Origin of the sequence: Blastococcus sp. VKM Ac-2987 (assembly GCF_026967805.1) — a bacterium.
Taxonomy (GTDB): Bacteria; Actinomycetota; Actinomycetes; order Mycobacteriales; family Geodermatophilaceae; genus Blastococcus.
This window is the reverse complement of sequence record NZ_JAPVBG010000001.1, coordinates 1,749,203-1,804,190: the sequence shown is the minus strand read 5'-3', so window position 1 is coordinate 1,804,190 and position 54,988 is coordinate 1,749,203. Positions and strand designations below refer to the sequence as shown.

Genomic DNA, 54,988 nt, shown 5'->3' with positions numbered 1-54,988 from the left:
GAACCCGGAAGCTAAGCCTTTCAGCGCCGATGGTACTGCCCTGGAGACGGGGTGGGAGAGTAGGACGCCGCCGGACAACCATTCCCGAAGGGGCCCCAGCATCCGTGCTGGGGCCCCTTCGTCATGCCCACACCACCCCCCACCCTCCGGCAGCACCACGACAGCCGGCGAGACCGCCGAGTGCTGGGGCCGCGGCGTCATGTGCACACTCCGGCGGGCGGACCGGTGGGCGGATGCCCTGCTGCTCCGACAGGAACGCCTCGCCGGCTACCGGGACGGCGAAGGCCCCTGTTCCGTCACGTGGCGGAACAGGGGCCCTCGTGACCCCGCTGACGCCCGTCAGGGGACGACGCGACGGATACCGCCGAAGGCTAGGGCGCCGAGGATCGCGGCGACGGCGATCGGGAGCCCGACGGCCAGCGTGGCGATGCTCTGGGCGCCGAGCCAGGACCCGACGTCGTCCCAGCCGCGCTGCCAGCTGATCAGCACGATGAGGCCGCCCAGCACGGCGGTCAGGCCGATGATGAGCCCCCAGATGCCGTTGAGCCCCCACCGTTTCTGCACGATGCCCACGCCCACGCCGACCGCCATGAAGGCGAGCATCGGCGTCCCCGACACCAGGACCTGCAGCCAGAAGCGGTCCACGGACAGTGCGCCGGGCGCCCAGTAGGAGAGCGCGACGCCCCACCCGTCGGTGGCCCGCTCGATCCGGGTCAGGGTGGCGACGGCGAGGCCGTAGCCGACCGCCTGGACGACCGCCACGAGCGCCGTCCCCAGGAAGAAGACGCGGCGGCTGAGGCTGACGCCCATCGCGAAGGGCAGCAGCTGGGTGACCGCCTGCCCGAAGATGAAGGCCACGGCCGCGTACAGGGCCGTCACTCCCCAGGTGGTGGCGCCGGGGTCGTCCACACCGATCCCGACGCTGCCCCACAGGGCAAGGTTGACGGCGAAGCTGATCCCCACGACCACCCACGGGACGCCGAGGATGACCAGCGGGTGCACGACGTGCAGGCGCGCGGCGCTGAGGACGCGGTTCATCGGGAGACCTCCTGGAGGCCGGCGGGGGCGGTCGCGGGAGCGAGCTGGGATCGCAGGCTGAGCGCGACGACCAGCGTCTGGAGCGGGGTGGGCTCCCAGGCGAGCCCGGCGGCCGCGGCGTCGTCGCCGTCGGCGTCGCCGCGGAGCCGGACGACGGCCCGGCTGGAGCCGGCGAGCGACTCCTCCTGCAGCAGCTCGTGGCGGGCCGCGAAAGCGGCCACCCGGTCGCGCGGACCCGACACGGTGACGGCGCTGGCCCGCAGCGTCTCGGCGTCGGCGTCGACGAGCAGCCGGCCGCGGTCGATGAGCACCACGTGCTCGAGCAGGTCGGCGATCTCCTCGATCAGGTGCGTGGAGAGGACGACGGTCCGCGGGTGCTCGGCGTAGTCGGCGAGCAGCCGGTCGTAGAACAGGTGCCGGGCGACGGCGTCCAGGCCCAGGTAGGGCTCGTCGAAGAGGGTGAGCGGCGCCCGGGACGCCAGGCCGATGATGATGCCGACGGCGGAGTTCATGCCGCGCGAGAGCTTCTTGATCGGGCGCTTGACCGGCAGCTCGAAGTCGTCGACGAGCGAACGGGCCAGGGCGTCGTCCCAGTCGGGGAACACCATGGCCGCCGCGTCGAGGGCGTCCCGGACCCGGAAGTGGTCGGGGTAGCGCTGCCCCTCCTTGATGAAGCAGATGCGGCCGAGCACCGCGTCGTTCTCGTACGGTCGCCCGCCGAAGACCTCGACGTGGCCGCGGGTGGGGACCCGCTGCCCGGTGAGGACCTGCATGAGCGTGGTCTTGCCGGCGCCGTTGCGGCCGAGGAGGCCGGTGATGCCGTGCTCCTCGAACGAGGTGCTGACCTCGTCGAGGGCGAGGTGGTCGCGGTAGCGCATCGTGACGTCGTGGACGGTGGCGACGGCGCTCATCGGGGGTCCTCCCAGCGGTCGATCATCGTGGTGAGCTCCCGCACGGAGATGCCGAGCTTCTGCGCTTCGGCCAGGAGCGGACGGACGTAGAGGTCGGCGAACTCGCTGCGCCGCCGCTTGAGCAGTTGTTCGCGGGCGCCCGTGGCGACGAACATCCCGACTCCTCGTCTCTTGTAGAGGACCCCGTCGGTCACCAGCTGGTTGAGCCCCTTGGCGGCGGTGGCGGGGTTGATCCGGTGGAAGGCGGCCAGCTCGTTGGACGAGGGCGCCTGGCTCTCCTCGTCGAGGGAGCCGTCGACGATCGCGTTCTCGATCAGGGCGGCAACCTGCCGGAAGATCGGTCCGCCGTCCTCGTTCACGGGCCGGTCCCCGCGGTTCCAGGGCCGACGAGCTCCCTGGGTTCATTACTCATGTAATGAACCGTAGAGGCGAACCGATGCCGGGCGCAAGGGCTTTCCCCGGCGCAGGTCAGAGCGCCGCAGCGAGCGCGGCCAGGTCCTCCACCGTCGCGTCCAGGTGCGGGGAGACCCGCAGCACCGGCCCGGTCATCTCGCCCGGCGCCCGCTCCGGGCCGATCGCGCTGAGCACGATCCCGTGCTCGGTCAGCAGCCGGGTGCGGGTCCCGACGACGTCGACGCCGTCCGGCGGGCGCAGGGTCGTCGTCGCCGTCGGCTCCCCGGCCGGCTCGACGGCCCGCCAGCCGGCCACGCCGTCCAGCAGTTCCCGGGTGACCCGGCCGAGCGCGGCCAGCCGTGCGCGGGCACGGTCGGGGCCGGCGGCGAGGTGCTCCCCCACCGCCACGACCAGCCCGACCCGGCCGGCGACGTGCGCCTCCCCCGACTCGAAGGCCCGCATCGGCGGGACGTCCGCCGGCTCGGGCAGCACCGGGGTCAGCTGCGCGGCGATCGCCGGGCGGACGATGAGCATGCCGACCCCACGGGGCCCGGCCAGCCACTTGCGCGAGGTGCCGTAGACGACGTCGGCGCCCAGGTCGACGTCCACGTGCCCCAGGGACTGGGCGGCGTCCAGCACCAGCGGGACGCCGGCCTCGCGGCAGAGGGCCGCGATCTCGCGAGCGGGCTGCAGGATGCCGCGGTGGCTCCCGATGTGCGTCAGGTGGACGAACCGCGGGGGATCGGCGGCCAGCAGCCGGGCCACGCCGTCGACGTCGGCCCGGCCCAGGCCGTCGACCGGCAGCGGTTCCGGCTGGAGGCCGGCCGCCCGCAACTGCGCCACGTTCGGGGCGTACTCGCCGGGCAGGCAGGCCACCCGCGAGCCGGCGGGCAACCGCCAGCCGTCGAGCAGGGCCACCAGGGCCGCCTGCGCGGACTCCACGAAGGCGACGTCGGCGGCGGCCATGCCGACCAGCCCGCCCAGCACCGAGCGGCCCTGCTGCAGCAGGCCGTCGGCGGTCGCCTCGGCGACGTAGCCACCGAGCTCCGCCTCGTGCCGGGCGTGGTGCGCCGCGGCCTCCAGCGCGCGGTGGCTCTGCCGGCTGGACGCGGCGCTGTCCAGGTGCCGGCCCGGCGGACGCGGGCGGACCGCCCGCCAGGAGGCGCCGAGGTCGTCGGACGGGAGAGCTGCGGGCGTCACGTCGAGCACGCTAGGCGCCGGTCAGCTCTCCAGCACGCCCCGGGCCACCGAGACGCCCGAGTGCGTCGGATCCCCGTCGAGCGGCTCCACGGAGACGTCGACGATCGGGTACTGGCCGAGGTCGAGGCCGGTCGGCAGCTCGAAGGACTGCGCCCCGGGGCGGACGACGCCCAGCGGCACCATCTCCACCACGTTCGGCTCGATCAGCCAGATCTCGTAGTACTCGCCGTCCAGCGCGGGTGCGTCCAGCTCCACCTCGAGCGCTCGTGACCCGTCGCCGCGGACGACGACCTCGGCGCGTCCCGACGCCGGCGCCTCGGCGAGCTGGTCGAGCGCCACCGAGGTGAGCGGCTGGGCGTCGTCGCTCCCGTTCAGCACCGCCACCGCACCGGCGCCCACGACGGCACCGACGAGAGCGGCCGCGGCCGTCATGAGCACCCGGGGACGGCGCGAGCGGAACGGCAGCACCTGGCCGCCGGCGGGCGGGTCCTGGGGCGGATCGTCGGGGACCGGCGCCGCCGGGGCGACCGCGACCGGAGGGGGCGGTGCCGTGACGACGGACGCCTCCGACCGCGGTGCGGGGGACACCCCGGTGGCCGCGGCGATGCCCGCCCACACCGAGGCCGGCGGTGCCACGGGGGCGACGGACGCGGCGAACTCGGGAACGTCGACGGCGTCGACGGCCCGCTGCAGGGAGCGGACCTCGGACCGGCAGTCGCCGCACGAGACCAGGTGGGCGGCGGCGTCGGCCGGTAGGGGCTCGCCCAGAGCGGCCAGGGCGAGCTGTTCAGGCTGGCAGTGCGGCACCGTCCACCTCCAATCGTGTCCTCAAGCGTTCGAGAGTGCGGCGGATATGGGATTTGACCGTGCCCAGGGGGATTCCGGTGCGCTCGGAGATCTGGGCGTGGGTGAGGTCGGCGAAGAAGGCCAGTTCGATGATGCCGCGCTGCGGTTGCCCGAGGCGGTCGAGCTCCTCGAGCACCAGCAGCCGGTCGGCGATCGCGGTGTCGACGGCCGGTGTGGTGCCGCCGGCCGGTGCCGCCTGGGCCTGCGTCGCCGCGGCCTCGGCCTCGCGGCGCATCCGGTCGCGCTTGGCCCAGGTGTCGGCGATCTTGTGCCGGCAGACGCCGCTCAGCCAGGCCGGGAGGGGCCCCTGGTCCGGCCGGTAGCGGGCGCGCCCGGTCCAGGCCGAGATGAAGGTCTGCTGGGTGACGTCCTCGGCGTCCGGCCCGGGCCCGAAGGCGCGCACCGCCATGCCGTGCACCTGGCCGGCCCACCGCTCGTAGGCCAGCGCCAGCGCCTGCTCCTCGCCGGCGGCGAAGCGGCGGCCGATCTCGGCGTCGTCCGGGTCCTCGGCGCCCTGCGGCGTCGGTTCCCGATCGGAGGTCACGCCTGCGACGCTACCGAGGTCGCCCGCAGGCCGGGCGAGCAGCCCGGTCACGGCGCGCCGTCCACCACCGGTTCGGCGACCACGACGACGTTGTCGCGGTAACTGCTGAACTCGGGCAGGAACGGGCCGCCGCAGGTGATGACGACCAGCCGGGGCGGCCCCCCGCGGGCGAAGATCTCGTCCAGGGGCAGCACCTGCTTCTGCACGAGCTCGCGGGACACCACCCGCCAGCGGGTGGTAGCCCCGGCCGCGTCGGTGACGGTGACCTCGTCGCCCGGCTCGGCATCGCGTACGGGGAAGAGGGCGCCGGGCCCCTGCTCCCGGTCGTCTACGTGGCCGGCGAGCACGGCGTTGCCGTCCGCCCCGGGCTGCGGCCCGTGGCGGTACCAGCCCACCCGGTCCACGTCCTCCGGCAGCTCCATCTGGCCGTCCCCGGCGATGCCGACCGGATCGACCGGCGCGGTGACGCCCAGGCCGGGCAGGTCCAGGCGGACCGGCGGCGGTGCGACCGGGGCGTCGCTGGGTGCGGCGTCGCGGACGGTCACCGGCGGGAGCGTGGCGGCTCCGGGGGGCGGCGCCTGCGACGTCGGGGCCATCGGCGGCGCCTGGGGCGCGACGTCGGTCCGCTCCAGCACGCGCTGGACCGGCGGACCCGCCGCCACCTCCGGCCGGGTGACCGCCCAGGCCGTCGGCGCACCGACGGCGAGGGCCAGGCCGAGCACGGCGGTGGCGGCGGCGGGTCGCACGGTCAACTCCTCGGGACGCCGGGGATCAGCGCGAGGAGCGGGCGAGCCGGACGGCGCCGGCACCCGCCAGCGCGAGACCGGCGACGACCGCAGCACCGACCGGCAGCGGCATGCCCGACTCGTCGGCCAGACCGGCGCTGCCACCCGGGACGCCGGACGGCGCCGAGTGCTGCCCGGTGATCTCCTGGACGGCGAGCTCGTACCCGGCGTCACCCGAGCCCCACGCGTAAACGACCGTGGTGGCGCCCTCGGTCAGCGTCAGGTCCGCCGGGCCGATGGCCACGGTGTCCGTGCCGGCCAGGACGACGTCGGCGTTCACCGTGCCGGCCGGGACGGTGAGCGACTCTTCGTTCGGGTTGGTCAGCCCGTCGACGACGACCTGGCCGCCTGCGCGGACGTCCACGGCGGGCGCCGCGGCGACGTGCCGGACGGTCACCCGCGCCTGGCCGGCGGGGATGTCGCCGGTCTCGTTGACGAACGGGGTGAGCGCCGGCTGACCGGCCTCGGTCAGGTGGGCCACCACGGTGGCGTTGGCGCCGGCCGGGACGGCCACGTCCATCGCCGACAGCAGCGGCTCGCCGGAGGCGTCGGCGGCGTCGGCCGGGTAGAGCGCGAGGTCGTAATCCCCGGCAGGCAGCGACAGCGGGTCGGTGAGCGTGCCCGGCTGGAAGTCGTCGATCAGCCGCTCGCCGTTGGCGTAGACGTCGACCGGGAGGTCGGGGACGGCGTGCAGGACCGACACCGTGGCGGTGTGGCTGTCGGCCAGGGCCGGGGTGGCGACCAGGGCCATGGCGCCGGCGGCGGTGAGGACACCAGCGGTGCGGCCGATCGTGCGGGTGGTGCTGTTCATGGTCTTTCCTCTCGTAGCAGGAGGTGTGACACCCCCTCTTCCACCCGCACCCCTCACCTGGATGCACGTTCGGTCGAGGCCGATCGGATCGCTCCCCGCACGCTGGAGCGGCGCCGGCTGGGCGGGGGCAGGATGGCGGCGTGGACGACCGCGAACGGGACGCCGAGGGCCGGGCCCGCAACGCGCGGCCGAGGGACGCCCTCGGGCGCCCCCTGCCGCGCGGCGCCGAGGGCGAGGAGCGCGCCCCCGAGGGCGTCGTCCGGCCGCCGGAGGTGGCGCTCGCCGAGGCCCAGGCCCTGCTGGACGCCGGCCGACCGTTCCACGCGCACGAGGTGCTCGAGGACGCCTGGAAGTCCGCGCCCGAGGTGGAGCGGCAACTGTGGCGGGGCCTGGCGCAGCTCGCCGTCGGCCTGACCCATGCCGCGCGCGGCAACGGGCGCGGCGCGGCCACGCTGCTCGACCGGGGCGCGGGGAACGTCGCCGGGTACGCGGCCGCTTCACCCCACGGGGTCGACGTCGATGGGCTCGTGGCGTGGGCGCGGGCCCTGGCCGCGGTCCCGGGCACCGCCACCGACCCGGCCGCCGCGGCCCCCCGGCTGCGCGGCTGACCGGTTCGCCGCTGCGCCCTCCGGGCACACTCGGGGGATGGCAGCGAGCGGAGCGGGGCAGGACGGGATCCGGGTGGCGGCGGTGCTCGCCGCCGCCGTCGCGCAGGTGGCCGGCAGCCCCCTGGGCAGCGCGCTCGCCGGCCGCAGCGTCGGCGCGGTCAGCGACGAGACCGGCTCGCTGATCACCCCGGCCGGCTACGCCTTCACCATCTGGGGCGTCATCTTCGGCGGGGCGCTGGCGTGGGCGGTCTACCAGGCGCTGCCGGCCCAGCGCGATCGGGAGCTGCACCGGCGCACCGGCTGGCCGCTGGCCGCCGCCTTCGCCGGGAACGCCGCGTGGGAGATCGCGTTCCCGCTGATCGGGGTCTCGGTGCCGCTGGTCCCGCTGGTGCTGCTGTTCTGCATCGTGGCGGCCACCGCGGTCGCCTGGGCCCGGCTGCAGGACCTCCCGGTCGAGGGCCTGGGCCGGGTGCTGCCGGCCGCCGTCACCGGGCTGCTGCTCGGCTGGGTCACCGTCGCCGCGGTGGTGAACGCCGGCCAGGCCGGGGTCGCGCTCGGGGCCCCGGCGTCGGGCACGGCCGCGCAGCTGTGGGCGGTCGTGGCGCTGATCGCGGTGGCCCTGGTCGCGTGCGCGCTGGTGCTCGCCGCCCGCGCCGCCGCCGGGCCGTTCGCGCTCGCCGTGGTGTGGGGGGTGCTGGCCGTCGCGGTCGACGGCGGGCCGGCCCCGGTCGTGGTGGCCGCCGTCGCCACCGCCTCCGCCGTGGTGGTCGCCCTCGTCGTCCGCACCGCCGTGCGGCGGGACCCGGTCACGCTGCTCGTCGGCTGAGCCCGCGGATCGCTCAGCGGCCGCGCACGCGGGCGTAGCGGTCCAGCGCCACCTGGCGCTCGTGCGCGTGGTCGACCACCGGCTCCGGGTAGCCGGCCGGGATGCCGCCGGGCGCCGTCCAGGGCTCGTGCACGTAGCGGGGGTCGAGGTCGCGCAGTTCGGGCACCCACCGCTTCACGTAGGCGCCGTCCGGGTCGAACTTCTTGCCCTGGGTGACGGGGTTGAAGACGCGGTAGTAGGGCGAGGCGTCCGTCCCCGTGCCCGCGACCCACTGCCAGCCGTGGTTGTTGCTCGCCAGGTCGCCGTCGACCAGGTGCTGCATGAAGTACCGCGCGCCCAGGGTCCACTCCTGGTGCAGGTCCTTGACCAGGAACGAGGCGACGATCATCCGCACCCGGTTGTGCACGTACGCCTCGCCGAGCAGCTGGCGCATGCCGGCGTCGACGATCGGGAAGCCGGTGTGGCCGGTCTGCCAGGCGGCCACCAGCGCCTCGGCGTCCGGGCCGGAGTCGTAGCCCATCCCCTGCAGCTCGGGGTTGAGGTACTCCCGGGCCGACTCCGGCCGGTGCCAGAGGACGTCGGCGTAGAAGTCCCGCCAGGCCAGCTCGTCGGCGTAGCGGCGCACCGACTCGGTCTGCTCGGCCGCGGCGAGGTCGGCCAGCAGCGTGCGGGGGTGGATGCAGCCGTACTTGAGGTAGGCCGACAGGCGGCTGGTCCCGTCGCCGCCGGGCACGTCGCGCCCGTCGGCGTACCCCAGCAGCCGTTCGTCGCGGAAGCCCTCCCAGGCGGCCCGCGCGGCGGCCTCACCCGCGGGCGGCAGGGTGATGCCGTCGAGGGCCGGGGCCGGCGGGGCGGCCTCCGAGCGGACGCCGGTGCGCCAGCGGGTGCCGCCGGGCGACGACGCCGGCGCGCGCCAGCCGTGCTTGCGCCAGGCCCGCGCGAAGGGGGAGTAGACCCGGAACGGCGTCCCGTCGGACTTGGTGACCCGGCCGGGCGTCACCGCGTACGGCGAGCCGGTGCGCACGAACGGGACGTCGCCCAGCGCCTGCTCCACGGCGTCGTCCCGGCGCCGGCCGTACGGGCCGGCGTCGGCGCTGACGTGCACCGACGTCGCGCCGACCTCGCGGACGAGCGCCGGCAGGACCTGCGCCGGGTCGCCGGAGCGGAGCACCAGGGCGCCGCCGAGGTCGCCGTCCAGCGCGGCGAGGCAGTCGAGGAGGAAACGCCGCCGGGGATCGCCGGACGGACCCCAGAGCCGGTCGTCGAAGACGAACACCGGCAGGACGTCGCCGTCCGGGCCGGCGGCGTCGCGGGCGGCGAGCAGCGCGGGGTGGTCGCCCAGCCGCAGATCCCGGCGGAACCAGAGCAGCGCGGTGGGCACCTGGCCGAGCCTAGGAGGGGCGCGCCCGGTCTGCGCCCCGAGCCCGGGCGGCTCAGGCGGTGCGGCCCAGGTCCTCCAGCCCCAGCACCCGCCACAGGCCCGTCCGGCGGAGCAGGTCCAGGGTCCGCCGGTTGGCCCCGCGGACGACGACGCTGCCGCCCCGGGCCCGGCACGCCCGGTGCGCGGAGAGCAGGCTGGCCGCCGCGGGGCTGGACAGGTGGTCGACCTCCCGGACGTCGACGACCACCCGCCGCGCTCCCGAGAGCAGCGCGTCGTGCAGGAGCCACCGGATGTCGGCGACGCCGTCGGCCTGCATCTCCTCGGTCAGCCGCAGGACGACCTCACCGGAGCGCGTGTCGGCAGCGCCGGCGGTAGCGGGGTGGTGGTGAGCAGGGGGCACGGGGGTCTCCTCGGCGGTCGGTGTCCGCGCGGTCTGCCCAGGAGCCTCGCTGCGGGAGTTTGCGATATCCCGTGTCGCCGCATTGCGATCGGATGACGACGGCCGGCGCGCGCTGACCGGCGGTCGCGCAGTGGCAGCATGTCCGCGTGTCGCTGCGGATCATGATCGTGGAGGACGACGACTCCATCCGGACCGCGCTGCGGTGGGCCCTGGAGGACGAGGGCTACGACGTCGCCGAGGCCGCCTCCGGCGAGGACGCCGTCCGCATGGTGGGGATCGCCCCGCCGGACATGATGATCGTCGATCTGATGCTCGGCTCGATGGACGGCTACACCGTGATCCGCGAGGTGCGCCAGGCGCACGACCTGCCCGTCGTCGTGGTGAGCGCCCGCGCGGACACGCAGGACATCGTCGAGGCGCTGGAGGCCGGCGCCGACGACTACGTGACCAAGCCCTTCCAGATCAAGGAGATCACCGCGCGGCTGCGGGCCCTGCGCCGCCGGACCGCACCGGTGCCGGCCGGCGCCCAGGCCGCGGCGGCCCGGGCGGGCGTCGTCCTCGACCACGACCCGGAGGCCCCGCTGGTGCTGCGGGAGGCCAGCGGCACCGTCTACCGCGGGGACCAGCTGGTGCCCCTGACGCTGACCGAGTTCCGCGTGCTGTGCGAGCTGGCCGCGGCGCCGGGCCGGGTCCTCAGCCGGCAGGCGCTGCTCGAGCGGGTCTGGGAGCACGGGTTCTTCGGCGACGAGCGGATCGTCGACGTCCACGTGCGGCGGCTGCGGACCAAGGTGGAGCGGGACCCCGGCAGCCCCCGGCTCGTGGTCACCGTCCGGGGGCTGGGCTACCGGCTGGACCTGCAGTGAGCCGGGCGTGAGCAGGGTCCCGGGGCGACGGGTCCCGGGACGGCGGGGGCTGCGGCGCCGCATCGTGCTGGGCTTCGCGGCCAGCACCCTGCTGGTCTCCGCCGTGCTGGTGACGACGACGTGGCTGCTGGCCCGCAGCTTCGTCGTGGAGCAGCGCGAGCAGGCGCTCACCCAGCAGGCGTTCGCCGACGCCGAGGTGCTGCGCAACCGGCTCTCCGCCGCCGGCGCCGACGTGGGGGCGGTGCTGGGCGAGCTGGTGCCGTTCGGTGACTCGGAGGTCGTGGTCCGCAGCGGGGACGACTGGTTCTCCTCCAGCCTGGAGATCGGGCGGCGCGACGTGCCCGCGGCGCTGCAGGAGGTGGTGGCCGGGGGCGCGGCCGGCGCGCTGCGGGTCGAGTCGGCCGACGGTCCCCGGCTCGTCGTCGCCGTCCCCGTGGTGAGCGCGGGGGTCGAGTTCTACGAGGTCGCGCCGCTGGACGACCTCGAGACGCTGCTGCGCACCCTGGCGGTGGTGCTCGGGGCCGGCGCGGTCGTCGCGACCCTCGCCGGCGCCGGGTTCGGCGCCTGGGCCAGCCGGCGCGCCGTCCTCCCGCTGGAGCAGGTCGCCGGTGCTGCGACCAGCATCGCGGGGGGCGAGCTCTCCACCCGCCTCCCCCCGACCGACGACCCCGACCTCGTCGGGATCGTGGCGGCCTTCAACAGCATGGTCGACGCCCTGGCCGCACGGATCGCGCGGGACGCCCGGTTCGTCGGCGACGTCAGCCACGAGCTGCGCAGCCCCCTGACCAGCCTCACCACGAGCGTCGAGGTGCTGGCCACCCGGCGCCAGGAGCTCCCCCCGCGGGCCCAGCAGGCCCTGGCGCTGGTGGAGGGCGAGGTCTCCCGCCTGCGCGTCACCCTGGACGACCTGCTGGAGCTGGCCTGGTTCGACGGCGCCGGGCACGGGCCCGACGCCGTCCCGGTGTCCATGACGGCGCTCGTGCGCGAGGTGCTGGAGCGCACCGGGCGGCCGGTGGACCTGCTGGCGGGCGGCCCCGACCCGGAGACGACCGTGCTCGGGGACAAGTCGCGGCTGGAGCGGGCCGTGCGCAACCTGCTGGACAACGCCGACCGCTACGCCGGGGGCCCCGAGCGGGTGGGGGTGGAGCGCTGCGACGGCTCGGTGGTGGTGACGGTGGACGACACCGGTCCGGGCGTGGCCCCGCTGGACCGGGAGCGGATCTTCGAGCGCTTCGCGCGGGCTCCCGGCTCGGCGCGCCGCTCGGTGCCCGGCGCCGGGCTCGGGTTGGCCATCGTGGCCGAGACCACCGCGCAGCACGGCGGCGCGGCGTGGTGCGTCGCGAGCCCGGCCGGGGGCGCCCGCTTCGTCCTCTCGCTCCCGGCGGCGCGGTCGTGAACCGGCTGCGGCGGCTGGGCGCCGCGGGGGCCCTCCTCGCGGTGACGACGGCGTGCGGGGTGCCGACCGGCGCCGACCCGTCGACGATCGCGGCGTCCGACGTCCCGTACGGGCTCGCCGCGCCGTCGTCCCCGCCCTCGCCCGACCCGGTGCCCGTCCCCGACGCCGAGGCCGGCTGGGCGTACCTCGTGGGCGCCGACGAGGCCCTGGTGCCCCGTGCGCGGGACAGCGGGACCGGGCCGACCGACGAGCGGCTGGGCGAGCTGCTGTCCGCCCTGGTCGCCGGACCCACCGAGGAGGAGCGGGCCCACGGGCTGTCCACGGCCCTCCCCGCGGGGCTGGAGGCGTCGGTGTTCGGCATCGACGACGGCACGGCGACGATCGACCTCTCCGGTGCCGCGCCGCTGCCCTCGAGCCGCCGGGCCGTGGCGCAGCTGGTGCTCACCGCGACCAGCCTGCCGGGCGTCGAGGCGGTGCTGCTCACCAGCGGCGGCGAGCCGGTGGAGGCGCCGCTCCCTTCGGGCGCGCTCACGGACGCGCCGCTGCTGCCGGCCGACTACGCCGTCTTCCTCACCCCGCCGTCGCGGCCCTCCTCGACCGCCTCGCCGACCGCCGTCCCGCGGCCCACGGCGAGCACGCCGGGCCCCTCCCCCACGGTCGCTCCCCCGTTCGTCGCCGACGCCCGACCCGACACCGCCGCGGCCTCGCCCGGGGCCGCCGTCACCGTGACCGACGTCCGCGCCGGCCGGCAGGACGGGTACGACCGGGTGGTCTTCGAGGTGGCCGGTGCCGGGCTGCCCGGGTGGGACGCCCGCTACGTGCCCGAGGCCCGGTCGTCGGGGAGCGGGTTCCTCGTGGACGTCGCAGGGGATGCCGTCCTCCAGCTCGTGCTCACCGGGGTCGGCCTGCCGGGGGACACCGGGATCGCCCCGTACTCGGGGCCCGACCCGGTGCCCGCGGGCGGGGCTGTGGTGCAGGAGGTCGTGATCGACACGATCTTCGAAGGGCAGATGGTGTCCTTCCTCGGGGCCGCGGCCGAACGCCCGTTCCGCGTCTACCGGCTGGAGAACCCGAACCGGGTGGTGGTGGAGGTGCTCCACCAGGGATGAGACGAGGGGACCTGCGCGCCGGGGAGCTCCCGGAGCGCAGGCCCCCTCGGGGCCGGACGGGTCACCAGCGGTGGGCGACGTCGATCACCAGGCGCACGGCGTCGTCCCCGGGGTTCCCGAGCAGGGTGAACGTGCGGAACGGCAGCCGGGCGCGGGTGCCGACCCCCAGGGTGGTGCGGCCCTCGAAGGACCCGGCCCACGCGACCTGCTGGACGGTGCGGAAGCCGTCGACGTCGACGACCTCGCTGCGGCTGGGCGGCAGGTAGGTGGCCCGCCCGTACGCGTCGTAGGCCGGGGCGTGGACGACGACCTGGAGCGCCGCGCCGCCCGCCAGCGGGACGACGGTGCCCGAGCCCTCCTGGTGCACCGCGTCGACGTAGCGCACCGAGTAGCCGGTCGCCGCCGCGGGCCCGCGGAGATCGACGACCACGCGGTCGAAGCAGGCGTGCCGGCCGGCGCGCACGTCGGTCACGGTCAGGCCGGCGGGCGCCGCTGCGCTGCTCTCCGGCAGCGAGCCCCACACCAGGCCGCAGTACGGCGTGGTGGTCGTCCCCGCGGCCGAAGCCGGGGTGAGCACGCCGACCAGCAGCGCGAGCACGCCGGCGAGGACCGCCAGGGAACCGAGTCGGAACCTGTTCACGATGGGCCTCCATCCGTCGGGCCCGCGCCCGGTGGCACGGGCCTACGGACGCAGGTGTACTCGCCCGGAGGGGCCTCGGAAGCCGCTGCAACAGGCTCTCCACCAGGTCGTCGTCGCCGTCACGCGGTCGTCGCACCACCGCAAGGAAACCGGCCGCCGCGACGTCCGTCCGCGGGCCGGCGCGTCCCCCGGGAGGGCGGAAACCGCCCGGACCGGGGACGGCGGGACGCCGTGATCCGCGCGATCATGGGCGGGTGCCCGAGTTGCCCGAGGTGGAGGCGCTGGCCGCGTTCCTGCGCGAGAACGCCGTCGGCCACGTGCTGGCCCGCGCCGACCTGGCCGCGGTCCAGGCGATCAAGACCTTCGACCCGCCGTTGTCGTCGCTCGCCGGGCTGGAGATCACCGGCGCGGCCCGGCACGGCAAGTTCCTCGACCTCGACGTCAGCGGGCTGCACCTCGTCGTCCACCTGGCCCGGGCCGGGTGGCTGCACTGGCGCACCGGCCTGCCTCCCGCGCCGCCGAAGCCGGGCAAGGGCCCGCTGGCGCTCCGGGTGCACCTCGACGACGGGGACGGCTTCGACCTCACCGAGCAGGGCACCCGCAAGGGGCTGGCGATCTACGTCGTCCGGTCGCCGGCGGAGGTGCCCGGCATCGCCCGGCTCGGCCCGGACGCGCTCGAGGCCGACCGCGAGACGTTCGCCCGGCTGATGGCCGGCCGCTCCGGCCAGCTCAAGGGCGCGCTGACCGACCAGACGCTGGTCGCCGGCATCGGCAACGCCTACTCCGACGAGATCCTGCACGCCGCGCGGCTCTCGCCGTTCAAGATGGCCGACAAGCTCACCGACGACGAACTGGTCCGTCTCCACGACGCCGTGCGCGCCACGCTCACCGGAGCGCTGGACCGCCAGCTGGGCCAGCGGGCCGCCACCATGAAGGGCGAGAAGCGCTCGGGGCTGCAGGTGCACGCGCGCACCGGGCTGCCCTGCCCGGTCTGCGGGGACACCGTGCGGGAGGTCAGCTTCGCCGACACCTCGCTGCAGTACTGCCCCACCTGCCAGACCGGCGGCAAGCCGCTGGCCGACCGGCGGATGTCCAAGCTGCTGCGCTGACCGCAGGCGGTCAACCCGCGCTCGGTGCGACTACCGGTCGAGTGGGCAGTTGTGGCCGCCGAGGACGGAGTGCTCGCGCGTGTCGCCGACCACGACCGCTCACTCGGCCCCGGATCAGTCCGGACGCGAGGACAGCAGCCGGGTCAGCGTCCGCGCGAGCACCGAGGAGCCGACCCCGGCGTCCTCCTGCGGCCCGGGCGCCGCGGAGCCGACCGCCGTCCACCAGTCGAGCAGCTGCGGCGGGTCCAGGACGTCGATGCGCGCGCCCGGCTGCGGCACGACGATCGTGGCACCGCGCCCCTCGGCGGCGGCCAGCAGGCGCTGCACCGGCTCGGCCCAGCGGTGGAAGGCCAGGTTGAACGTGGCCCAGTGGATCGGCAGCAGCACCTGCCCGCCGAGGTCGCCGTGCGCGCGCATCGCCTCCTCGGGGTCCATGTGGATCGCGTGCCAGGCGTCGTTGTACGCACCGATCGGCAGCAGCGTCAGGTCGAAGGGGCCGAACCGCGCGCCGATCCCGGCGAATGCGGGGGTGTACCCCGTGTCGCCGCCGAAGAAGACCCGGTGCCGCGGCCCGGTGATCGCCCACGACGCCCACAGCGTCGTGTCGCGGTGGAAGTAGCGGCCGGAGAAGTGCCGCGCCTCGGTGCAGGTGAGCGCCAGCCCGCCGACCACGTGCGTCGCGTCCCAGTCCAGCTCGACGATGCGGTCGTCCGGCACGTGCCACTTGCGCAGGTGCTCACCGATCCCCAGGGGGACGACGAAGGGCGCCGTCTGCGTGGCGAGCAGCGCCCGGACGGTCGGCAGGTCGAGGTGGTCGTAGTGGTCGTGGGAGATGAGGACGGCGTCGACCGGGGGCAGGTCCTCGATGGCCATCGGCGGCGCGTGCAGGCGTGTCGGCCCGAACACCGGCGACGGCGACACCCGGTGGCCCCACACCGGGTCGACCAGGACGCGCTGACCGTCGACCTCGAGCAGCGCGCTGGCGTGCCCGAACCAGGTGACCGCGAGCTCGGCCGGGGTGGCCGGCAGCTCGGCGGACGCCAGCGGGATCGGGCCGCCCGGCAGGCCCACGTGCCGCTCCTCGTGCCACTGCCGCAGCAGCCCGTCGCGGGTGTTGGCCGGGGAGAGCGCCGGCGTCGGCATCCGGTTGTGGAACTTGCCCTCGGAGAACTGCGCCGAGCCGGTGACGACCGGGCGCAGCCGGCGGCGGTGCGCACCGAGGGCCGTCGGCAGGCCCCAGGCGGCGCGGGTGAGCCAGCCGGCGGGGAGGGCGAGGGCGGCGGCGGTCAGGGCGGTGCGACGAGCGAGGCGGGACGGCACGGTCCCAGCATCCCAGCCGGAGGTCCGTGCCGGCTGTGGAGCGGGTGATGGCTCCCTGAACGATCAGGTCACCTGGTCATCCGGGGTCCTGGCTCACCATCGACGGTGAGCCAGGACCCGGAACGATCAGGTGACCTGATCAATCCGCAGGTCAGCCGGCGATGGCGGCCACCGGCGAGGTGCGTGCGGCACGCCGGGCCGGGAGCACGGAGGCCAGCAGCCCGGCTCCCGTGGCGACCAGCACGATCGCACCGATCTGCAGCCACGGGATGCTGATCACCACCTCGCCGAGATCGCCGAGCGCCGAGGCGGCCCCGACCAGGCCGTAGGCGCCGCCCACCAGCACGCCGAGCACCGCGGCGACCCCGGCGACCAGCACCGCCTCCCAGGCCGGCAGTGCACGCAGCTGGCCCCGGGTCAGGCCCAGCGCCCGCAGCAGGCCGCTCTCCTGGCGCCGTTCGACCACCGACAGGGCCAGCGTGTTGCCGACCCCGATCAGCGCGATCAGCACCGCCACGCCCAGCAGCCCGGTGACCACGAGCAGCAGGACGTCGACCACCTCGTCGATGGCGGCCCGCTCGCTGGCCACCCCGGTGACGAACGAGGTGGGCAGCGCGGTGCCGGCCAGGTCGGTGACCTCGTCGATCACCGCGGTCTGGTCGACGTCGTCGGCCAGCCGCAGCCACACCGTCTCCACGGGCGCCCCGGGCACCAGGGCCTGCAGGTCGACGGCGGCGAGCAGGGGGTTGTCGGTGTCGCCGGCCATCACGGTCAGCGTGCGCGAACGGTCCCCGGCGGTCAGCGTCACCGTGTTCCCCGGCCGCACACCCCAGATGTCGGCCGCCCAGCCGGGGAGCACGACCTCGCCGACCTCGGGCAGCGTCACCTCCGACGTCGACCGCAGCACCGGGAGTGCCTGCGCCGCGTCCACGCCGGTGACCCAGCTCTCCTCCCCGTCCGGCCCGGTGACCGTCCCGGCGGTGAGCCCGGCGACCTCGACCACTCCGTCGACCGACTCCAGCTGGCCCTGCAGGGTGGCCGGCACCGGCTCGTCGAAGCTCTGGACGATCACATCGGTCGGGTAGTTGGCCGCCAGACCCGCCTGGGCGGTGGCCCGGGTGGAGCTGGCGCCGACCACCATGGCGGTGGTCAGCGTGACGCCGATGAGCAGCGCGGTGGCCGTGGCCGCCGTCCGGCGCGGGTTGCGGGTGGCGTTGCCGGTGGCCAGCCGCGCCGGGAGCCCGCCGACGCGGCCGAGCAGCCGGCCCGCCGCGGCGACGACCGGCGGCACCGCCCGCTGGGCGAGCAGCAGCAGCCCCAGCGAGCTGAGCACCCCGCCGGCCAGGGCGACCAGGATGCCCGCCGTCATGACACCCAGAACCATCAGCCCGATGCCGGGGACGGCGAGCAGCAGGCCGGCCACCAGCCGGGCGACGCCGCCGCGGGACCGGAGCGGAGCCGGGTCCGTCGGCCGCAGCGCGGCCAGCGGGGCGACCCGGGTGGCGGCGCGGGCCGGGGCCAGCGCGGCGATCAGCGTGGTGACGGTGCCGACGGCGAGGCCGACGAGCACGGCGTAGAGCGGCACCGACACCCCGGACAGCGGGATGGGCGAGTCGATGCCGGACACCAGCGCCGAGACGGCGGCGGACAGCCCGATCCCGGCGAGCACGCCGATCACGGACGCGGCCAGGCCGGTGAGCACGGCTTCGCCGAGCACGCTGCGGCGCACCTGCCGGGCGGTCGCGCCGACGCAGCGCAGCAGCGCCAGATCGCGGGTCCGCTGGGCGAGCAGCACCGCGAAGGTGTTGGCGATGACGAGGCCGGCCACGAGCACCGCGATGGTGGCGAACACCAGCAGGCTGGTGGTCAGCCACGTGGCGTCGCCGGTCAGCGCCGCGACGGACCTCTCGGCCTGCTCCGCACCGGTGCGGACGGTGACGTCCGTGCCGGACAGCGCGGCGCGCACCTCGTCGGCCAGGAGCCCGGGGTCGGTGCGGGCGGGGCCGGCGATGCGCAGCTCGGTGGGCTCCACGGCGCCCCAGGCCTGCGCCTGGTCGGCGGTGGCGTAGGCCTTGCCGTAGATCCCGGCGGTCGGGTCGCCGCCCAGGTCGACCACGCCGGTCACCGTGGCGTCGGTGGTGGTCGCGGTGCCCTCGGCGTCGTAGGAGCTGACCGGGAGGACGTCGCCGACGGCGGCGCCGACGCGCTCGCTGACCGCGACCTCGCCCGGCCGTTCCGGCAGGGCGCCGGCGGTCAGCTGCTGCCAGCGCAGCTGTGGGTCGCCGGCGACCGACTCGACCAGCAGGTACTGGGCGCCGGTCCGCCCGGGGGCGACGGCCTGGACGGAGGTCTGCCAGGTCGGGTCGACGGCCTGCACGGCGGTCAGCGCGCCCAGGGTGCCGACGTGCTCGGCCAGGCCGGTGCCGCTGCCGGAGGTGACCACCACGTCGGTGTCGACGTACTGGGCGCCGGCGGCCTTCAGGACGGTGGCCCTCGTGGTCTCGTTGAGCACCAGGGTGGCGACGACGAAGCCTACGGCGATGACGATCGCCAGGGTGGAGGCGATCAGCCGGGGCAGGTGGGCCCGGATGCTCGCCAGCGTGACTGCGCGCATGACGTCAGGCCCCCAGCCCGCGGAGCGCGTCCAGCACGGACTCGGCCGTCGGGGCGTCGATGTCGCCGGCGAGCCGGCCATCGGCCAACAGCACGACGCGGTCGGCGTAGGCGGCGGCGACGGGGTCGTGGGTGACCATGACGACGGTCTGGCCGGTCTCCTTCACGCTCGACCGCAGCAGCCCCAGCACCTCGGCGCCTGAGCGCGAGTCCAGGTTCCCGGTGGGCTCGTCGGCGAAGACGACGTCCGGGCGGGGGAGCAGCGCGCGGGCGATGGCCACCCGCTGCTGCTGGCCGCCGGACAGCTCGTGCGGACGGTGGCCGAGCCGCTCGCGCAGCCCCAGCCGGGCGATGACCGAATCCAGCCAGACCTTGTCGGGGCGCTGCCCGGCCAGCTGCATGGGCAGCGCGATGTTGTCGCGGGCGTCGAGCACGGGGAGCAGGTTGAACGACTGGAAGACGAAGCCGATCCGCTGGCGGCGCAGCTTCGTCAGCTCGTCGTCCTTCAGCCGGGTCAGCTCGGTGCCGCCGAGCCAGACCTCGCCGGCGGTGGCGGAGTCCAGGCCCGCGAGGCAGTGCATGAGGGTGGACTTGCCCGAGCCGGACGGGCCCATGATCGCGGTGAACTCGCCCGCGGCGAAGGCGACGTCGACGCCGGCGAGCGCGTGGACGGCGGTCTCGCCCGTGCCGTAGGTCTTCCGCAGCCCGGAGGCGCGCACGGCGGCGGTGGACAGCGAGGCCGGCGGCTCGCCGGGGACGGTCATGACGGGGACGGACATGCGGACCTCCGGAGGCAGTGATCTTCGACGGTGATCACGCTGCCGGTCGGCCCCCTCCGCCCGCGTCGGAGCGGGGAGCGATCCTCCGGCCGCCGCGGGTGGGCCCCCGGGGGGACCGCGCCGTCATCCCGCAGGAGGAGGGCCCGCGGGACGAGCGATGTGCGCCGCCGGCGCGTGCCGGGTCGGGGAACCCGCCCCGGCGCACATCGCCGGCGAGCCTCAGGCGTTGCGGAGCAGGTCCGCCGGGGCGACCAGGCCGGTGCGGTAGGCCAGGACGACGGCCTGCACCCGGTCGCGCGACCCGGTCTTGGCCAGCACCCGGCCGACGTGGGTCTTCACCGTCGCCTCGCTGACGAAGAAGTGCGCGGCGATCTCGCTGTTGGTGGCGCCGTAGGCCATCTGCTCGAGCACCTCGCGCTCGCGCGGGGTGAGCTCGGCCAGGCCCGGATCGGCGTCGCCGGCCGGCGGGACCGGTGCCCCGCCGCGCAGCAGGGGAGCGACGTGCTGCAGCAGCCGGCGGGTGGAGCTGGCCGCGATCACCGAGTCGCCCGCGTGCACCGTCCGGATGGCGGCGAGCATGTCCTCGGGGGCGGCGTCCTTGAGCAGGAAGCCGCTGGCCCCGGCGCCGATCGCGGCCATGACGTACTCGTCGAGGTCGAACGTCGTCAGGACGACGACCCGCGGCGGCTCGGGCTGCGCGGTGACCTGCCGGGTCGCCTCGATCCCGTCGGTGCCGGGCATGCGGATGTCCATCAGGACGACGTCGGCGGGGGTGCGCACCAGCAGCTCGACCGCCGCCGCGCCGTCGCCGGCCTCCCCCACCACGGTGAGGTCGGGCTGGGAGTCGATCACCATGCGGAACCCCGCCCGGACCATCTGCTGGTCGTCCACGAGGACCACCCGGATCGCGCTCATCGGGCCGAACGGTAGGGCAGCGCCGCATGCACGCCGAACCCTCCGCCGTGTCGCGGGCCGGCATCGAGCCGCCCGCCGTGCAGCTGCGCCCGCTCCCGCATCCCGCGCAAGCCCTGCCCCTTGCCGTCGGAGACGCCGGCGGCCGAGGCGCCGCGGCCGTCGTCGAGCACGGACAGCTCCAGCGCATCGGGTCGCCACTGCAGGCGCACCCAGGCCCGGCCGGCCGGCCCGGCGTGCTTGAGCACGTTCGTGAGCGACTCCTGGACGATCCGGTAGGCGGCCAGCTGCGGCCCGGCCGGGAGCGGCTGGGGGGTGCCCTCCACGATCAGGTCCACGTCCAGGCCGCTGGCCCGCACGTCCTCGACCAGGGCGGGGATCGCCTCGACGTCCGGCTGGGGGGCGTACTCCTCCCCGCCGCCGTCGCGCAGCACGCCGAGCAGCGCGCGCATGTCGGCCAGGGCCTGGCGGCCGGTCGCGGCGATCGCCTCCAGCGCGTCGGTCGCGGCCTGCGGCTCGGTCCGCCCGGCGTACCGGCCGCCGTCGGCCTGGGCGATGACGACCGAGAGGGAGTGGGCCACGACGTCGTGCATCTCGCGGGCGATCCGGGCCCGCTCGGCGGTGGCCGCCAGCCGCATCTCCTGGTCGCGCTCCTGCTCCAGCAGCCGGGCGCGCTCCTCCAGCCCGGCCAGCCGCAGCATCCGCGCGCGGCGGAGGTCGCCCAGCGCCCACGCGGCCACGACGGCCACGCCGATGGAACCCGCGGGGAAGGCGGCGTCGAACACGTTGGTGGAGTAGTACTGGAAGCTGGCGAGCAGGGCGCCGACGAGCCCGACGGCGAGGCCCGCCCGGCCGGCCCAGCGCGGGGCGTAGGCGGCCAGCGAGTACACCATCACCAGCGCCGCGTAGTTCGCCGCGAGGAACTGGGAGGAGACCACCAGCTCCAGCAGGCAGACCACGACCACGACCACCGCCGCGGCGACCGGTGCCCGGCGGCGCCACGCCAGCGGCGCCACCAGCAGCACGCCGAGGACGAAGGCCGCGACGTCGTCCGGCCAGTACGACCCGCTGGGCAGCACCACCGTGACCAGGCCGATGGCCGCCGCCAGCGCGACGTCGACGAGGAACGGCTGCTCCCGGAGCCGCGCCGTCAGGCGCTCGACGGGCGCGGACCGGTCCATGGGCCGAAAGCCTAGGGATCGTTCCGCCGGATCTCGTCGCCCCTCGGGAGGACTCGCGGGTCCTCCCGCAGGACGATCAGTCCTCCGTCGTCGGGTCCTGCGGGGCGGTGAAGTCGCCCTGGCCGGGGGGCGAGGAGGCGACCGGCGCCTCGAGGGTCACCTCGCCGGCCTCCTCGAACACGAACGTGACCGGGATCGACTGGGACGAGCGCAGGGTCGTGTCCAGGCCGGTCAGCACCACCGAGGGCGGGCCCTCGGGCTCCAGGTAGACGTTGTCGTCCTCGTTGACCTCGATCGCCCCGTCGGCCCCGTCGACCGCCACGAGCTCCGCGTCGGCGAAGTCCTCGCCGACGACGTCGATCAGCCGGTCGCCGGTGACCCCGGTGTTGGCGATGGCGGCGTACAGCGGAACCTCCGCGCCCTCCTCCCACAGGCCGTCGTCGGGGTAGGCGAGCTGCAGAGCGGTGATCTTGATGTCCCGCGTGACGGCCTCGTCGGGCCCGGGGTTCCCGCCGATCACCTCGTCGCCGGGGACGTCGAGCGGGTTGTCCAGGTCGTCGACCCCCGCGTCGTCCAGCGCCACGTCGTCCACCCCCGCGTCCTCGCCTGCGTCGCCCCCGCCGCAGGCAGCCAACGGCAGGGCCGCGGCGAAGAGCAGGGCGGCGAGCGGATGCGTGCGCGTGCGGCGGCGGGTCATGCTGGACCTCCTGGAGTGGTGTACGACCGTCCAGGGCTACCCCGCCCGGTCGCCGGGACCCTCCGGTCGGCGGACCGCAACAGAGTTGTCGCATTGAGGAGGCCGCGTGGACGACGAGGGGTCGCGGCGGCGGCCCGAGGACGACGGCGGCGACCCTGCCTGCTGGTTGCGCCGGGTGTGCCCGGCGTGCGGCGGGCTGGCCGACGAGGACCCACCGACGGTCTGCCCGCGGTGCGGGGAGCGGCTCCCGGCCGGGTGAGGGGTCAGGCGGCCAGCCGCGGCCGTCCTGCCATCCGGAAGTCGCAGAGGGCGTCGCGCACAGCGAGGCCCAGCCGGTCGGCGGGCAGGTGCAGCTCGTCCCGGCGGTCCAGCGGCAGACCGGCGAGGCCGGTGCCGGCCAGCTGCGCCAGGTCGGCGTCCAGCGCCTGCTGCTCGGCGGCGACGGCGCCGGCGAGCTGCCCGCGGGAGGGCAGCGGGTGCCCCGGCCCCGCCGACAGCAGGACCCGGGTCAGCACGCGCGTGGAGTCGGCGTCCTCGGGCTGCAGCAGCGTGAGGACCGTCGTCGTCGACCCGGAGTCGAGCTGGTCGCGGCGCATCCGCAGCCGGAACGGCGCCCGGTAGGCGTAGGTGACCCGCCGGCGCTGCCGCAGCGGCCGCCCGCCCAGGGCCACCTCGGGGTCCAGCGGGTCGTCGCACCACTGCTCCTGCACGCTGGTGAAGCCCCCGGGATCCCGGACGACCTCGTACGGCGGCACCTCCGGGTGGTCCGCCGCCCCGGTCGTCGCCGCGTGCACGAAGGGGAGCCGGGCGACGTCCAGGAGCAGGTCGGCGACGACGGCCGCGGGTGCGGCGGTGCGCCGGGGCGCCAGCCAGCGGGAGAGGAACCGCCGGTCGGTCGCCTCCGGCACGTCGAGGGGGACGTCGGCCGGCTCCTCCGGGGCCAGCTCGATCACGCCCTGCCGCTCGCGGGCGGCGAACGCCGGCGGCTCCACCCGCAGCCCGGCGTCGTCCCGCCGCAGCGTCCAGGTGCGGCCCAGCAGGCGGACCTGCAGCCACCCTCCCGGCCGCAGCTCGGCCGACAGTGCCACCGGGTGCCAGGCGGCGGGCAGCGACGGGTCGAGGTTGCCGAACACCGGCCCGCGCGGGCCCTGGGGCGGGGGCACCGCCTCGGGCCGCGGGAGCCCGGCGGACCGCGCCGGGACCGCCGCCGTCGTCCGGTCGGGTGCGAGCCACACCCAGCCGTGCCGCTCCTCCACGGCCCAGGGCACGGGCAGGTCCGCCCGCGGCGGCGGGACGCCGGCCGGGCCCAGGGACGGAGCGGCGACGCAGCGGCCGTCGGCGTCGAACCGCCACCCGTGACGGGGGCACTCCAGCCGCCCGCCGGTGACCGTGGCCGCGGCCAGCGGGACCGCCCGGTGCGGGCAGCGGGCGGGGAACGCGCTCACCTCGCCCCCGGGTGACAGGCGGACGACGACGTAGCCGCGCCCGCCGGCCCCGACCGGCACCGGCGTGGTGCCGACCTCGGCGGTGCGGGCCACCGCGAACCATCCCGACGACGCAGCACTGATCGCGACCATGAGCCATTGCACCCGGGCCCTGTTCGGACGGCGTTACGGCGGTGCAGCGATCCGGCTACGTCCCGGCCCGACCGACATCGCCGTACCGGCGAGACCCTGCAGCGACGCCGGGTCGCTCACGTGCGCGGGCCGTCAGGATCTACGGTTCGCTGGCCCACCGTCCGACGGCCGGCGGGGCCGGCTGGAGGGAGACACCGTGACGCATGGAGCACTGCGCTGGCTGCGCCCCGGCCACCTGGGCACGGAGGCGGAGCAGGCGACGTTCCGGACCCTCCACTCGGCCTCCCTCACGGCGCCGGAGCTGCGCGAGGGCCTGACCAGCGGCTCCGCCGGACGCGCGATCCGGCACCTGCGGGACCTGCTCGGGGCTCCGGCCGTCGCGCTGACCGACACCGTGACGACGCTGGCCTGGGACGGACGCTTCGGCCACCACGAGCCGGACGCGGCCGCCCTCGCCGCCATCGTCCTCGAGTCGGGCGGCACTGTGGTGCGGGACCGCAGGGACTTCGCCTGCTCGGACGCGGCGTGCGCGCTGCGGCAGGTCGTGATCAGCCCGCTGGTGGTGGAGGACCGGGTGGTCGGCACCCTCCAGGCGTTCACCCCGTCCGCCTCCGCCGGGCTCGTCCGGGCCGCGACCGAGGTCGCGCGCTGGGTGTCGGGGAACCTGGAACTGGCCGAGCTCGACGCCTCGCGGACGCGGCTGATGGAGGCCGAGGTCCGGGCGCTGCGGGCGCAGATCAGCCCCCACTTCATCTACAACTCGCTGACCGCGATCGCCTCGTTCGTCCGGACCGACCCCGAGCGGGCGCGCGAGCTCCTGCTGGAGTTCGCCGACTTCACCCGGTACTCCTTCAGCCACCACGGCGAGTACACGACCCTGGCCGAGGAGCTGCGGTCGATCGAGCGGTACCTGGTGCTGGAGAAGGCGCGGTTCGGTGACCGGCTCCAGGTCACGCTCCGGGTGGCGCAGGAGGTCCTACCGGTCGCCGTCCCGTTCCTCTGCCTGCAGCCGCTGGTGGAGAACGCGGTGCGGCACGGTCTGGAACGCAAGCCGGGCACCGGGACGGTGACGATCATCGCCGCCGACCAGGGCGGGGAGTGCCTGATCTCGGTCGAGGACGACGGGATCGGCGAGGACCCGGAGAAGGTGCGGCGGGCGCTCGCCGGTGACGTGTCGGTCGACTCGGTGGGGCTGGGCAACGTCGACGCCCGGCTGCGCACCGCATTCGGGGACGATTACGGTCTGGTCGTCGAGACCGGCCCTGGCGCGGGGACGAAGGTCATCGTGCGGGTTCCCAAGTTCGCGCCCGGAGTGCGCCCGTGACCGAGCTTGCGAGGTCACGCATGGGCGCAGCACCGTCGGTCACGACGCCGACGAGCGCCAGCGAGGAGTGCTCGTGACCGAGCTCGCGAGGTCACGCATGGACACGGCACCGTCGGTCACGACGCCGACGAGCGCCAGCGAGGAGTGCTCGTGACCGAGCTCGCGAGGTCACGCATGGACACGGCACCGTCGGTCACGACGCCGACGAGCGCCAGCGAGGAGTGCTCGTGACCGCAGACAGGCTGACCGTCCTGGTGGTGGACGACGAGCGGCCGGCCCTCGAGGAGCTGCGCTGGCTGCTCGAGCGGGACGGGCGGATCGGCACGGTGCTGACCAGCGACTCGGCCACGGAGGCGCTGCGGCTGCTCCAGGAGCGGACGGTCGACGCCGTCTTCCTCGACATCCGCATGCCCGGGCTCAGCGGGGTCGACCTGGCGCGCGTGCTCTCCCGGTTCAAGGCGCCGCCGCCGGTCGTCTTCGTCACCGCGCACGACGACCACGCGGTGGACGCGTTCGAGCTCGGCGCCGTCGACTACGTCCTCAAGCCGGTCCGCGACGACCGCCTGGCCGAGGCGGTCCGCCGCGTGGTCGGTGCGCGGGCCGGTGGACCCGTGCCGGTGGACGACGACATCGCCGTGGAGCTGGGGGGTGTGACGAGGTTCGTCCCGCGCTCCGGCGTCCGGTACGTCGAGGCGCAGGGTGACTACGCCCGGCTGCACACCGCGTCGGGCAGCCACCTGGTCCGCGTCCCGCTGACCACCCTGGAGGAGAGCTGGAAGGACGCCGGCTTCGTGCGCATCCACCGGTCGCTGCTGGTCGCGCTCCAGCACGTCGAGGAGGTCCGGATGGACGCCGGGCGGTGCACGGTGGTCGTCGGCGGCACGGAGCTGGTCGTGAGCCGGCGGCACACCCGGGAGCTGCGCGACCTCCTGGTGCGGCGCGCCCGGCCGGGCACGCCGGGCCGGGGCTGACCGGTGCCGGACCCCTCACCCCGCCGGGTGCGCGTCACCAGCCCGCGCACCGGCGCCGCACGCGTGCAGCGGGTCCCGGTCGCCCGCGAGATCGAGGCGCAGACCGCGCTGGGTGAGGTGTACATGTCCTCGCTGCTGCGCTCCCAGCTCCGGCTGGCGCTGCTCGCCCTCGCCACCCTCGCCGTGGTGGTCGGCGGCATCCCCCTGCTGTTCTGGCTCGCGCCCGAGCTGTCCAGCGTCGAGGTGCTCGCCGTGCCGCTCCCGTGGCTGCTCCTGGCGTTCGCGGTCTACCCGTTCCTGCTCGCGATCGGCTGGCTCTACGTCCGGGCCGCCGAGCGCAACGAGCGCGCCTTCACCGACGTCCTGGACCGGTCGTGATCCCCGGGCCGGCGGGCAGCCGCTCGTGAGCACCGCGGGCTACAGCGTCGTCGCGGTCACGGCCGTCGTCGTGGCCACGCTGGCGGTCGGCGCCTACGGCTGGCGGTTCTCCCGCACCACCAGCGACTTCTTCGTGGCCTCGCGGACCGTGCGGCCCGCGTTGAACGCCTCGGCCATCGGCGGGGAGTACCTCTCCGCGGCATCCTTCCTCGGCGTCGCCGGCCTGGTGCTGGCGTTCGGCACGGAGATGCTGTGGTACCCGGTCGGCTGGACGGCGGGCTACCTCGTCCTGCTGGTCCTGGTGGCCGCGCCGCTGCGCCGGTCCGGCGCCTACACCCTGCCCGACTTCGCCGAGAGCCGGCTGGAGTCCCGGGGGGTGCGCCGGCTGTCCGCGCTGCTCGTCGTCGCCATCGGCTGGCTGTACCTCATGCCGCAGTTCCAGGGCGCCGGGATCGCGCTGGCCGCCACCACGGGTACCGGCCCGTGGTTGGGCGGCGTGCTCGTCGCGACGGTGGTGCTGGTCAACGTGCTGTTCGGCGGCATGCGCAGCATCACGTTCGTCCAGGCGTTCCAGTACTGGCTGAAGCTCACCGCGCTGCTGTTCCCGCTGCTGTTCATGGTCACCATCTGGCTCGGCGACGGCGGGGTGTCCCCTGCCTCGACCGGGACGACGCCCGGGGACTCCTGGGAGTCGCCGCTGGCCGGGACCGGCGACCACCAGCTCTACACCACGTACTCGATCATCATCGCCACGTTCTTCGGCACGATGGGCCTCCCGCACGTCGTGGTGCGCTTCTACACCAACCCCGACGGGGCGGCGGCGCGCCGCACGACGCTGTTCGTGCTGGCGCTGCTGGGGCTCTTCTACCTCCTGCCGCCGGTGTACGGCGGGCTGGGCCGGCTCTACGCGCCGGACCTGATCGCCAGCGGCAACACCGAGTCGGTGGTGCTCGAGCTGCCGTCCCGGATGCTGGCCGGCACGCTGGGTGAGCTCCTGTCCGCGCTGACCACCGCCGGGGCGTTCGCGGCGTTCCTGTCCACGTCGTCGGGGCTGACCGTCGCGGTGGCCGGCGTCATCAGCCAGGACGGGCTGGGCCGCCGGCTCGGCGGGGTGCGCGCCTTCCAGGCCGGTGCCGTCGTCGCCGTCCTCGTCCCGCTGGGCCTGGCCCTGCTGGCCGAGGGGGTGGGCGTGGCACGGGCGGTCGGGCTGGCCTTCGCCTTCGCCGCGTCCACCTTCTGCCCGCTGCTCGTGCTCGGGATCTGGTGGCGCCGGCTGACCGACGCCGGCGCGATCGCCGGGATGCTGGTCGGGGGCGGCTGCGCCGGCGCGGCGGTGATCGCCACCCTGCTCGGCGTGACCCCCACCGGCTGGCCGGGCGCCCTGCTGGCCCAGCCGGCGGCCTGGACCGTCCCGCTGGCGTTCCTCGCGATGGTGGGGGTCTCCCTGACGACGCCCCGGCGGGTGCCGCGGCACACCGCCCGGACCATGATCCGGCTGCACACCCCCGAGGCGGTGCAGCTGGACCGCGGCGTCCTGCCGCGGTGAGCCCGGCTCCCCGGCCGGGACGAGCCCCGCGGTGGAGCGCGGCCTCCGGGTGACCGCTCGTCTCGCCGGACCTGCCGTACGACGACTCCTGCTCACCGCTCGGCGCAGCGGCGGCGCGACCGGTGCTCTGCCGGGACACGGAGCCCTACCGTGACAGGGCTCACAGTCCCGACTGTCCGCATCTCGACGCCCCGCTCGATCGAACCAGGAGCTCGAACCTTGACCGATCCACAGGAACGGCGTCTGCTGACGCCCGAGGAGTACCGCGCCGCGCAGGACTCGCCGGAGTTCGTGGAGTTGAAGAAGCGCTTCCGCAGCTTCGCCTTCCCGATGACCGTGGCGTTCCTCGCCTGGTACCTGCTGTACGTCCTGCTCTCGACCTACGCGACCGGCTTCATGTCGACGCAGGTGTTCGGCAACGTCAACGTGGGGATCCTGCTGGGGCTCGCCCAGTTCGTGACGACGTTCGTGATCACGCACCTCTACGTCGCGCACGCCAACCGCCGGACCGACCCCATCGCCGACGAGATGCGCGAGCGTCTCGAGGCCCACGAGTTCGCGCCGGACGTCACCGGCACCGACCCGACGACCGGGGGAGCCACGCGTGCCTGACCTTCTCGCTGCCGAGACGATCGGCAGCCCGGCGATCAACATCTCGATCTTCGGCGCCTTCGTCCTCGTCACCCTGTTCATCACGTTCCGGGCCAGCCGGACCAACAAGAGCGCGGCCGACTACTACGCCGCCGGGCGCAACATCACCGGGACGCAGAACGGCCTGGCGATCGCCGGCGACTACCTGTCTGCCGCCTCGTTCCTCGGCATCGCCGGGGCGATCGCCCTGTACGGCTACGACGGCTTCCTGTACTCCATCGGCTTCCTCGTGGCGTGGCTGGTCGCACTGCTGCTGGTCGCCGAGCTGATGCGCAACACCGCCCGGTTCACCATGGCCGACGTCCTCGCCTTCCGGATGCGGCAGGGCCCGGTGCGCACCGCGGCCGCCATCTCGACGCTGGCGGTGTCGCTGTTCTACCTCCTGGCGCAGATGGCCGGCGCCGGTGGCCTCGTCGCCCTGCTGCTGGGCGTGAGCGGGCCGGTGGCCGAAGCGCTGGTCGTCACCATCGTCGGCGCGCTGATGATCTTCTACGTCCTCGTCGGCGGCATGCGCGGCACCACGTACGTGCAGATGATCAAGGCGACGCTGCTGATCGCAGGCGCCTTCGTCATGACGGTCTGGGTGCTGGGCAAGTACGGCTTCAACCTGTCGTCCCTGCTCGGCGGTGCCGTCACGAGCGCGGGCAGCGAGTCGGTGCTCAACCCGGGCGCGCAGTACGGAGCCAGCGACACCACCCGCCTGGACTTCATCAGCCTCGGGCTGGCGCTGGTGCTCGGCACCGCCGGACTGCCGCACGTGCTGATGCGCTTCTACACCGTCCCGACCGCGAAGGACGCGCGCAAGTCCGTGGTCTGGGCGATCTGGCTGATCGGCATCTTCTACCTGTTCAGCCTGGTCATCGGCTACGGCGCGGGCGCCCTGGTCGGCTCTGAGTCGATCCTCGCCGCGCCCGGCGGCGTCAATGCCGCGGCGCCGCTGCTGGCGTTCGAGCTCGGCGGCACCGTGCTGCTGGGCATCATCGCCGGTGTCGCCTTCGCCACGATCCTCGCCGTCGTCGCGGGACTGACGATCACCGCGTCGGCGTCCTTCGCGCACGACGTCTACGCCTCGGTGATCAAGAAGGGTGAGGTGCCGCCGAACGGGGAGGTCAAGGTCGCCCGGGTCACCGCCATCGTGATCGGCGCGGTGGCGATCGGCGGAGGGATCCTGGCGTTGCGGGCGGGGATCAACATCGCCTTCCTGGTCGCCCTGGCCTTCGCGGTGGCGGCGTCGGCCAACCTGCCGACGATCCTCTACACGCTGTTCTGGAAGAGGTTCACCACTCAGGGCGCGCTCTGGTCGATCTACGGCGGCCTGATCATCTGCGTCGGGCTGATCATCTTCTCGCCGGTCGTGTCCGGCACGGAGACGTCGATGCTGCCGAACGCCGATTTCGCCTGGTTCCCGCTGCGCAACCCGGGCCTGGTGTCGATCCCGGCGTCGTTCCTGCTCGGCTACCTGGGCACGGTGCTCACCAAGGAGAAGCCGAACGAGGCGAAGTGGGCCGAGCTCGAGGTCCGTGCCTTCACCGGCATCGGGGCGGAGAAGGCCGTCGACCACTGAGCGGTACCGCCGAGGCGCGCGTCCCCTGCGGGGGCGCGCGCCTCGCGCGTTCCTGCGGTACCGGCGTGTTCGTGGGAAGGATCAGGCGGCGGCGCGGACCGGGGCCGCCGCCGGCTCGGGACTGAGGACGGCGTCGACCGCGGTGGCCGTGCCCGCGACGGCGAGCGCCACCGGGGTGGTCGAGCGCTCGGGGCGGCGGGCGCGGACGGCCCAGCGGGCGACCAGACCGGTGAGGACGACGAGGCCCGCGACCGCGTGCCGGCCGGGGGCGCTGACCGCGACGGCGATCGCGGCGAGGTAGACCACGGAGAGCAGGACCGCGGGGACGGGCAGGCGGGGCAGGTGCAGGTGGGGGTGCACGGCAGGACCTCCGGGAGAGGGTGGCCCGCCGGGCCGGCGGCCGCACCCGCGAGGGGGTGGGCCACCGGCACGGCGACGGCGCAACGGGGTGGTGCGGGACCTCAGGTGAGCAGGTCCTTGGCCTTCTGCAGCATCGACTGACCCGGCATCTGCGGCGTGCCGAACAGGCGCGGGTCGCCCGGGGGCAGCACCGGGGCGTCGGCGGCGGCCTCGATCGGGCGGGCGGTGAACTCGCCGCGACCGTCCGGGGTCGGGCCGTGCGCCCAGCGGCCGGCGGCCGCCTCGGGGCCGTCGGAGGCGAGGATGAAGGCGTAGCCGGCGTCGCCCGGCTCCTCCTCGATCGGGAAGGCCTCGGGCACCGGGATGCCCTCGAGCCCGTCGGCCTTGAGCTCCTCGATCGCGGCGAGCCACTGCATCTGGTGCATGTGGTCACGGGCGATCAGGAACCTCAGGGTCTCCTTCACGCCCGGGTCGTCGGTCATGTTGTAGAGCCGGGAGACCTGCAGCCGGCCCTGCATCTCGGCGGTGGCGTTGTAGTGGAAGTCGGCCATCAGGTTGCCGCTGGCGGTCACGTAGGCGCCGGTCCAGGGGTTGCCCATGCTGTCCATGTAGGACGCGCCGCCGCCGTTGGTGAGCGGGTGCTGCGGGTTGTGCTGGCCGTAGCCGGCCGCGGCCTCCTTGGTGCGGTCCGAGGCGTCGGGCTTGAGCGGCATGTGGTCGAGCAGCCGGTCGATCATCGTCACGAGGATCTCGACGTGCGCGAGCTCCTCGGTGCCGATCGAGAGGAGCATGTCCTTGTACTTGCCGGGCAGCCGGCAGTTCCAGCCCTGCAGCAGGTACTGCGTGGCGACGGTCATCTCGCCCCACTGACCGCCGAGGACCTCCTGGAGCTTGCGCGCGAAGTCCGGGTCCGGGCCGTCGGGCTTGGCCTCGTACTGCAGCGCCTGGGTGTGCGTGAACACGGTGTTCTCCTCTGCGTCGTCGCCGTCCCGCGAATGCGGTGACACAGGGGATCTGCCCGCCCCGGGTGGCCCACCGGTGCCGTCCGGTGGCCCGCCGGTGCCAACCTCCTCAGCGATCGGGGAGCTGCACCAGGAGGGTGAAGGTCTCGCCCTCCTCGAACCACAGCACCCGGCCCCCGAGCTCGCCGGCCTGCCGCTGCACCGACCACAGCCCGAGCCCGGTGAGGTCCACCGGCGGCTTCGACGTCTGCAGGTGCTGGACGACGCGGTCGACCGGCACCCCGGTCTGGCTCAGCGCCAGGTCGACCCAGCCGGCGCGGGCGGTCACCCGCAGGCGCACCGGGGCGCCGTCCCCGTGGCGGTGGGCGTTCTCCAGCAGGTTGATCAGGATCCGTTGCACGCGGGCGTCGGCGACACGGACGTCCCCGGCGTCGTCCGCGACCTCGCAGGTGAGCTGTGACCGGGGCAGCCCCGAGGTGGACACCGACGCCCGCAGCACGTCGCCGAGGCGGCGGGTGCCCGCCGACCGCCGCTGCGCGCCCCCGGTGGCGTCCGCGGTGCGCAGCATCGACGACAGGTGCGCGGTCTGTGCCCGGGCCAGGGCCAGCAGCTCGCCGGCCTGCGCGGGGGTGCGGTCCAAGGAGCCCAGCACGGCCTCCAGGGAGGCGAGCGGGCTCCGCATGTCGTGACAGAGCGCGCGCATGACGGCGTCCTCGGGGCTGGGCGCCTCCGGTTCGGCGGCGGACGCCCGGTGCGGGCGCGGCAGATGCGCGCGCAGCACTCGGGCGAGATCGTTGAGCAGGCCAGGACTGCGTGTGGACGCCTGCGTGTCGGCAGCCAGGGTCACGGGCACCTCCTCGGGCGCCGGCCGGGGGCGCCGGGAGACGCACCGACCGTCAGGAGCGATGTGGGAGAGACCGACGGCGCGACCGCTGCTGACCGCAGGCCGCCGGTGGACGTGGTCGTCGTCGACGACCACCCGCTGTTCACGCGTGGGCTGAGCCTGCTGCTGCCGGGGCTCAGCGGGGGCAGGGTCCGGGTGGTGGGGACCACGGAGGACGCGTCGGCCGCCGCGGCGCTGGTGCGCCGGCACCACGCCGACGTGGCCATCGTCGACCTGCACATGCCGCCGCCCGGCGGGACCAGGGCCATCGCGGCGATCCGGCGGGCCGATCCGCTGGTCCGGGTGGTCGCGCTCTCCGGGCTGGCCGAGGCCGACGCCGCGATCGAGGCGCTGCGCGCCGGCGCGTCGGGCTTCCTGCCCAAGACCGCCGACCCCGAGGCGCTGGTGCGGCCGCTGCTCGCCGTCCTGGACGGGTGGTCGGTGCTGCCCGAGGCGGTGCTGCGCCAGCTGCTCGACGAGGCGACGCCGTCCGGGCAGCAGACGATCGCCGACACGCTGACCGCCGACGAGCGGCGGCTGTGGCGGCTGATCGCCGACGGCACGAGCACCGTGGACCTCGCGACGACGCTGCACGTCTCGGAGCGGACGGCCAAGCGCCTCGTCGCCCACCTGCTGCGGCGGCTGGACGTGACGACCCGGGTGGAGGCGGCGGCGCTGGCCGGCCGGGTGGGTCTCGGCAAGGACCCCGGCGGGTCGGGCAGGCCGGCGGGCGGGCTCGCGGGGTGAGCTCGCCGAGGTGACATCGATCGCCCGCTACCCGGGGCCGTGATCGACAAGCGCGGGTCAGGGAAGGTTTCCCTTCCCTACATCCGGGCGCCGTCCCGCCGTGGCCGCGCCAGCGCGCCGGCCCACGGCTCCGAGGCGGCGAGGGTGAAGGCGGCGACGTCGCCCGCGGCCATGTCGACGGCCGCGTAGCCGCCGCTGCCGGCCCCCACGCAGGCGGTGACCGTCGCCAGCCCCGCGCGCCGCTGGAAGACCGACTGCCGGATCTCCCAGCCGACGACCGCGCGCTGCTCGAGCACCACCTGCTCGCGCACCAGCCAGCCGCGCCGCACGCTGAACGAGTGCGGGCCCGCCGCGTGCCCGAGCGCCCCGTAGAGGCCGTAGGCGAGGGGCACGCCGAGCACGGTCAGCGCGATGCCGACCAGGAGCACGTCCCAGCGGCCGGCGGTGGTCAGCAGCACCGCTCCGCCGGCGCTGACCGACAGCCCGACGGTCAGCGCCCGCACGATCCGCCGGCGCAGCGCGGCCGAGGGGTGGGCGCGCAGCGGGCCGGGGTCGTCGACCAGCCGGTGGGTCAGCGTCCACGCGTCGGCGCGGGGCCCGAGCGGCAGCAGCTGGCCGCGCCGTTCGGCGTCGCCCAGGCCGGTGACCAGGGCGCCGGCGCGCGCCGCCCCAACCAGCCGCATGCCCAGGCCCTCGGAGACGGCGACGCCGCGGATGCGGTCGAGCTCCAGCTCGGTGTGCCGCCGGGTGAACAGGCCGCGGACGGCCACCAGCGTGCTGCCGCGCAGCACCAGCCGGAAGCCCCAGTTGACGATCGCGGCGCCGACGACCGCCCCGGCGAGGACCAGCAGCAGCATGCCGAGGACGACCGCGCCGATCACCCACCCGGACGGGACGTCGACGTCGGGGAGGCGGTCGAGCAGGTCGTCGGGCAGCTCCTCACCGAGCCGGAACAGCGCGCCGATCCCGGCCAGCGGCAGCGCCAGGTAGCTGCCGACCAGGGGTGCGTAGAACAGCCACCGGTTGTCCCAGCGGGAGAGCTCCTCCTCCGGTGGCGCGGGCGCACCGGCGTCCGGCTGCGCCGGCGGTACGGAGCGGTGGGTGAGGACGGCGACCCGCAGCCGGTCGCCCTCGGCGCGCGGGACGCCGTCGACGACCAGCTCCTCCTCCTGCCCGGCGGCGGTGCCGGCGGCGGCGTCGATGCGCACCCGGACCAGCCCGAACAGGCGGTGCAGCGCGGGCGCCTCCACCTCCACGCCACGGATGCGGTCGTTGGGCACGGTGCGCACCGAGCGGGAGAGCAGGCCGCGGGTGACCACGACCGCCGTCGGGCCGTCGGCGTAGCCGAACCGCCACCAGGTCACGGCGGCGGCCGCGAGGGAGAAGAGCGTGACGGCCACGACGAGGGCGATGACCGTGCCCGTGCCGCCGCCGAACCCGGTGGCGGCACCGATCGGGATGAGCACCGGCACGAACTGGCGGGCCTGCCGGAAGGTGACCGTGTGCACGAGCACGATCCGGGGCGAGGTGCGCCGGGCGGACGGGGGAGCGGTCACGTGGCCTGGTCGCGGACCTGCTCCGCGCGGTGGGCGAGGTCGTCGGCGACGCGCTGGGCGACGTCGTGCTCCAGGTGCCAGATGCGCACGGTGCCCTGGCTGGAAGCGGTGAGCACCGCGACGGTGGCCAGGCCGAACATCTGCTGGAGGACGCCGCGGGTGACGTCGACGGTCTGGATTCGCGAGATCGGCACCAGGGTCCAGGTCTGGGTGAGCCAGCCGGTGCGGGTGTAGGCGGCCTCGGCGGTGATCTCCCAGCGGTACACCCGGTGCTTGAACCACGGGCGGATGCCCATCGCGACGACCGCGTAGAGCGCGGCGGCGTACGGCAGCACCCGGTGCAGCAGCGGCAGGGGCCCGCCGTCGGAGGGGGCGAAGAGCAGGAAGGCGCCGACGGCCAGCCACATGAGGATCGTGCTGAACACGCTCTCTGTCACCCACAGCCCGATGGCCGAGCGCGGCAGCTCCCAGGCAGGCTCGCGCACGGGCGAGGCGGGAGCGGTCCGCGAGGCGGCCCGGTGGCTGGGGGACATCGCCCTCATCCTCGCAGGCGACCCGGCCCGGAGAGCGGTGTCCGGGGGGAGAGCCGTCGCCCGGTCGGGTCGCCCGGGACCCTGGCACGATGGGCTGCGTGATGCCGCAGCAGGTCCCGACCGTGCCCGCCTCCGAACTGCCCGAGGACGCCGTGGTCCTCGACGTCCGCGAGGACGACGAGTGGGTGCACGGCCACATCGAGGGCGCGACCCACATCCCGATGGGCGACGTCCCGAGCCGGCTCGACGACCTCCCCGAGGGCGACCCCCTCTACGTGACCTGCCGGGGCGGTGGCCGCTCCGCCCGGGTGGCCGCCTGGCTGAACCAGAACGGCTTCGACGCGGTGAACGTCGGCGGCGGCATGGGCGAGTGGCAGGCCGCCGGCAAGCCGATGGTCAGCGAGACCGGCGAGGAGCCCTTCGTCCGCTGACAGCCGGCGGAGCGTCGCAGCGAGCGCCAGCGAGCGAGGAGCGGACGGCGGCGCGGAAGCGCACCATCGCGACCGTGCGCTGACAGCCGGCGGAGCATCAGCGCCAGGACGCGGCGGTCTCCTCGTCGTAGTAGCGGGTGAAGCCGCACAGCCAGGCGATCGGCTCGAGCGGGGCGCCCTCCCACCGGTCGGCGCCGCTGACCAGCAGGCGGGAACCGACGCCGTAGACCGGGCCCGGCGTGCTGCTGCCGGCGGCGGCGTCGTACGGCGCCGGGAGGTCGACGGTCACCGTGTCGCCCGATCCGCCGGAGATCCACTCCTGCACGGCGAAGGTGACCCCGACCAGGTCCTCCGGCGGCCCGGGCAGTCCCGGGCGGGTTGTGACGCCGGGCCCGATGCCCACCACCACGCCGGCGAAGGCGAAGTCCTGCTTGTCCACGGCGGCTGGGCTGTACTCGACGGCGCACGAACTCGCCCCCGTGCCGGCGAGCGGCCCGGTGCGGCCCGCGGTCGGGTCCTCGGCCAGCTGGGACAGCTCGCTGCCGGCGGCCGTGCCGGGCGGGTCCTCGCCGTCCGCCGGCGGCATGCCGGTGCCCGGGCCGCTGTCGGCCGCCCCGGGAGCGTCCTCGCGCGGCTCCTCGGCGACCAGCACCGAGGCCGAGCCGGCGGCGCCGTCCCCACCGGGCAGGTCGACGACGGTGGTCACGCCGCCGACCACCGCGGCGACGCCCGCGGCCACCGCCAGCGAGACGCCCGCGGTGCGGCGCCGGCGCGCCCGGCGCCCGGCCGCCAGCAGCTGCGCCGTCGGGGCCGGGCCGACCGGCACCCGGCCGGCGACGTCGCCCAGCAGCGCCGAGGTCTCCCGATCGGTCACGATGCCCTCCCGCCGTGCAGTTCGGAGAGGTCCAGGTCGGTCGACAGCTGGGCCAGGGCGCGCGACAGCCGGCTCTTGACCGTGCCGGGCGCGATCTTCAGGGCCGCGGCGATCTGCTGCTCGCCCAGGTGCGCGTAGTAGCGCAGCACGACGACCTCCCGGTGCGCCGGGCTCAGCCGGCGCAGCGCCCGGTGGACGGCGTCCGCGTCGTCGACCTGGCCGGTGGCGTCGTCGGACGGGGTCTCCGGCAGCTGCTCGGTGGGCCGCTCCCGCCACCAGCGACGTCGGTGGGTGTCGTGGTGGCAGTTGACCAGCACCCGGTAGACGTAGGCGTCGCGGTTGCCGGCCCCGCTGACCTTCTCCCAGGCCACGTAGCAGCGCACCAGCGCCGTCTGCACCAGGTCCTCGGCCTCCGGCCGGGCGCACCCGAGCAGCACGGCGGAGCGGACGAGCACCGGCCAGCGCTCGTCCACGAACTGCGCGAACTCCTCGTCCCGCCCCACTAGCGCCTCCGCCGGCTCGCCCTCTGGGAAGGATGACGCGTCGGCCGGCCGCTGCGGTTCCCGCCGCGCTCAGGAGCGGCGCACCTCGTCGGCGGCCGGCGCGCATCCACCGCTCGGTCACCGTCCGCAGAGCCGGGTCGCGCCGGCCGCCAGGTGGAGCTCGTGGCTACGGTCGTACACACGTGGCGCCCGTTCGGACGCGCGCCCCCGACCGTCCCTGGATACCGCCATGTCCGTCGCCCCCGCGACCGTCGATGCCGCGCGCCTGCGCCGGGCCCGCGTCGCCGTCGCGACCTGCTTCTTCGTCAACGCGGTCTTCTACGCCAACCTGGTCCCGCGGCTGCCCCAGGTGAAGGCGGAGCTCGACCTGAGCAGCACCGCCCTGGGTGCGGCGCTCGCCGCGCTGCCGCTGGGCGCCCTGCTGGCCGCGCTGTCCTCGGCGGTGTTCATCCGCCGGTTCGGCTCCGGCCCGGTCGCCTCGGCCGGCCTGGTGCTGCTCGGGTTCGCCGTCGGGGCGGTCGCGGTGGCGCCGAACTGGCTCGCCCTCGCCGCGGCGTTGTTGGTCACCGGCGCGCTGGACGCGGTCGTCGACGTCGCGCAGAACGCGCACGGGCTGCGGGTGCAGCGGCTCTACGGCCGCTCGATCCTGAACGCGTTCCACGGCATCTGGAGCATCGGTGCGGTCGCCGGCGGGCTGCTCGGCTCGGCCGCGGCCGGGCTCGACGTGCCCCTGGACGTGCACCTCGGGGTCTCGGCGGTCGTCTTCGGGGCGCTGGCGCTGGCCGTCCTCCGGGCCATGCTGCCCGGCCGCGACGAGCCGGCGCCGGTCACCGGCGAGGTGCCGCGCGAATTCCCCCGGCGGCGGGCCGCCATCCCGGCGCTGGCCGTGCTGGGCGTGCTGGCCACGTGTGCGGCGTTCGTCGAGGACGCCGGCTCCTCGTGGAGCGCGCTGTACCTCCGCGGCGAGCTGGACACCGGGGCGGCCGTCGCCGGCCTCGGGTTCGTCGCGCTGGCCGGGGCCATGACCGTCGGGCGGCTGGCCGGCGACCGGTTCGTCGACCGGTTCGGGCAGCGCCGGGTGGCCCGGGCCGGTGGTGCGCTGACCGCCGTCGGCATGGGCCTGGCCCTCGCCGTGCCGTCGGTGCCCACCACGCTCATGGGGTTCGCCATGGCCGGGCTCGGCGTGGCCACCCTCGTCCCGGCCGTCTACTCCGCCGCCGACGAGCTGCCCGGCCTGCCGCACGGGGTCGGCCTGGCGGTCATCAACTGGCTGCTGCGGATCGGCTTCCTCGTCTCCCCGCTCCTGGTGGGGGTGCTGGCCGACGCGATCAGCCTGCGGTTCGCGCTGCTCACGGTCGTGCTCGCCGGGCTCGGCACGCTGCTGCTCGGCCGGGCGCTGCCGCGCCGCCGGGTGCCGGACCAGGTCTAGCGACCGCAGGGCTCGTCACGGGGCGACCGGCCGCGAGCCGGCCGCCCCGTGACCGGGCCGCGGCTCAGCTCTTCAGCGCGTACTCGGCGAAGCGGCTGCGCAGGTCCTTCTTCGAGAACTTGCCGACGCTGGTCTTGGGCACCTCGTCGATGAACTCGACCGCCTCGGGCATCCACCACTTGGCCACCAGCGGCTTGAGGTGGTCGAGGATGTCCTGCTCGGTCGCGCTCTCGCCTTCCCGGAGGACGACGCAGGCCAGCGGGCGCTCGTCCCACTTGGGGTGCGGGATGCCGACGACGGCGGCTTCCTTCACCGCCGGGTGGCTCATGATCGCGTTCTCCAGGTCGACCGAGGAGATCCACTCACCGCCGGACTTGATCAGGTCCTTGGTGCGGTCGGCGATGCGGATCGAGCCGAACTCGTCCATCGCGGCGACGTCGCCGGTCTTCATCCAGCCGTCAGGAGTGGTGAGCTCCACGCCGGCGTCGGGGTTGTAGTAGTCCTGCGCGCACCACGGGCCGCGCACCTGCAGCTCACCGGTGGCCGTGTCGTCCCACGCCTGGGGCTCCAGGGTGTCGGCGTCGACGATGCGGGCCTCCACCCCGAACAGCGGGACGCCCGCGCGGGCCCGGCGGTCGGCCTTGGTCGCGTCGTCGGCGTCCTCGAAGCGCCGCGGCAGGATGCCGGAGGACGCGACGGGCGACGTCTCGGTCATGCCCCAGGCCTGCAGGATCGGGATGCCGACCTGCTCGCGGTAGGCCTCGCTCAGCGCCTTCGGCACCGCCGAGCCGCCGCAGCCGATGTCGCGCAGCTTGTGCGGCTGGCCGGCCAGGTGGGGGAGGACGCCCTGCCAGATGGTCGGTACGCCGGCGGTGAAGGTGACCCCCTCGTCGACGATCAGCTTCGCCAGCGCCTCGGGCTGCATCAGCGCGCCAGGCATGACCAGCGAGGCGCCGGCGGCCGGCGCGGCCTGCGCGATGCCCCAGGCGTTGGCGTGGAACATCGGCACGACCGGCATCGCGACGTCCCGGACGCTGAACCCGAAGGCGTTGGGTGCGATCGCGGCCATGGCGTGCAGCACCGTCGAGCGGTGCGAGTAGACGACGCCCTTGGGGTTGCCGGTGGTGCCGCTCGTGTAGCACATCGAGGCGGCCCGCAACTCGTCCGAGACGGCGAACTCGACCGGCTCGGCGTCGGCCAGCAACGTCTCGTAGTCGAGGATCCGGTCGTCGTCGGGGATCTCGTTGCCGCCACCGTCGTCCATGACCACGACCTGCTTGACGGTCTTCATGGTGTCGATGAGCGGCCAGAGCAGGGGCAGGACGGTGCGGTCGACGAAGACGACCTCGTCCTCGGCGTGGTTGGCGATGTAGGTGAGCTGCTCGGGGAACAGCCGCACGTTGAGCGTGTGCAGCACGCGCCCGCTGCACGGCGCGGCGAAGTAGAGCTCCAGGTGGCGCTGGCTGTTCCAGCCGAAGGTGCCCACCCGGCCGTCGGCGCTGATGCCGAGGGTGTCGAGGACCCCGCCGAGCTTGCGGGTGCGCTGCGCCCACTCCGCGTACGTCGCCCGCGTCACCCCGCCGGGGTTGTTGGTGACGATCGTCCCGTCGCCGTAGTGCTGCTCGACGTGCCGGAAGATCGAGTCGATCGTGAGGGGGTAGTCCTGCATCAAGCCACGCATGGCCGGATCCTGCCAGTGACCGCGCTCACCTTCCAGCGGTAGGGGCGCGGTCAGGGGCGCCGGGCGACCCGCTCCCGGACCGCGGGGCTGCGGACCTCCCGCAGGGCGTCGGTGCCACCCACCGCGCCCCGCCGCCGCCTGCCCGCAGCTGCTCCGCCTTCTTGTCCGCGACCGCCAGGCCCGCCATCAGCGTGAGGCCGGCCCGCTTCACCAGCGGCTCCGGCCGCGCCGTCCACTCGGCGGCCTTCGTCCAGGCCGGTGCGGCGTACCGGAGGAGGATCTGGCAGACCTGGTCGCAGAGGTCCCAGGACTCGAAGCCGGCGGCCCAGCGCTCGAACTGCGCGCCGTCGACCAGCGCCGGGTCGTCCAGCAGGGACGCGAGATCCGCGCCTCGTGCACGCCGCTGTCCCACAGCTGCGCGGCGAGCTCGCGGTCCCGGCCGACATCCCCGCGACCGCGCGCAGCTCGCCGACGGTCATGTCACGGGGTCAGGACGATCGGCAGCGTGTCCAGGCCGCGGATGACGAACTCGGGGCGGCGCACCGGCTCCCCGCCCAGCTCGATCCCCGACGCCCGGTCCAGCAGCGCGCCGAAGGTGGCCTGCAGCTCCACGCGGGCGAGCGGGGCGCCGATGCAGAAGTGGATGCCGGCGCCGAAGGAGATGTGCGGGTTGTCGGTTCGGGTGATGTCGAGCGTCTCCGGCTCGGCGAAGACGGCGGGGTCGTGGTTGGCCGCACCCAGCAGCGCGGCGATCTTCTGGCCCTCGGCCACCGTGACGCCGCCGAGCTCGACGTCGGCGGTGGCGGTGCGCTCGAACAGCTGCAGCGGCGGGTCGAAGCGCATGAGCTCCTCGAGCGCGGCGGGCAGCAGCGCGCGGTCGGCGCGCAGCCGGGCCAGCTGGTCGGGGTGCCGTAGCAGCGCGAGCAGGCCGTTGCCGGTCACGTTCACCGTCGCCTCGTGGCCGGCGTTGAGCAGCAGGATGCAGGTGGTGACCAGCTCGTCCTCGGTGAGCTTGTCGCCGTCGGCGTCGCGGACGCTCACCAGGTGGCTGACCAGGTCCTCGCCGGGGTGCTGCCGCCGGTCGGCGGCCAGCTCCCGCAGGTAGCCGACGAACTCGTCGGCGGCCCGCTCGGCGTCGTCCTCCCGCTGCCGGGTGCGGTCGTACTCGTACATCTTCACGATCGCGTTCGACCACGGCCGCAGCAGCGGGCGGTCGGCCTCCGGCACGCCCAGCAGCTCGGCGATGACGGCGACCGGCAGCTGCTCGGCCATCCCGGTGAGCAGGTCGACCGGCTCCGCGCCGTCCGAGCGCTCGACCAGCTCGCCGGCCAGCCGGCCGGCCAGCTCCTCCACCCAGGGCCGCAGCCGTTCCACGTGCCCGCGGGCGAAGGCGCTGGTGATCAGCCGCCGCAGCCGGGTGTGGTTCGGCGGCTCCATCTCGAGGATGGCGTTGCGGTGGATGAGGTTGAAGCTCCCGAACCGGTCGCCGGGCTCCTTGTCGGTCCAGATGCGGCCCAGCCGGCGGTCGCGCAGCACGGCGTTGGCCTCGGCGTGGGTGAACGCCAGCCACAGGCCCAGGCCCTCGTGCCACTGCACCGGCGCCTGCGCCCTCGCCCGCGCGAACGCCGGGTACGGGTCGGCGACGAAGGAGGGGGCGGTGAGGTCGAGGGGGTCGACGGCCGGGATCACGCGCCGCAGCCTAGGCGTGTGCTCCGGCCCGCGGACCGGTCCACCTACGCTGCTCGCATGGCTTCCCGCAAGCGCTCCTCCGGCACCGCCGTCGCCGAAGGTGGCGTGAACCCCAAGGCCCCGTGCCCCTGCGGCTCCGGCCGCCGCTACAAGCACTGCCACGGCTCCGGCTACGCGCCCGTCGTCATCCGCCCGTTCGAGGGCCTGCCCGGCGAGGCCGACTGGGTGGCGCTGCGCGAGCTCGTCCCCGCGGCGACGGCGAAGCTGAAGTCGGCCGACGGCCGCGACATCACGCTGGCCAGCGTGCTGCCCGGCGGTGCGCCCGCGCTGGTGCGGGCCAACGGCGAGATCCTCGTCGGCGCCCAGCTGCAGACGTCGTCGGACGACGTCAGCCGTGACCTGGGCACCGCCGTCGCGGCCGCCCTGGAGGCCCCCGCCGGCGCGCCGGTGGACCCGGGCCCGATCGGCGGCGCCGGCTCGGCCGGGCCGCGGCTGCAGGAGGTCCTGGACCTCACCGCGCCGATGGAGGTGACCGTCCACGACGACTTCGGGTTCTGGCTGGAGGGCACCGAGCCCGGCGCCGCGGCCCGCGCCGGGCTGCAGCAGGCCAACGAGGCGATCCTGCCGACCGTCCGGCTCGAGGGGCTGGAGGCGGCCTACTGGGTGCGCCCCGGCAACGAGCGCGCGCACCTGCGCTGGGTGCGGCCGGAGAAGGAGGAGCAGCTGCTCGACGCGCTGGCCCGCCTGTCCGCCGCCGAGCAGATCCTGCTGGGCGAGGGCACCCGGTACGCCGGCGCTTTCCGCGCCCACGGCCTCGTCGTCCCGGTGTGGGACCTGCCGGCCGACACCCCGGCCGCCGACTGGATCGCCCCGGCGACGGAGTTCCAGACCCGGCTGGAGCGGGCTCTGGCCGAGACGGCGCCGCTGGACGCCGACGAGCGGCGCGCCCGGGCCGGTCTGCTGTCCCGCCAGATCACCCTGCGCTGAGCCGCGGCGTCCCCGCGCTCACGGAGCGCGGGGACGCCCTGCACGCGGTCGCCGTGCCGGGGCGGGCGTCGAGCAGGGTGCTCCCCGCTCGGTCCGTCTCTGCCCACCAGGGCTGGGCAGAGACGGACTGTCCGCGGAACACCTGGTGAGGGCGTGGACCCTACTGCCGGTAGGAGGCGACGACGTCCGGTGCTTCAGACGCTGCGGACCAGGTGGCGGAAGAAGCCGGCGCCCCGGTGCAGGGCGGCCACCGAGATGCGCTCGTCGGCGGCGTGCAGCGCCGACAGCTCCTCCCGGCTCAGGTCGAACGGCATGAACCGGTAGACGCTGTCGCAGATCTGGCTGAGGTGCCGGGCGTCGCTGGCCTGCACCATCACGTACGGCGCGACGACGGCGTCCGGGTAGGTGGCCCGCGCCGCGGCACTGACCAGCGCGAACGCCTCGTTGTCGGTCCGGGAGACCGGTGACGGGTCGTTGCCGGAGACCACGCGCAGCTCCACCGACGGGTCGTCGATCACGCGGTGCAGCCGGTCCACGGTCGACTGCACCGTCTCGCCGAGCGCGATCCGGATGTTGAGGTGTGCCAGCGCCCGGGTGGCCAGCACGTTGGTGGCCCGGCTGCCCTCCAGGCGGGTGACGGCGACCGTCGTCCGCACCATGGCGCCGGCCTCCCGGCCGGCCCGCGCCAGGACCTCGGCCAGCACCGGCCGCAGCTGTGCGGCGTGCGCGAACAGCGCGCGGTAGCCCAGCGGCGCCCGCCGGCCGACGGCGTCGATCATGCCGAGGACGACGTCGTGCAGCCGGGCGGGGAACGGGTCGTCCTCGAGCGCCAGGATCGCCCTCGCCAGCCGCGCCGGGGCGCCGCCGCGGACGGGCGAGGACGCGTGCCCGCCGGCGTCGGTGGTGACCAGCTCGACGTCGAGCAGCCCCTTCTCCGCCAGCCCCACGACGGCGACCTGGCCCGGGACGCCGGGGAACATCCCGCTGACGACCGCCCCGCCCTCGTCGAGGACCGCCCAGGGCCGGATGCCGCGGGCGGTGAAGGTCTCCACCGCGAGCTGCGCGCCCACGCCCGCCACCTCCTCGTCGTCGCCGAACGAGAGGTAGACGTCGCGCCGCGGGGTGAACCCGTCGGCGACCAGCGCCTCGACCGCCTCCAGGATCGCGACCATCGTGCCCTTGTCGTCGATCGCCCCGCGACCGTGTACGCAGCCGCCCTCCATCGCGCCGGAGAACGGGTCGCGGCTCCACTCCTGCCCGTCCACCGGTACGACGTCGTAGTGCGCCATCAGCACCAGCGGCGGCTCGTCGGTGGTCCCGCGCCAGCGGTAGAGCAGGGCGCCCTCGCCCAGCTGCTCGCGCTCCAGCGCCGCATGCGCCCGCGGGTAGAGCTCGGCCAGCCGGGCGCGGTAGGCCGCGAAGACGGACCGGTCCACCTCGGCGGGGTTGCGCGAGGAGACCGTCGGGATGCGGATGAGCTCGGCGAGGCGCCCGGCCGCGGCGTCGGCGTCCAGGCCGCTGAGGTCCACCGGGTCGACCGGGCGGTCGTCCGGCCGGAACCGGGCCACCCGCCGGGCCGTCGTGGTGGCGGCCGCCGCCGCGGCGGCCACCGCCAGGGTGCGCTTCATGCTCGGGACTCCTCAGCGGGTGCGGGGGCCGACGGGTCGGAGAAGGCGAGCTTCGGGACGACGAGCAGCGCCAGCGCCGCGAGCAGCGCGGCCGTGCCGCAGACCACCCAGACGGTGATGTAACCGGAGAGCGAGCCGGCGGTGCCGGGCGACCCGTCGACGAGCAGCGGGGCGCCCGAGGCCAGCGCGATGGCGAAGGCGGCGGAGGCGAACGATCCGCCCAGCACCTTCGTGGTGTTGGTCAGGCCGGTGGCCACCGCCGTCCGGCCCACCGGTGCGGCGGCCGCCGCGGCCGCCGGGAGCGCGGCCACGAGCGCGCCGGACCCCAGGCCGGCGACCGCTATGCAGGCCAGCATCTGGGCGAGCGTGTCGTGGAAGGGGACGAGCAGCAGGTAGCCGGTACCGGTGAGCGTCGCGGCGCCGATCAGCGTGCGCCGGGGCGTGGTCAGCCGGCTGACCCGGGAGAACTGGCCGGCGCCGACCAGCATGGAGATCACGTAGGCGCCGATGACGACCGACACCTGGCTCGTGGAGAGGCCCAGCCCGTAGCCGTACACCGCCGGATCGGTGCGCGCGTAGGTCGACAGCGGGCCCTGCGCGCCCAGCACGCTGATGCCGAACAGGCCGGCGGTCAGCTGGACCGGCCACATCGAGGAGCTGGCCAGCACCCGGAAGTCGACCAGCGGGTCGTCCTGGCGCAGCTCGTACAGCACGAAGGGCACCAGCAGCAGGAGCCCCAGCGCGGTGACCGCCCACGGCCACAGCGCGTCCTCGTTGAGGCGGACGAAGCTCAGCCCTCCGGTGATGACCAGCAGCACCAGGCTCAGCAGGGCGGCGCCGGTCGCGTCGATGCTGCCGCCGGTGCGGTCCTCGCTCTCGGGCACGCGGAGGGCGACGAGGGCGCAGACGCCGACGACGAGGACCAGCGGGGCCATCAGCACGAGCCAGAAGGAGTCCGCGAGGATCTGCCCGATCTGCCCGCCGGTGAGCGCGCCGGCGATGGCGCCGGCCTGGAGCGCGGCGACGATCAGCCCGGTCGCCCGCCGGGTCTCGCTCGCCGCCCCCGGCGTCCGGCGCGACCGGTCCCAGATCAGCGCGACCTGCAGCGGCAGCCACACCACGTACATGCCCTGCAGCGCCCAGGCGATCAGGAACAGCGGGAAGCTCTGCGCGAAGGCGAGCACGACGGTGGACAGCGCGACGACCACGGCGGACCAGAGCAGCACCCGGCGGTGGCCGTGGAGGTCGCCGAGCTTGGCCAGCACCGGCACCGCGATGGCCGAGAGCATCAGCTGGGCGGCCTCGAGCCAGTTGACGTCGGCGTCGTTGACCCCGAGGTAGCGGGCGATGTCGGTGAGCAGCGGGACGTAGTAGCCCTGCAGCACGCCGCTGGTGAACTCGACGAAGACCAGGTAGCCGACGAGCCCGCCGCCGATCCCCGCGATCCGGCCGCTCCGCCGTGCCGTCTCCGTGCGTGCCACCGCAGGCGTCCCTTCGCCGAGGCGCCGGGCCCGGCGCGGGAAGTTGGCAGCGTAGTGGCCGGGATCACGCCGGCGACCTGTCGCGGCGGAAAGTCCCCCGGTCGTCACGCCGCCCGCCGAAACCGTGCGCCCTTCCGCGGGGAACCCTCCTGCGCTTGTCCGCGGAAAGGTTCAGAGGGGGGTGCGGGCGATGGGGCAGGACATGCAGCGCGGGCCGCCGCGGCCGCTGCCGAGCTCCGAGCCCGCGATGCGCACGACCTCGATGCCGGCGGCCTCCAGGGCGGCGTTGGTGACGGTGTTCCGCTCGTAGGCCACGGTGAGCCGCGGTGCCAGGGCGAGGGTGTTGTTGCCGTCGTCCCACTGCTCACGCTCGGCGGTGACCGGGTCCAGGCCGGTGTCGATGACGCGCAGCTTGTCGATGCCCATGGCCGCGGCGGCCGCGACCACGAACGGCTGCGGGCCGGCGACGGCGAGATCGGTGGTGTCGGCGTCCTCCGGGGAGGAGCCCTCGGGCGCGCGCACCGTCCAGGCGACCAGCGAGTCGGCGACCGCCGGGTACATGACCATCGCGTCGACGTCGACCATCGTGGCGATGGTGTCCAGGTGCATCGTCGCCCGCTCCTGGGCGATCGGGACCACCAGCGCCGTGTGCGCCAGCCCGCGGGCGAACAGCCGCCGGGCCAGCCGCTCGGCCCCGCCGGGCGTCGTCCGCTCGCCGACGCCGACGGCCACCACGCCCTCGGCCAGCAGCAGGACGTCACCGCCCTCGAGGTGCTCCAGGTCCGAGCCGTACAGCTGCTCGGCGCCGGCGAACCGCGGGTGGTGGGTGTAGATCGCGGCGGTGATGGTGCTCTCCCGGTGCCGGGCGGGCATCGCCAGCGACGTCACCGCCACCTCGTCGCCGATCCACACCGACGAGTCGCGGGTGAACAGCAGGTTCGGCAGCGGCGGGACGACGAAGTCGGCGCGGTCCATGAGCTGGTAGGCCAGCCCGGAGCCGCGCAGCTCGTCGTGGGCGACGCCGGCGATCAGCGCCGAGGCGAGGTCCTCCGGCGACAGCCCGGCCAGGTGCCGGGTGGTGTCGCGCTGCAGGGTCGCGCCCAGGCGCGGGTCGTCGACGGCGGCGCCGATCAGCCGGTCCCGGGCGGCCGGGGAGGAGAGGATCTCGGCCAGCAGCGTGGCCAGCTGCAGCACCTCGACGCCGCGGTCGGTGAGCGCCTGCGCGAACGCGTCGTGCTCCTCCTGCGCGCGGGCCACCCACGGGACGCCGTCGAAGAGCAGCTGGTCGTTGTTGCGCGGCGTGAGCCGGCGCAGCTCCGGGCCCGGCCGGTGCAGCAGCACGGTGCGCAGCCGGCCGACCTCGCTGGTGGCACCCGACGGCGCGGCGGACCCGATCATGGAGCCAGGCTGGCACACCCGGCCCGGCGGCCGCCCGTCGCGACCCTCGTTAGGGTGCCGAGGGCGGTGCCGACGACGGCTCCGCGACGCCGAACCGGAGGTACCCGTGGACCTGTTCGACCTGACCGGCAAGGTGGCCGTGGTCACCGGTGGCACCCGCGGCATCGGCCTGATGATGGCCCGGGGGCTGCTGCAGGCGGGGGCGAAGGTCTACATCAGCTCCCGCAAGGCCGAGGCGGGCGACGCCGCCGTCGCGGAGCTCGCCGAGTTCGGCACCGCCGTCTCGATCCCGGCCGACCTCTCCACCGAGGCCGAGTGCATCCGCCTCGCCGAGGAGGTGGGCCGCTCCGAGGAGCGCGTGCACGTCCTCGTCAACAACGCCGGAGCCACCTGGGGCGAGCCGCTGGAGACCTTCCCCGAGTCGGCCTGGGACAAGCTGCTCGACCTGAACCTGAAGTCGCCGTTCTTCCTCACCCGCGCGTTCCTGCCGAAGCTCGAGGCCGCAGCGGCCGACGGCGACCCGGCGCGGATCGTCAACGTCGGCAGCATCGACGGCCTGCACGTCAACCCGATGCCGACCTACTCCTACGCCGCGAGCAAGGCCGGGCTGCACCACCTCACCCGCGTGCTCGCCAAGGAGCTCGGGCCCAAGGGCATCACCGTCAACGCCGTCGCCCCTGGGCCCTTCGAGTCGAAGATGATGGCCGCCACGCTCGACGCCTTCGGGTCCGAGATCGCGGCGAAGTCGCCGCTGGGCCGCATCGGCCGCCCGGACGACATGGCCGGCGTCGTCGTCTACCTCTCCTCGCGGGCCGGGGCCTACGTGACCGGCGCGGTCATCCCCGTCGACGGCGGGATCGCCACCACCGCCTGACACGCCCCGGGATGATCAGGTGACCTGGTCATCCCGGGTCCTGGCTCACCGTCGGTCGTGAGCCAGGACCCGGGACGGTGAGCCAGGACGGCGCCCGCGGCACCGGGCCGACGATGGGCCGGGGCAGACCCACACGCGTGATGTGGGAGTCGGCCAGCGCGACCTGGTGCGGCGACCCGATGAGCACCCCCTGCTCACGGGCCGCCGTCCACCACCGCCGGGCGCCGTCGGGGTCGCCCCGGCGCTCGGCGATCCGGCCCTGCAGCTCGTCGTAGGCGCCCAGGGTGAGCGACGGCGTCCCGAGCACGGCCTGCCGGCCGCGGTAGGGCAGCAGCGACTCCGCCGCCGACGCCCAGTCCGGCTCGTCGCCCAGCCACAGCGACGACTCCGCCTGCAGGTAGAGGGCGACGTCGCTGGCCCAGTCCCGCACGAGCGTCCGCCCCCACCGGGCGCGCAGCCGTCGGGCCTCCGTCACGTCGCCCGACTCGGCCGCGGCCAGCACCGCCATCTCCTGCAGCAGCGGGTTGCCCTCGTCGCCGGTCTCGACCAGCAGCGGCAGCGCGTCGCCCTGGCGGAAGTCGGCCCGCCGCAGGGTGAACTGGTGCGCCGCGTAGGCGTGCCGCGCGTGCGGGGTCACCCGTCGGAACAGCTCGTAGGCCTCGGTGGTCAGCTCCTCGGCGCGGGCGGCGTTGCCGCGCAGCCAGGCCAGCCCGCCCGCCTGCCACAGCACGTGCGGGCGGACCTCCGGCCCGCTCAAGGACACCGCCAGCCGGCGCGCCTGGTCGTGATCGGCCTCGAACCCGGCCAGGTCGCCCAGGTGCAGCCTGATCGCTGCCCGGTGCACGTGCGCCATGAACTGGGTGCGCCGGGGCAGCCCGCGGCCGGTGAGCGCCAACGCCTCGTCGGTCGCGGCCAGCCGGAGCTCGGCGGCGCCCGGCCGCCCCCACACCGCCAGGCAGAAGTTGTTGAGCGTGCGGCCCAGCAGCTCCGGGTCGCCGATCCGGCGGGCCATCTGGATCGCCCGCTGGGCGGCCCGCACGCCGCGGTCGTCCGGTCCGAAGGCGAGCTCGACGCCGAGGGTGCCGAGCAGGCGGGCCGTGAGGGGGTCGTCGTCGTCCCCGTGCTCGGCGAGCAGGTCCTCCAGGACGGCGACCATGTCGTCGTCGACCAGCCCGTGCGGCCGCCAGTTCCACAGCGTGACACTGCCCCAGACCGCCGCCGCCTCCGCCAGGCACTCGCGATCGCCCAGCTGGCGGGCGAGGCCGATCGCCTCGGCCACCACCTCGCGTGCCTCGGTGAGCTGCCCGCTGCGCAGCAGGTCGTTGCCCAGCGCGGTCAGCAGGTCGTGCCGGGTGCGCGCGGCGTCCGGTGCATGCGGGTCGAGCAGCTGCAGGGCCTCCCGGCCGTGCGCGGCCGCCTCGCCGTGGGCCAGCCTCTCCCGGGCGGCGCGGGCGGCCGCGGCCAGGTACAGCAGCGCGGGGCCGGGGCCGACCACCGGCAGCGCCTCGACGAAGTGGTGGGTGAGCCGCTCCACCACCCCGTCGTCGGTCGACGTGGCGAGCCGCCGCTCCAGCGCCTCGCCGATCCGCGCGTGCAGCCGGGCGCGCCGCACGGCGGGCAGGTCGCCGGCCAGCACCTCCTGCACCAGCGCGTGGGTGAACCGCCAGCTCCACGCGCGCCTGCCCTCGACCACCAGGCCGACGGCGACGGCGGAGTCCATCGCGGCGAGCGTCTCCTCGGCCGGGCAGCCGGCGGCCTCGAGGAGGTCCAGCGTCACCTCGCGGCCGGCGACGGCAGCCAGTTCCAGCGCCTCGCGCGTGCCCGGGGGCAGCCGGGCGAGCCGGGTGCGCAGCACGTCCCCGACCGAGGGCGGCACCGGCACGCGGTCCAGGTGCAGGTCGTGGGCGCCCACCATCCAGCGCGACAGCTCGACGACGAAGAACGGGTTGCCGCCGGTGCGGTCATGCACGGCGGCGGCCAGGGCGCGGTCGCCGGGGGAGCCCAGCTGGGCCGTGAGCAGCGCGCCGACGTCGCCGGCGTCCAGCCCGTGCAGCCGCAGGCAGGTGGCGGCCGGCTCGCGCGCCAGCCTCCCCAGGCAGTCGGCGACGGCTGCGGGCAGCTGCTCGCCCACGGTGCGGGCGGTGACCACCAGCAGGACCGGCGCGCGGGGGAGGTGGCGGGCCAGCAGACCGAGCAGCTGCACCGAGGTGGTGTCCGCGCCCTGCAGGTCGTCGAGGACGACGAGCACGGGGCGGGCCGCCGCTGCGGTGAGCCGGGCGCGCAGGTCCTGGAACAGCCGGAAGCGGGCGGCGTCGGCGTCGTCCCCCGGCGGGGCCTGCACCGGCGTGAGCTCCGGCTGGTCCAGCTGCTCGAGCACCTGCGCCCACGGCCACAGCGCCGGTGCGCCCGCGTCGTCGGCGCAGCGGCTCCAGGCCACCGACCAGCCGAGCACCCGGGCGCCGTCGGCCACCGTCTCGGCCAGCCGGGTCTTGCCGATCCCGGCCTCGCCCTCGAGGACGACGATCGCGGGCCGCCCGCCGGCCACCTGCTCCGCGACCGCGCGCACCTGGTCCAGCTCCGTGCGACGGCCGACCAGTGCCTCGACCGAGGTGGTCGGCGCGGGCCCGGGCGCGGCGGGCAGGACCGGCCGGGGCAGCCGCTCCAGCAGCCGCGGGTCCTGGCGCAGCACGGCCTGCTCGAGGTCCCGCAGCTCCGGACCGGGATCGATGCCCAGCTCGTCGCGCAGCAGCTCGGCGCACCGGCGGCAGGCCTCCAGCGCATCGGCCTGGCGGTCGGCGGCGTACAGGGCGGTGACCAGCCGCGCCCACAGCCGCTCCCGGAGCGGGTGGTCGGCGACGAGGTGCTGCAGATCGGGGACCGCGGCCTCCGGGCGGCCGACTGCCAGCAGGGCGTCGCAGCGCCGCTCGCGGGCGCGCACCTGGAGCTCGGTGAGCCGCAGCCGGTCGCTCGCGGCCGCGGGGAGATCGCCGAGCTCGGCCAGCGGCTCCCCGCGCCACAGCCCGAGCGCCTCCTCCAGCAGGGCCACGCCGCGCTCGGGAGCGCCGTCGGCCACCGCCCGGTCACCGGCCTCGACCAGCTCGGCGAAGCGGAGCAGGTCCAGGTCGGCGGGGTCGGCGCGCAGCAGGTACCCCGGCGGGCGGGTGATCAGGACCGCGGGTGTCTCCCGCGGGCCGCGGCCGGGCTCCAGGACCCGCCGCAGGTGCGAGACGTAGGCCTGCAGGGTGCCGGTGACCGTGGGCGGCGGCTCCTCGCCCCACAGCGTGCCCACGATCCGGTCGACGGCGACGACGCGGCCGGCGTCGGCGAGCAGGAGCGTCAGCAGCGCGCGCGGCTTGGCCCCGCCCACGTCCAGAGGGTGACCGTCGGGGCCGGTGACCTCGAGCGGGCCGAGGACGCGGTAGCGCACGACCCGGGATGCTCCCAGCGCCGCGGCGACCCGGGGACCCCTTCGCGCGCGCCGCGAGCGGACGTCCAAGTCGGGTGCAAGAACCGCGCAAGCCGGTCGCCGCAGGCTCCCTCTCGTCCGGAAGCCGCGGCCCGCCCGCGGCGCCACCCCCGCGGCCCGCGCCGCGGCACCCCAGAGGAAACCCGCATGTCTCTCACCGAGCGGTCCCACGAGCTCGAGCAGCCCGTCGTCCTGCTGGACGCGGCGGCCGTCGACAGCCTCGTACCGGCGATCCCGGCAGCCGACGTCGACCGGCTGCGCGGCCTCGTGCACGGCCCGGTCTACGCCGCCGGCGACGACGGCCTGGCCGCCGAGGTGGCCACCTGGAACGTCGCGGTCCAGCACACCCCGGCGATCGCGGTCGGCGCCACCTGCGCCGCGGACGTCGCCGCCGCCGTCTCGTGGGCCGTCGCGCACGGACTGGGCGTCGCCGTCCAGGCCACCGGCCACGGGCCGGTGCGCAACGCCGCCGGGTCGATGATGATCACCACCCGCCGGATGCAGGGCATGGTCATCGACCCCGAGCGGCGCACCGTGCGTGTCGAGGCCGGCGTGAGGTGGAGGCGCGTCATGGAGGCTGCCGCCGAGTTCGGCCTGGCCGGTTTGTGCGGCTCCTCCTCCGACGTCGGCGTCGTCGGCTACACCCTCGGCGGAGGGCTCGGCTCGCTCGGCCGCAAGCACGGCTTCGCCGCCGACCACGTCCGCGCGGTGGAGATCGTCACGGCCGACGGCCGGCAGCGCCTGCTGTCCGCCGACTCCGAGCCGGAGCTGTTCTGGGCGGTCCGAGGCGGCAAGGGGAACTTCGGCGTCGTCACCGCGCTGGAGATGGACCTGGTCCCGCTCACCGGCCTGCACGCCGGCGGCATCTTCTTCGCCGGTGAGGACACGGCCGCCGTCCTGCACGCCTTCCGGCGGTGGTCGCCGACCCTGCCCGAGGAGGTCAGCACCTCGATCGCCATCCTCCGGCTGCCGGACGCCGAGTTCGTGCCGCCGCCGCTGCGCGGCCGGACCGCCGTGCACCTCCGTTACGCCTACAGCGGCACCGACGCCGACGAGGGTGAGCGGCTGGTGGCCCCGATGAAGGCGGCGGGGAGGGTCCTGCTCGGCTTCATCGGGCCGATCCGGACCGACGAGACGGACTCGATCCACATGGACCCGGTCGACCCCATGCCGTCGTGGGAGAAGGGCCAGCTGCTCGGCGAGCTGACCGAGGAGGGGATCGACGCGCTCGTGGCCGTCGCCGGCCCGCAGGCGCAGATCCCGCTGATCATGGTCGAGCTCCGGCTGATGGGCGGTGCGCTGGCCCGGCAGCCGCGCGTGCCGAACGCGGTACCGGGACGGGACGGCGCCTGGTCGATGCTGGTCCTGGGGCCCGGCGTGCCGGAGCTCGCCGAGGTGGTGCCGGCCGTCGGGCGCGGCGTGCTGGGCGCGCTGGCCCCGTGGCGGGCGCGCGGCTCGATGATCAACTTCCTCGGGGACGTCTCGGGCCCCGAGGAGGTGGCCGCGGCCTACCCGCCCGGCGTCCACGAGCGGCTGGCCGCGGTGAAGGCGGCGGTCGACCCCGGCCGCACCTTCTCCTTCGGCCACGCCTTCTGAGCCCTGCGCCGCGGGTACCGCGGTGTGGTGGCGGTACCGGCCTGCAGCGCGGTGCCCGCGACCGCACTGCGGTACCCGCGCGGTCAGTCGGGGAGGAGGACGCCGGGGTTGCAGATGCCCTGCGGGTCCAGCTGCTGCTTGACCGCGCGCAGCACCTCGACGCCGAGCGTCCCCACCTCGCGCTCCAGCCAGGGGCGGTGGTCGGCGCCGACGGCGTGGTGGTGGGTGAGCGTGCCGCCGGCGGCCAGCAGTGCGTCGGTCGCCGCCCGCTTGGCGGCGAGCCACTGCTGGATGGGCAGCGCGTCGTCCCGGTCGGCGATCACCGTCAGGTACAGCGAGGCGCCGGTCGGGTAGCCGTGCGAGAGGTGGCCGAGCACCAGCGGCCGGTGCCCGCTGCGGGTGAGCGCCTCCCGCAGCGCGCTGCGGGTGGCGTCGTAGACGGTGGGCAGCGCCGTCCAGGTGGCCGCCGTCTCCAGTGTCTCGACCAGCAGGCCGTGGTCCATCAGCCGGTCGCGCAGGTACGGCGCCTCGAAGCGGTGCCGGCGCCAGGACTGGCCGACCCGGCGGCCGAGCCGGATCGCGCCGCCGTCGCGCAGCAGCGAGGCCGCCGCCCGCATCCGGGCCCGCACCACGTCGGGGACGCCCTCCCAGCCGACGACGAGCAGGCAGCCGTCGCCGTGCCCGCGGGCGCGCAGGTTCCCGCGCAGCGCCTTCGCCCCGGCGCCCGAGGCCATCAGCAGGTTGGCGCGGGTCTCGTCGGCGTCGGAGAGCCGGACGACGTCGGGCAGCAGGTCGTGCCGGGCCAGCGCCTGCAGCGCGGCCAGGCCGGCCGGCCAGGTGCGGAAGGACCAGCCCTCGTAGGAGCTGGCCGTCGGCTTCGGCCGGACGCGCAGGGTCAGCTCGGTGATGACGCCGAGGGTGCCCTCCGAGCCCAGCGCGAGGCCGAGCAGGTCGGGGCCGGCGGCCGAGGCGGGCGGGTGCCCGAGTTCGAGCACCCCGGACGGCGTGGCCAGCGTGAGGCCGGCGACCAGGTCGTCGAACCGGCCGACCCCGGTGGAGGACTGCCCGGCCGAGCGGGTGGCCGCGTAGCCGCCGACGGTGGCGAACTCCCAGCTCTGCGGGAGGTGGCCGAAGGTCAGGCCGTTGCGGTCGAGCGCCTGCTCCAGCGCGGGGCCGCGCATCCCGGGCCCGACGGTGACCAGCGACGACGGCACGTCGAGGGACTGCACCGACGCCATGCGGCCCAGGTCGACGGCGATCGTCGGCCGGTCGTCGGCGTCCACCCCGGCCAGGCCGCCCACCACGCTCGTCCCGCCCCCGAACGGCACGACGACGATGCCGCGCTCCCCGCACAGGGTCAGCAGCGCGGCGGTCTCCTCGGTCGTGCCCGGCAGCACCACGCCGTCTGGGGCGTCGGAGGCATCGCCCTCCCGGCGGCGGAGCAGGTCGAGGTAGCTCTTGCCGCCCGCGTGCCGCAGCCGCGACCCGCGGTCGGTGTGCACCGCGTCCTCGCCGAGCAGGTCGGCCAGCGCCGCGC

Annotated in this window: 52 protein-coding genes and 1 rRNA gene (1 of these 53 only partly in view); 20 read left to right on the top strand and 33 right to left on the bottom strand. The window is 75.4% G+C overall.

The window, feature by feature from the left end; translation table 11 throughout:
• Positions 1 to 76: ribosomal RNA gene (rrf, locus tag O2W17_RS22295) — 5S ribosomal RNA — on the top strand; the annotation flags it as partial.
• Positions 77 to 339: 263 nt separating this feature from the next.
• Here rrf and O2W17_RS08850 read toward each other — a convergent pair.
• The 8 genes from O2W17_RS08850 to O2W17_RS08815 form a co-directional block, all read right to left on the bottom strand.
• Entirely contained in the window at positions 340 to 1,038 is a 699-nt protein-coding gene (locus O2W17_RS08850) for a hypothetical protein (protein ID WP_269192030.1), read from the bottom strand.
• Positions 1,035 to 1,949 (bottom strand): ABC transporter ATP-binding protein, encoded by a 915-nt coding sequence (locus O2W17_RS08845; RefSeq protein ID WP_269192029.1) that lies wholly within the window; start codon positions 1,947 to 1,949, stop codon positions 1,035 to 1,037. The genes O2W17_RS08850 and O2W17_RS08845 overlap by 4 nt, the downstream gene beginning before the upstream one ends.
• Positions 1,946 to 2,308, bottom strand: coding sequence for a GntR family transcriptional regulator (locus tag O2W17_RS08840; protein WP_269192028.1), 363 nt, complete (start codon positions 2,306 to 2,308; stop codon positions 1,946 to 1,948). Before O2W17_RS08840 ends, O2W17_RS08845 begins: the two co-directional genes overlap by 4 nt.
• A gap of 109 nt (positions 2,309 to 2,417) precedes the next feature.
• A complete protein-coding gene (gene egtE / locus O2W17_RS08835; protein WP_269192027.1) occupies positions 2,418 to 3,542 on the bottom strand; it encodes an ergothioneine biosynthesis PLP-dependent enzyme EgtE in 1,125 nt (374 codons plus the stop codon).
• 21 nt (positions 3,543 to 3,563) lie between these two features.
• Positions 3,564 to 4,349: an anti-sigma factor gene (locus tag O2W17_RS08830; RefSeq protein ID WP_269192026.1), complete on the bottom strand. Its 786-nt coding sequence runs from the start codon at positions 4,347 to 4,349 to the stop codon at positions 3,564 to 3,566.
• Positions 4,330 to 4,932, bottom strand: a complete 603-nt coding sequence (locus tag O2W17_RS08825; protein ID WP_269192025.1) for an RNA polymerase sigma factor — start codon at positions 4,930 to 4,932, stop codon at positions 4,330 to 4,332. Before O2W17_RS08825 ends, O2W17_RS08830 begins: the two co-directional genes overlap by 20 nt.
• A gap of 47 nt (positions 4,933 to 4,979) precedes the next feature.
• The gene (locus O2W17_RS08820; protein WP_269192024.1) at positions 4,980 to 5,678 is read right to left on the bottom strand and encodes a class F sortase; all 699 of its coding nucleotides are present in this window, start codon (positions 5,676 to 5,678) and stop codon (positions 4,980 to 4,982) included.
• Positions 5,679 to 5,703: 25 nt separating this feature from the next.
• Entirely contained in the window at positions 5,704 to 6,528 is an 825-nt protein-coding gene (locus O2W17_RS08815; RefSeq protein WP_269192023.1) for a DUF4397 domain-containing protein, read from the bottom strand.
• Between the two features lie 140 nt (positions 6,529 to 6,668).
• Here O2W17_RS08815 and O2W17_RS08810 point away from each other — a divergent pair, with 140 nt between their 5' ends.
• Together O2W17_RS08810 and O2W17_RS08805 are read left to right on the top strand one after the other, a co-directional pair.
• On the top strand, positions 6,669 to 7,136 hold the full coding sequence (locus O2W17_RS08810) for a DUF309 domain-containing protein (protein ID WP_269192022.1): 468 nt from the start codon (positions 6,669 to 6,671) through the stop codon (positions 7,134 to 7,136).
• 37 nt (positions 7,137 to 7,173) lie between these two features.
• Positions 7,174 to 7,962, top strand: a complete 789-nt coding sequence (locus tag O2W17_RS08805; protein WP_269192021.1) for a hypothetical protein — start codon at positions 7,174 to 7,176, stop codon at positions 7,960 to 7,962.
• 13 nt (positions 7,963 to 7,975) lie between these two features.
• On the opposite strand, the gene O2W17_RS08800 is transcribed toward O2W17_RS08805, so the two are convergent.
• Positions 7,976 to 9,343: a cryptochrome/photolyase family protein gene (locus O2W17_RS08800; protein ID WP_269192020.1), complete on the bottom strand. Its 1,368-nt coding sequence runs from the start codon at positions 9,341 to 9,343 to the stop codon at positions 7,976 to 7,978.
• 52 nt (positions 9,344 to 9,395) lie between these two features.
• Positions 9,396 to 9,743 carry an STAS domain-containing protein gene (locus tag O2W17_RS08795; RefSeq protein ID WP_269192019.1) on the bottom strand — a complete coding sequence of 116 codons (348 nt, stop codon included), beginning with the start codon at positions 9,741 to 9,743 and terminating at the stop codon, positions 9,396 to 9,398.
• A 146-nt stretch (positions 9,744 to 9,889) separates the two neighbouring features.
• On the opposite strand from O2W17_RS08795, the gene O2W17_RS08790 reads away from it, so the two are divergent.
• Genes O2W17_RS08790 through O2W17_RS08780 form a run of 3 tightly spaced genes read left to right on the top strand, consistent with a single transcriptional unit; the run spans position 9,890 to position 13,111 of the window.
• Positions 9,890 to 10,606 carry a response regulator transcription factor gene (locus O2W17_RS08790; protein WP_269192018.1) on the top strand — a complete coding sequence of 239 codons (717 nt, stop codon included), beginning with the start codon at positions 9,890 to 9,892 and terminating at the stop codon, positions 10,604 to 10,606.
• Between the two features lie 7 nt (positions 10,607 to 10,613).
• On the top strand, positions 10,614 to 12,002 hold the full coding sequence (locus O2W17_RS08785; protein ID WP_269192017.1) for a sensor histidine kinase: 1,389 nt from the start codon (positions 10,614 to 10,616) through the stop codon (positions 12,000 to 12,002).
• The gene (locus O2W17_RS08780; RefSeq protein WP_269192016.1) at positions 11,999 to 13,111 is read left to right on the top strand and encodes a GerMN domain-containing protein; all 1,113 of its coding nucleotides are present in this window, start codon (positions 11,999 to 12,001) and stop codon (positions 13,109 to 13,111) included. Before O2W17_RS08785 ends, O2W17_RS08780 begins: the two co-directional genes overlap by 4 nt.
• Before the next feature lie 61 nt (positions 13,112 to 13,172).
• Here the strand turns inward: O2W17_RS08780 and O2W17_RS08775 are convergent, their stop codons facing one another.
• Positions 13,173 to 13,751, bottom strand: a complete 579-nt coding sequence (locus tag O2W17_RS08775) for an AMIN-like domain-containing (lipo)protein (protein ID WP_269192015.1) — start codon at positions 13,749 to 13,751, stop codon at positions 13,173 to 13,175.
• Positions 13,752 to 14,005: 254 nt separating this feature from the next.
• On the opposite strand from O2W17_RS08775, the gene O2W17_RS08770 reads away from it, so the two are divergent.
• Positions 14,006 to 14,860: an Fpg/Nei family DNA glycosylase gene (locus O2W17_RS08770; protein ID WP_269192014.1), complete on the top strand. Its 855-nt coding sequence runs from the start codon at positions 14,006 to 14,008 to the stop codon at positions 14,858 to 14,860.
• 114 nt (positions 14,861 to 14,974) lie between these two features.
• Here the strand turns inward: O2W17_RS08770 and O2W17_RS08765 are convergent, their stop codons facing one another.
• From O2W17_RS08765 to O2W17_RS08740, 6 genes are all read right to left on the bottom strand, one after another.
• Positions 14,975 to 16,180, bottom strand: a complete 1,206-nt coding sequence (locus O2W17_RS08765) for an MBL fold metallo-hydrolase (RefSeq protein WP_269192013.1) — start codon at positions 16,178 to 16,180, stop codon at positions 14,975 to 14,977.
• Between the two features lie 151 nt (positions 16,181 to 16,331).
• Entirely contained in the window at positions 16,332 to 18,794 is a 2,463-nt protein-coding gene (locus tag O2W17_RS08760) for an ABC transporter permease (protein WP_269192012.1), read from the bottom strand.
• Positions 18,795 to 18,798: 4 nt separating this feature from the next.
• Positions 18,799 to 19,572, bottom strand: a complete 774-nt coding sequence (locus O2W17_RS08755; RefSeq protein WP_269192011.1) for an ABC transporter ATP-binding protein — start codon at positions 19,570 to 19,572, stop codon at positions 18,799 to 18,801.
• Positions 19,573 to 19,791: 219 nt separating this feature from the next.
• Complete coding sequence (locus O2W17_RS08750) at positions 19,792 to 20,487, bottom strand: response regulator (RefSeq protein WP_269192010.1); 696 nt, start codon at positions 20,485 to 20,487, stop codon at positions 19,792 to 19,794.
• Complete coding sequence (locus tag O2W17_RS08745) at positions 20,484 to 21,665, bottom strand: sensor histidine kinase (protein ID WP_269192009.1); 1,182 nt, start codon at positions 21,663 to 21,665, stop codon at positions 20,484 to 20,486. Before O2W17_RS08745 ends, O2W17_RS08750 begins: the two co-directional genes overlap by 4 nt.
• 76 nt (positions 21,666 to 21,741) lie before the next feature.
• Positions 21,742 to 22,362, bottom strand: coding sequence for a hypothetical protein (locus O2W17_RS08740; RefSeq protein ID WP_269192008.1), 621 nt, complete (start codon positions 22,360 to 22,362; stop codon positions 21,742 to 21,744).
• A 106-nt stretch (positions 22,363 to 22,468) separates the two neighbouring features.
• Here O2W17_RS08740 and O2W17_RS08735 point away from each other — a divergent pair, with 106 nt between their 5' ends.
• Positions 22,469 to 22,621, top strand: a complete 153-nt coding sequence (locus O2W17_RS08735) for a hypothetical protein (RefSeq protein WP_269192007.1) — start codon at positions 22,469 to 22,471, stop codon at positions 22,619 to 22,621.
• A 4-nt stretch (positions 22,622 to 22,625) separates the two neighbouring features.
• On the opposite strand, the gene O2W17_RS08730 is transcribed toward O2W17_RS08735, so the two are convergent.
• Positions 22,626 to 23,951: a Rieske 2Fe-2S domain-containing protein gene (locus O2W17_RS08730; protein ID WP_269192006.1), complete on the bottom strand. Its 1,326-nt coding sequence runs from the start codon at positions 23,949 to 23,951 to the stop codon at positions 22,626 to 22,628.
• Between the two features lie 184 nt (positions 23,952 to 24,135).
• Here O2W17_RS08730 and O2W17_RS08725 point away from each other — a divergent pair, with 184 nt between their 5' ends.
• From O2W17_RS08725 to O2W17_RS08700, 6 genes are all read left to right on the top strand, one after another.
• Entirely contained in the window at positions 24,136 to 25,263 is a 1,128-nt protein-coding gene (locus tag O2W17_RS08725) for a sensor histidine kinase (RefSeq protein WP_269192005.1), read from the top strand.
• Between the two features lie 227 nt (positions 25,264 to 25,490).
• On the top strand, positions 25,491 to 26,234 hold the full coding sequence (locus O2W17_RS08720) for a LytR/AlgR family response regulator transcription factor (protein WP_269192004.1): 744 nt from the start codon (positions 25,491 to 25,493) through the stop codon (positions 26,232 to 26,234).
• A gap of 3 nt (positions 26,235 to 26,237) precedes the next feature.
• Positions 26,238 to 26,612 carry a hypothetical protein gene (locus O2W17_RS08715; protein WP_269192003.1) on the top strand — a complete coding sequence of 125 codons (375 nt, stop codon included), beginning with the start codon at positions 26,238 to 26,240 and terminating at the stop codon, positions 26,610 to 26,612.
• 25 nt (positions 26,613 to 26,637) lie between these two features.
• Positions 26,638 to 28,158 carry a sodium/solute symporter gene (locus O2W17_RS08710; protein WP_269192002.1) on the top strand — a complete coding sequence of 507 codons (1,521 nt, stop codon included), beginning with the start codon at positions 26,638 to 26,640 and terminating at the stop codon, positions 28,156 to 28,158.
• A 219-nt stretch (positions 28,159 to 28,377) separates the two neighbouring features.
• Complete coding sequence (locus tag O2W17_RS08705) at positions 28,378 to 28,770, top strand: DUF485 domain-containing protein (protein WP_269192001.1); 393 nt, start codon at positions 28,378 to 28,380, stop codon at positions 28,768 to 28,770.
• Positions 28,763 to 30,373: a solute symporter family protein gene (locus O2W17_RS08700; protein WP_269192000.1), complete on the top strand. Its 1,611-nt coding sequence runs from the start codon at positions 28,763 to 28,765 to the stop codon at positions 30,371 to 30,373. Before O2W17_RS08705 ends, O2W17_RS08700 begins: the two co-directional genes overlap by 8 nt.
• Positions 30,374 to 30,454: 81 nt before the next feature.
• Here O2W17_RS08700 and O2W17_RS08695 read toward each other — a convergent pair whose 3' ends face one another.
• The 3 genes from O2W17_RS08695 to O2W17_RS08685 form a co-directional block, all read right to left on the bottom strand.
• Entirely contained in the window at positions 30,455 to 30,733 is a 279-nt protein-coding gene (locus tag O2W17_RS08695; RefSeq protein ID WP_269191999.1) for a hypothetical protein, read from the bottom strand.
• A gap of 101 nt (positions 30,734 to 30,834) precedes the next feature.
• Positions 30,835 to 31,695, bottom strand: coding sequence for a manganese catalase family protein (locus O2W17_RS08690; protein ID WP_269191998.1), 861 nt, complete (start codon positions 31,693 to 31,695; stop codon positions 30,835 to 30,837).
• A gap of 109 nt (positions 31,696 to 31,804) precedes the next feature.
• Positions 31,805 to 32,542 (bottom strand): sensor histidine kinase, encoded by a 738-nt coding sequence (locus O2W17_RS08685; RefSeq protein WP_269191997.1) that lies wholly within the window; start codon positions 32,540 to 32,542, stop codon positions 31,805 to 31,807.
• Positions 32,543 to 32,602: 60 nt separating this feature from the next.
• Between O2W17_RS08685 and O2W17_RS08680 the strand changes: the two genes are divergently transcribed.
• Entirely contained in the window at positions 32,603 to 33,325 is a 723-nt protein-coding gene (locus tag O2W17_RS08680) for a response regulator (protein WP_269191996.1), read from the top strand.
• 77 nt (positions 33,326 to 33,402) lie between these two features.
• On the opposite strand, the gene O2W17_RS08675 is transcribed toward O2W17_RS08680, so the two are convergent.
• Together O2W17_RS08675 and O2W17_RS08670 are read right to left on the bottom strand one after the other, a co-directional pair.
• Positions 33,403 to 34,881 (bottom strand): PH domain-containing protein, encoded by a 1,479-nt coding sequence (locus O2W17_RS08675; protein WP_269191995.1) that lies wholly within the window; start codon positions 34,879 to 34,881, stop codon positions 33,403 to 33,405.
• Entirely contained in the window at positions 34,878 to 35,414 is a 537-nt protein-coding gene (locus O2W17_RS08670) for a PH domain-containing protein (protein ID WP_269191994.1), read from the bottom strand. Before O2W17_RS08670 ends, O2W17_RS08675 begins: the two co-directional genes overlap by 4 nt.
• A 101-nt stretch (positions 35,415 to 35,515) precedes the next feature.
• Here O2W17_RS08670 and O2W17_RS08665 point away from each other — a divergent pair, with 101 nt between their 5' ends.
• Positions 35,516 to 35,845 carry a rhodanese-like domain-containing protein gene (locus tag O2W17_RS08665; RefSeq protein ID WP_269192058.1) on the top strand — a complete coding sequence of 110 codons (330 nt, stop codon included), beginning with the start codon at positions 35,516 to 35,518 and terminating at the stop codon, positions 35,843 to 35,845.
• 97 nt (positions 35,846 to 35,942) lie between these two features.
• Here the strand turns inward: O2W17_RS08665 and O2W17_RS08660 are convergent, their stop codons facing one another.
• Positions 35,943 to 36,719 carry a hypothetical protein gene (locus O2W17_RS08660; RefSeq protein WP_269191993.1) on the bottom strand — a complete coding sequence of 259 codons (777 nt, stop codon included), beginning with the start codon at positions 36,717 to 36,719 and terminating at the stop codon, positions 35,943 to 35,945.
• Positions 36,716 to 37,222, bottom strand: a complete 507-nt coding sequence (locus O2W17_RS08655; protein ID WP_269191992.1) for a SigE family RNA polymerase sigma factor — start codon at positions 37,220 to 37,222, stop codon at positions 36,716 to 36,718. The genes O2W17_RS08660 and O2W17_RS08655 overlap by 4 nt, the downstream gene beginning before the upstream one ends.
• Before the next feature lie 229 nt (positions 37,223 to 37,451).
• Here O2W17_RS08655 and O2W17_RS08650 point away from each other — a divergent pair, with 229 nt between their 5' ends.
• Complete coding sequence (locus tag O2W17_RS08650) at positions 37,452 to 38,651, top strand: MFS transporter (RefSeq protein ID WP_269191991.1); 1,200 nt, start codon at positions 37,452 to 37,454, stop codon at positions 38,649 to 38,651.
• Between the two features lie 64 nt (positions 38,652 to 38,715).
• Here the strand turns inward: O2W17_RS08650 and O2W17_RS08645 are convergent, their stop codons facing one another.
• The 3 genes from O2W17_RS08645 to O2W17_RS08635 all read right to left on the bottom strand — a co-directional run bounded on the left by O2W17_RS08645 (position 38,716) and on the right by O2W17_RS08635 (position 42,021).
• Complete coding sequence (locus O2W17_RS08645) at positions 38,716 to 40,332, bottom strand: long-chain fatty acid--CoA ligase (RefSeq protein ID WP_269191990.1); 1,617 nt, start codon at positions 40,330 to 40,332, stop codon at positions 38,716 to 38,718.
• Positions 40,333 to 40,357: 25 nt separating this feature from the next.
• Entirely contained in the window at positions 40,358 to 40,744 is a 387-nt protein-coding gene (locus O2W17_RS08640; RefSeq protein ID WP_269191989.1) for a DNA alkylation repair protein, read from the bottom strand.
• Positions 40,745 to 40,812: 68 nt separating this feature from the next.
• Positions 40,813 to 42,021, bottom strand: coding sequence for a cytochrome P450 (locus O2W17_RS08635; RefSeq protein WP_269191988.1), 1,209 nt, complete (start codon positions 42,019 to 42,021; stop codon positions 40,813 to 40,815).
• Between the two features lie 57 nt (positions 42,022 to 42,078).
• Here O2W17_RS08635 and O2W17_RS08630 point away from each other — a divergent pair, with 57 nt between their 5' ends.
• Positions 42,079 to 43,008, top strand: coding sequence for a DUF5926 family protein (locus O2W17_RS08630; protein WP_269191987.1), 930 nt, complete (start codon positions 42,079 to 42,081; stop codon positions 43,006 to 43,008).
• 194 nt (positions 43,009 to 43,202) lie between these two features.
• On the opposite strand, the gene O2W17_RS08625 is transcribed toward O2W17_RS08630, so the two are convergent.
• The 3 genes from O2W17_RS08625 to O2W17_RS08615 form a co-directional block, all read right to left on the bottom strand.
• The gene (locus tag O2W17_RS08625; protein WP_269191986.1) at positions 43,203 to 44,636 is read right to left on the bottom strand and encodes a M20/M25/M40 family metallo-hydrolase; all 1,434 of its coding nucleotides are present in this window, start codon (positions 44,634 to 44,636) and stop codon (positions 43,203 to 43,205) included.
• Complete coding sequence (locus O2W17_RS08620; protein WP_269191985.1) at positions 44,633 to 46,117, bottom strand: MFS transporter; 1,485 nt, start codon at positions 46,115 to 46,117, stop codon at positions 44,633 to 44,635. Before O2W17_RS08620 ends, O2W17_RS08625 begins: the two co-directional genes overlap by 4 nt.
• Before the next feature lie 171 nt (positions 46,118 to 46,288).
• On the bottom strand, positions 46,289 to 47,515 hold the full coding sequence (locus O2W17_RS08615; protein ID WP_269191984.1) for an arginine deiminase: 1,227 nt from the start codon (positions 47,513 to 47,515) through the stop codon (positions 46,289 to 46,291).
• A gap of 106 nt (positions 47,516 to 47,621) precedes the next feature.
• Between O2W17_RS08615 and O2W17_RS08610 the strand changes: the two genes are divergently transcribed.
• A complete protein-coding gene (locus tag O2W17_RS08610; RefSeq protein ID WP_269191983.1) occupies positions 47,622 to 48,389 on the top strand; it encodes an SDR family oxidoreductase in 768 nt (255 codons plus the stop codon).
• Positions 48,390 to 48,417: 28 nt separating this feature from the next.
• On the opposite strand, the gene O2W17_RS08605 is transcribed toward O2W17_RS08610, so the two are convergent.
• Positions 48,418 to 51,816 (bottom strand): AfsR/SARP family transcriptional regulator, encoded by a 3,399-nt coding sequence (locus tag O2W17_RS08605; RefSeq protein WP_269191982.1) that lies wholly within the window; start codon positions 51,814 to 51,816, stop codon positions 48,418 to 48,420.
• Positions 51,817 to 52,002: 186 nt separating this feature from the next.
• Between O2W17_RS08605 and O2W17_RS08600 the strand changes: the two genes are divergently transcribed.
• Positions 52,003 to 53,451 carry an FAD-binding oxidoreductase gene (locus tag O2W17_RS08600; RefSeq protein ID WP_269191981.1) on the top strand — a complete coding sequence of 483 codons (1,449 nt, stop codon included), beginning with the start codon at positions 52,003 to 52,005 and terminating at the stop codon, positions 53,449 to 53,451.
• Positions 53,452 to 53,534: 83 nt separating this feature from the next.
• Here O2W17_RS08600 and O2W17_RS08595 read toward each other — a convergent pair whose 3' ends face one another.
• Positions 53,535 to 54,988, bottom strand: the 3' portion of a protein-coding gene (locus tag O2W17_RS08595) for an FAD-binding oxidoreductase (RefSeq protein ID WP_269191980.1). The gene runs 199 nt beyond the window's last position; 1,454 of the gene's 1,653 nt are visible here — the last part of the coding sequence; its start codon lies beyond the right edge, outside the window; the stop codon is at positions 53,535 to 53,537.

Coding starts and splice junctions, on each gene's coding strand:
- O2W17_RS08850 (WP_269192030.1), bottom strand. CDS start 1,038: ATGAACCGCGTCCTCAGCGCCGCGCGCCTGCACGTCGTGCACCCGCTG.
- O2W17_RS08845 (WP_269192029.1), bottom strand. CDS start 1,949: ATGAGCGCCGTCGCCACCGTCCACGACGTCACGATGCGCTACCGCGAC.
- O2W17_RS08815 (WP_269192023.1), bottom strand. CDS start 6,528: ATGAACAGCACCACCCGCACGATCGGCCGCACCGCTGGTGTCCTCACC.
- O2W17_RS08805 (WP_269192021.1), top strand. CDS start 7,174: ATGGCAGCGAGCGGAGCGGGGCAGGACGGGATCCGGGTGGCGGCGGTG.
- O2W17_RS08760 (WP_269192012.1), bottom strand. CDS start 18,794: ATGCGCGCAGTCACGCTGGCGAGCATCCGGGCCCACCTGCCCCGGCTG.
- O2W17_RS08755 (WP_269192011.1), bottom strand. CDS start 19,572: ATGTCCGTCCCCGTCATGACCGTCCCCGGCGAGCCGCCGGCCTCGCTG.
- O2W17_RS08750 (WP_269192010.1), bottom strand. CDS start 20,487: ATGAGCGCGATCCGGGTGGTCCTCGTGGACGACCAGCAGATGGTCCGG.
- O2W17_RS08745 (WP_269192009.1), bottom strand. CDS start 21,665: ATGGACCGGTCCGCGCCCGTCGAGCGCCTGACGGCGCGGCTCCGGGAG.
- O2W17_RS08740 (WP_269192008.1), bottom strand. CDS start 22,362: ATGACCCGCCGCCGCACGCGCACGCATCCGCTCGCCGCCCTGCTCTTC.
- O2W17_RS08670 (WP_269191994.1), bottom strand. CDS start 35,414: ATGTCCCCCAGCCACCGGGCCGCCTCGCGGACCGCTCCCGCCTCGCCC.
- O2W17_RS08665 (WP_269192058.1), top strand. CDS start 35,516: ATGCCGCAGCAGGTCCCGACCGTGCCCGCCTCCGAACTGCCCGAGGAC.
- O2W17_RS08650 (WP_269191991.1), top strand. CDS start 37,452: ATGTCCGTCGCCCCCGCGACCGTCGATGCCGCGCGCCTGCGCCGGGCC.
- O2W17_RS08645 (WP_269191990.1), bottom strand. CDS start 40,332: ATGCGTGGCTTGATGCAGGACTACCCCCTCACGATCGACTCGATCTTC.
- O2W17_RS08630 (WP_269191987.1), top strand. CDS start 42,079: ATGGCTTCCCGCAAGCGCTCCTCCGGCACCGCCGTCGCCGAAGGTGGC.
- O2W17_RS08625 (WP_269191986.1), bottom strand. CDS start 44,636: ATGAAGCGCACCCTGGCGGTGGCCGCCGCGGCGGCGGCCGCCACCACG.
- O2W17_RS08615 (WP_269191984.1), bottom strand. CDS start 47,515: ATGATCGGGTCCGCCGCGCCGTCGGGTGCCACCAGCGAGGTCGGCCGG.
- O2W17_RS08600 (WP_269191981.1), top strand. CDS start 52,003: ATGTCTCTCACCGAGCGGTCCCACGAGCTCGAGCAGCCCGTCGTCCTG.